The 57,671-nt window shown below is 46.6% G+C and carries 55 protein-coding genes and 2 riboswitches (2 of these 57 running past the window's edge); of the genes, 39 read left to right on the top strand and 16 right to left on the bottom strand.

What is annotated here, in order from left to right:
* Positions 1–213, top strand: the final stretch of a protein-coding gene (locus tag DF182_RS02085; RefSeq protein ID WP_113614027.1) for a DUF6443 domain-containing protein. 4,188 nt of this gene lie to the left of the window's left edge; only the last 213 of its 4,401 coding nucleotides appear in the window; its start codon lies off the left edge, out of view; its stop codon occupies positions 211–213.
* 8 nt (positions 214–221) lie between these two features.
* On the top strand, positions 222–809 hold the full coding sequence (locus DF182_RS02080; RefSeq protein ID WP_113614026.1) for a hypothetical protein: 588 nt from the start codon (positions 222–224) through the stop codon (positions 807–809).
* 54 nt (positions 810–863) lie between these two features.
* On the opposite strand, the gene DF182_RS02075 is transcribed toward DF182_RS02080, so the two are convergent.
* Entirely contained in the window at positions 864–1,262 is a 399-nt protein-coding gene (locus DF182_RS02075; RefSeq protein ID WP_211327027.1) for a helix-turn-helix domain-containing protein, read from the bottom strand.
* Between the two features lie 91 nt (positions 1,263–1,353).
* On the opposite strand from DF182_RS02075, the gene DF182_RS02070 reads away from it, so the two are divergent.
* The 7 genes from DF182_RS02070 to DF182_RS02035 all read left to right on the top strand — a co-directional run bounded on the left by DF182_RS02070 (position 1,354) and on the right by DF182_RS02035 (position 8,250).
* A complete protein-coding gene (locus DF182_RS02070) occupies positions 1,354–2,982 on the top strand; it encodes a hypothetical protein (RefSeq protein WP_211327026.1) in 1,629 nt (542 codons plus the stop codon).
* Positions 2,983–3,033: 51 nt separating this feature from the next.
* Entirely contained in the window at positions 3,034–4,002 is a 969-nt protein-coding gene (locus tag DF182_RS02065; RefSeq protein ID WP_113614025.1) for a tyrosine-type recombinase/integrase, read from the top strand.
* A complete protein-coding gene (locus tag DF182_RS02060) occupies positions 3,992–4,918 on the top strand; it encodes a tyrosine-type recombinase/integrase (RefSeq protein WP_113614024.1) in 927 nt (308 codons plus the stop codon). The genes DF182_RS02065 and DF182_RS02060 overlap by 11 nt, the downstream gene beginning before the upstream one ends.
* Positions 4,919–4,951: 33 nt before the next feature.
* Complete coding sequence (locus tag DF182_RS02055) at positions 4,952–5,497, top strand: ORF6N domain-containing protein (protein WP_211327025.1); 546 nt, start codon at positions 4,952–4,954, stop codon at positions 5,495–5,497.
* Between the two features lie 748 nt (positions 5,498–6,245).
* A complete protein-coding gene (locus DF182_RS02045; protein ID WP_113614022.1) occupies positions 6,246–6,653 on the top strand; it encodes a hypothetical protein in 408 nt (135 codons plus the stop codon).
* Between the two features lie 112 nt (positions 6,654–6,765).
* Entirely contained in the window at positions 6,766–7,773 is a 1,008-nt protein-coding gene (locus DF182_RS02040; RefSeq protein ID WP_262511067.1) for an RHS repeat-associated core domain-containing protein, read from the top strand.
* 36 nt (positions 7,774–7,809) lie between these two features.
* Entirely contained in the window at positions 7,810–8,250 is a 441-nt protein-coding gene (locus tag DF182_RS02035) for a hypothetical protein (protein WP_147243318.1), read from the top strand.
* A gap of 569 nt (positions 8,251–8,819) precedes the next feature.
* Here DF182_RS02035 and DF182_RS02030 read toward each other — a convergent pair.
* Positions 8,820–9,464: an NAD(P)-dependent oxidoreductase gene (locus DF182_RS02030; protein ID WP_113614020.1), complete on the bottom strand. Its 645-nt coding sequence runs from the start codon at positions 9,462–9,464 to the stop codon at positions 8,820–8,822.
* A gap of 121 nt (positions 9,465–9,585) precedes the next feature.
* Between DF182_RS02030 and DF182_RS02025 the strand changes: the two genes are divergently transcribed.
* From DF182_RS02025 to DF182_RS01990, 10 genes are all read left to right on the top strand, one after another.
* A complete protein-coding gene (locus DF182_RS02025) occupies positions 9,586–10,221 on the top strand; it encodes a 4'-phosphopantetheinyl transferase family protein (protein ID WP_113614019.1) in 636 nt (211 codons plus the stop codon).
* 269 nt (positions 10,222–10,490) lie between these two features.
* Positions 10,491–10,649 carry a class I lanthipeptide gene (locus tag DF182_RS32260; protein ID WP_153259992.1) on the top strand — a complete coding sequence of 53 codons (159 nt, stop codon included), beginning with the start codon at positions 10,491–10,493 and terminating at the stop codon, positions 10,647–10,649.
* A 16-nt stretch (positions 10,650–10,665) separates the two neighbouring features.
* Entirely contained in the window at positions 10,666–10,842 is a 177-nt protein-coding gene (locus tag DF182_RS32255; protein ID WP_153259991.1) for a hypothetical protein, read from the top strand.
* A gap of 106 nt (positions 10,843–10,948) precedes the next feature.
* The gene (locus tag DF182_RS02020) at positions 10,949–12,160 is read left to right on the top strand and encodes a lanthionine synthetase C family protein (RefSeq protein WP_113614018.1); all 1,212 of its coding nucleotides are present in this window, start codon (positions 10,949–10,951) and stop codon (positions 12,158–12,160) included.
* A gap of 128 nt (positions 12,161–12,288) precedes the next feature.
* Positions 12,289–12,927 carry a response regulator gene (locus DF182_RS02015; protein ID WP_113614017.1) on the top strand — a complete coding sequence of 213 codons (639 nt, stop codon included), beginning with the start codon at positions 12,289–12,291 and terminating at the stop codon, positions 12,925–12,927.
* A gap of 29 nt (positions 12,928–12,956) precedes the next feature.
* Positions 12,957–13,158, top strand: a riboswitch (cobalamin riboswitch).
* Positions 13,159–13,274: 116 nt separating this feature from the next.
* Positions 13,275–15,281, top strand: coding sequence for a TonB-dependent receptor plug domain-containing protein (locus DF182_RS02010; RefSeq protein WP_211327024.1), 2,007 nt, complete (start codon positions 13,275–13,277; stop codon positions 15,279–15,281).
* Between the two features lie 4 nt (positions 15,282–15,285).
* Positions 15,286–16,437 carry a YncE family protein gene (locus DF182_RS02005; protein ID WP_113614016.1) on the top strand — a complete coding sequence of 384 codons (1,152 nt, stop codon included), beginning with the start codon at positions 15,286–15,288 and terminating at the stop codon, positions 16,435–16,437.
* 13 nt (positions 16,438–16,450) lie between these two features.
* Positions 16,451–17,638 (top strand): PKD domain-containing protein, encoded by a 1,188-nt coding sequence (locus tag DF182_RS02000; RefSeq protein ID WP_113614015.1) that lies wholly within the window; start codon positions 16,451–16,453, stop codon positions 17,636–17,638.
* Positions 17,639–17,758: 120 nt separating this feature from the next.
* Positions 17,759–17,978: riboswitch (cobalamin riboswitch) on the top strand.
* A gap of 271 nt (positions 17,979–18,249) precedes the next feature.
* Entirely contained in the window at positions 18,250–19,584 is a 1,335-nt protein-coding gene (locus DF182_RS01995) for a DUF5074 domain-containing protein (protein WP_113614014.1), read from the top strand.
* 50 nt (positions 19,585–19,634) lie between these two features.
* Positions 19,635–20,567 carry a PKD domain-containing protein gene (locus tag DF182_RS01990; RefSeq protein WP_113614013.1) on the top strand — a complete coding sequence of 311 codons (933 nt, stop codon included), beginning with the start codon at positions 19,635–19,637 and terminating at the stop codon, positions 20,565–20,567.
* A gap of 3 nt (positions 20,568–20,570) precedes the next feature.
* Here the strand turns inward: DF182_RS01990 and DF182_RS01985 are convergent, their stop codons facing one another.
* Complete coding sequence (locus tag DF182_RS01985) at positions 20,571–21,038, bottom strand: NUDIX domain-containing protein (protein WP_113614012.1); 468 nt, start codon at positions 21,036–21,038, stop codon at positions 20,571–20,573.
* A gap of 147 nt (positions 21,039–21,185) precedes the next feature.
* A complete protein-coding gene (locus DF182_RS01980; RefSeq protein ID WP_113614011.1) occupies positions 21,186–21,731 on the bottom strand; it encodes a P-loop NTPase family protein in 546 nt (181 codons plus the stop codon).
* A 580-nt stretch (positions 21,732–22,311) separates the two neighbouring features.
* On the opposite strand from DF182_RS01980, the gene DF182_RS01975 reads away from it, so the two are divergent.
* On the top strand, positions 22,312–23,046 hold the full coding sequence (locus DF182_RS01975) for a LuxR C-terminal-related transcriptional regulator (RefSeq protein WP_113614010.1): 735 nt from the start codon (positions 22,312–22,314) through the stop codon (positions 23,044–23,046).
* On the opposite strand, the gene DF182_RS01970 is transcribed toward DF182_RS01975, so the two are convergent.
* On the bottom strand, positions 23,012–24,076 hold the full coding sequence (locus tag DF182_RS01970; RefSeq protein ID WP_113614009.1) for an AAA family ATPase: 1,065 nt from the start codon (positions 24,074–24,076) through the stop codon (positions 23,012–23,014). The two genes, DF182_RS01975 and DF182_RS01970, sit on opposite strands and share 35 nt — an antisense overlap.
* A gap of 99 nt (positions 24,077–24,175) precedes the next feature.
* Between DF182_RS01970 and DF182_RS01965 the strand changes: the two genes are divergently transcribed.
* Positions 24,176–25,282: an ABC transporter permease gene (locus tag DF182_RS01965; protein WP_113614008.1), complete on the top strand. Its 1,107-nt coding sequence runs from the start codon at positions 24,176–24,178 to the stop codon at positions 25,280–25,282.
* Between the two features lie 37 nt (positions 25,283–25,319).
* Here the strand turns inward: DF182_RS01965 and DF182_RS01960 are convergent, their stop codons facing one another.
* Positions 25,320–26,456, bottom strand: a complete 1,137-nt coding sequence (locus DF182_RS01960; protein WP_113614007.1) for a glycoside hydrolase family 172 protein — start codon at positions 26,454–26,456, stop codon at positions 25,320–25,322.
* 161 nt (positions 26,457–26,617) lie between these two features.
* Here DF182_RS01960 and DF182_RS01955 point away from each other — a divergent pair, with 161 nt between their 5' ends.
* On the top strand, positions 26,618–27,196 hold the full coding sequence (locus DF182_RS01955) for a hypothetical protein (RefSeq protein ID WP_147243317.1): 579 nt from the start codon (positions 26,618–26,620) through the stop codon (positions 27,194–27,196).
* A 10-nt stretch (positions 27,197–27,206) separates the two neighbouring features.
* Here the strand turns inward: DF182_RS01955 and DF182_RS01950 are convergent, their stop codons facing one another.
* From DF182_RS01950 to DF182_RS01940, 3 genes are read right to left on the bottom strand one after another with little or no spacing between them, the layout of a single operon-like run.
* Positions 27,207–28,010 (bottom strand): adenine nucleotide alpha hydrolase family protein, encoded by an 804-nt coding sequence (locus tag DF182_RS01950; RefSeq protein WP_113614005.1) that lies wholly within the window; start codon positions 28,008–28,010, stop codon positions 27,207–27,209.
* A gap of 21 nt (positions 28,011–28,031) precedes the next feature.
* Entirely contained in the window at positions 28,032–29,090 is a 1,059-nt protein-coding gene (locus DF182_RS01945) for a response regulator (protein ID WP_113614004.1), read from the bottom strand.
* On the bottom strand, positions 29,087–30,685 hold the full coding sequence (locus DF182_RS01940; protein ID WP_245957349.1) for a sensor histidine kinase: 1,599 nt from the start codon (positions 30,683–30,685) through the stop codon (positions 29,087–29,089). Before DF182_RS01940 ends, DF182_RS01945 begins: the two co-directional genes overlap by 4 nt.
* A gap of 187 nt (positions 30,686–30,872) precedes the next feature.
* Here DF182_RS01940 and DF182_RS01935 point away from each other — a divergent pair, with 187 nt between their 5' ends.
* The 3 genes from DF182_RS01935 (at position 30,873) to mgtA (ending at position 34,736) form a co-directional block, all read left to right on the top strand.
* Entirely contained in the window at positions 30,873–31,271 is a 399-nt protein-coding gene (locus tag DF182_RS01935; protein ID WP_147243316.1) for a hypothetical protein, read from the top strand.
* A gap of 15 nt (positions 31,272–31,286) precedes the next feature.
* Positions 31,287–32,120, top strand: coding sequence for a universal stress protein (locus tag DF182_RS01930; RefSeq protein ID WP_113614002.1), 834 nt, complete (start codon positions 31,287–31,289; stop codon positions 32,118–32,120).
* Positions 32,121–32,192: 72 nt separating this feature from the next.
* Positions 32,193–34,736, top strand: a complete 2,544-nt coding sequence (gene mgtA, locus DF182_RS01925) for a magnesium-translocating P-type ATPase (protein WP_161964028.1) — start codon at positions 32,193–32,195, stop codon at positions 34,734–34,736.
* On the opposite strand, the gene DF182_RS01920 is transcribed toward mgtA, so the two are convergent.
* Positions 34,731–36,143 carry an MFS transporter gene (locus DF182_RS01920; protein ID WP_113614000.1) on the bottom strand — a complete coding sequence of 471 codons (1,413 nt, stop codon included), beginning with the start codon at positions 36,141–36,143 and terminating at the stop codon, positions 34,731–34,733. The genes mgtA and DF182_RS01920 overlap by 6 nt on opposite strands.
* Before the next feature lie 107 nt (positions 36,144–36,250).
* Here DF182_RS01920 and DF182_RS01915 point away from each other — a divergent pair, with 107 nt between their 5' ends.
* Together DF182_RS01915 and DF182_RS01910 are read left to right on the top strand one after the other, a co-directional pair.
* Positions 36,251–36,661 carry a winged helix-turn-helix transcriptional regulator gene (locus tag DF182_RS01915; protein WP_113613999.1) on the top strand — a complete coding sequence of 137 codons (411 nt, stop codon included), beginning with the start codon at positions 36,251–36,253 and terminating at the stop codon, positions 36,659–36,661.
* A complete protein-coding gene (locus DF182_RS01910) occupies positions 36,645–37,475 on the top strand; it encodes a sigma-70 family RNA polymerase sigma factor (RefSeq protein ID WP_113613998.1) in 831 nt (276 codons plus the stop codon). Before DF182_RS01915 ends, DF182_RS01910 begins: the two co-directional genes overlap by 17 nt.
* On the opposite strand, the gene DF182_RS01905 is transcribed toward DF182_RS01910, so the two are convergent.
* A complete protein-coding gene (locus DF182_RS01905) occupies positions 37,472–38,092 on the bottom strand; it encodes a hypothetical protein (RefSeq protein WP_113613997.1) in 621 nt (206 codons plus the stop codon). The two genes, DF182_RS01910 and DF182_RS01905, sit on opposite strands and share 4 nt — an antisense overlap.
* A gap of 181 nt (positions 38,093–38,273) precedes the next feature.
* Here DF182_RS01905 and DF182_RS01900 point away from each other — a divergent pair, with 181 nt between their 5' ends.
* Positions 38,274–38,603: a hypothetical protein gene (locus DF182_RS01900; protein WP_113613996.1), complete on the top strand. Its 330-nt coding sequence runs from the start codon at positions 38,274–38,276 to the stop codon at positions 38,601–38,603.
* Here DF182_RS01900 and DF182_RS01895 read toward each other — a convergent pair.
* Complete coding sequence (locus tag DF182_RS01895) at positions 38,597–39,355, bottom strand: hypothetical protein (protein WP_113613995.1); 759 nt, start codon at positions 39,353–39,355, stop codon at positions 38,597–38,599. The two genes, DF182_RS01900 and DF182_RS01895, sit on opposite strands and share 7 nt — an antisense overlap.
* Before the next feature lie 81 nt (positions 39,356–39,436).
* Complete coding sequence (locus DF182_RS01890; protein WP_113613994.1) at positions 39,437–40,951, bottom strand: nucleotidyltransferase domain-containing protein; 1,515 nt, start codon at positions 40,949–40,951, stop codon at positions 39,437–39,439.
* 211 nt (positions 40,952–41,162) lie between these two features.
* Here DF182_RS01890 and DF182_RS01885 point away from each other — a divergent pair, with 211 nt between their 5' ends.
* From DF182_RS01885 to DF182_RS01875, 3 genes are read left to right on the top strand one after another with little or no spacing between them, the layout of a single operon-like run.
* The gene (locus DF182_RS01885) at positions 41,163–42,209 is read left to right on the top strand and encodes a hypothetical protein (protein WP_113613993.1); all 1,047 of its coding nucleotides are present in this window, start codon (positions 41,163–41,165) and stop codon (positions 42,207–42,209) included.
* Between the two features lie 4 nt (positions 42,210–42,213).
* Positions 42,214–42,942: a polysaccharide deacetylase family protein gene (locus tag DF182_RS01880; protein ID WP_113613992.1), complete on the top strand. Its 729-nt coding sequence runs from the start codon at positions 42,214–42,216 to the stop codon at positions 42,940–42,942.
* 17 nt (positions 42,943–42,959) lie between these two features.
* Complete coding sequence (locus DF182_RS01875; protein WP_245957348.1) at positions 42,960–43,976, top strand: zinc-dependent alcohol dehydrogenase family protein; 1,017 nt, start codon at positions 42,960–42,962, stop codon at positions 43,974–43,976.
* 8 nt (positions 43,977–43,984) lie between these two features.
* On the opposite strand, the gene DF182_RS01870 is transcribed toward DF182_RS01875, so the two are convergent.
* The 3 genes from DF182_RS01870 to DF182_RS01860 form a co-directional block, all read right to left on the bottom strand.
* Entirely contained in the window at positions 43,985–44,434 is a 450-nt protein-coding gene (locus tag DF182_RS01870) for a hypothetical protein (RefSeq protein WP_113613991.1), read from the bottom strand.
* 27 nt (positions 44,435–44,461) lie between these two features.
* Positions 44,462–44,638, bottom strand: a complete 177-nt coding sequence (locus DF182_RS32250; RefSeq protein ID WP_153259990.1) for a hypothetical protein — start codon at positions 44,636–44,638, stop codon at positions 44,462–44,464.
* A gap of 161 nt (positions 44,639–44,799) precedes the next feature.
* The gene (locus DF182_RS01860; RefSeq protein WP_113613989.1) at positions 44,800–45,684 is read right to left on the bottom strand and encodes an AraC family transcriptional regulator; all 885 of its coding nucleotides are present in this window, start codon (positions 45,682–45,684) and stop codon (positions 44,800–44,802) included.
* A gap of 197 nt (positions 45,685–45,881) precedes the next feature.
* Between DF182_RS01860 and DF182_RS01855 the strand changes: the two genes are divergently transcribed.
* From DF182_RS01855 to DF182_RS01820, 8 genes are all read left to right on the top strand, one after another.
* Entirely contained in the window at positions 45,882–46,796 is a 915-nt protein-coding gene (locus DF182_RS01855) for a dihydrodipicolinate synthase family protein (protein WP_113613988.1), read from the top strand.
* 14 nt (positions 46,797–46,810) lie between these two features.
* Complete coding sequence (locus DF182_RS01850) at positions 46,811–48,232, top strand: aldehyde dehydrogenase (NADP(+)) (protein WP_113613987.1); 1,422 nt, start codon at positions 46,811–46,813, stop codon at positions 48,230–48,232.
* Positions 48,233–48,257: 25 nt separating this feature from the next.
* Positions 48,258–49,259, top strand: a complete 1,002-nt coding sequence (locus tag DF182_RS01845) for a 4-hydroxyproline epimerase (protein WP_113613986.1) — start codon at positions 48,258–48,260, stop codon at positions 49,257–49,259.
* Between the two features lie 7 nt (positions 49,260–49,266).
* Positions 49,267–50,517 carry an NAD(P)/FAD-dependent oxidoreductase gene (locus tag DF182_RS01840; RefSeq protein WP_113613985.1) on the top strand — a complete coding sequence of 417 codons (1,251 nt, stop codon included), beginning with the start codon at positions 49,267–49,269 and terminating at the stop codon, positions 50,515–50,517.
* 101 nt (positions 50,518–50,618) lie between these two features.
* Positions 50,619–51,218, top strand: coding sequence for an RNA polymerase sigma factor (locus DF182_RS01835; RefSeq protein WP_113613984.1), 600 nt, complete (start codon positions 50,619–50,621; stop codon positions 51,216–51,218).
* 108 nt (positions 51,219–51,326) lie between these two features.
* Positions 51,327–52,295, top strand: a complete 969-nt coding sequence (locus tag DF182_RS01830) for a FecR family protein (protein ID WP_113613983.1) — start codon at positions 51,327–51,329, stop codon at positions 52,293–52,295.
* 225 nt (positions 52,296–52,520) lie between these two features.
* The gene (locus tag DF182_RS01825) at positions 52,521–55,961 is read left to right on the top strand and encodes a TonB-dependent receptor (protein WP_211327023.1); all 3,441 of its coding nucleotides are present in this window, start codon (positions 52,521–52,523) and stop codon (positions 55,959–55,961) included.
* Between the two features lie 23 nt (positions 55,962–55,984).
* Positions 55,985–57,671 carry the 5' portion of a DUF4397 domain-containing protein gene (locus DF182_RS01820; protein WP_161964027.1) on the top strand. Its footprint extends 44 nt past the window's final position, so the window shows 1,687 of its 1,731 coding nt (coding positions 1–1,687); it begins with the start codon at positions 55,985–55,987; the stop codon falls past the right edge of the window.

Genomic DNA, 57,671 nt, shown 5'->3' with positions numbered 1-57,671 from the left:
GGAGAAGGAAAAGATCAGAAATTAACGTACGACCTTAACTGGTCTCAATTGAAAGATGTAGGCAGTAAAAATGGTCTGGATTGGGGTGGAGATTGGAAAACGTTTAAAGATAAACCCCATTTTGAAAATATGTTTGGTAATACCTTAAAGGAGTTACGAAAGCAGTATAATGCAGGTAATAGAAGTGGTCCTTATATCAATTTAAGTAATTAATAAAAGCGATGTTAAGATTAATAACAATAATTGCAATTTTGGCAATGGGTTGTGGCAATCCATCTGCCAGCAATGGACTTAAACAGGAGACAGCAAATAGAGATACATTATTGTCTGATACTTTTAAGAAGAAAGAAGTTATTGCCAATAACATATCTTCTGAAGTAGATACTGCGTATAGCAATACCATTCTTTCTTATAAAGACAGCATTGATAATCAAAGGAAGACATTAAGGAAAGTCAATAAAAGTCTTGAAGGGTCTTCTGAGGGAGGAGAAGCTATACTTTATCTATCAGGAAAGGATACATTGCAAATGAATATTACGTTTTATGGCGAAACAGGAAAAAGTGTATATGTACTTTACCTTCGAAATGGGCATCCGGTTTTTTATATTGGGACTACAACCTTTTATAGTGAACCAATTAATATATCTAAAGATGTAAAAACAGATAGTACTACCGTCGATAAAATAATTCTTCGTAATAATGCTATTGTTAGCTGGCTTCAAAATGGGGGCAAGGTTAAAGATAAATATGAAGAGAAGGATCAGGAGATAAGAGATCTTTATAGCGAAATCCAAACTCTTATAAAGTAAATAATAGTCTTAGAAACAGAAAATCCGCAGGCATTGTCTGCGGATTTTCTGTTTCTAAGAGTTATGTGCCTTCTTAACTTTAAAATCCCTAAGCGCCATATCAATGAGATTAAGGATAAATTTTTTATTTTCTTCCGGTAGCATGGAAATATCTTCCAGGCGTTTAAGCGCCTGTTTATCCAGTTCCATTTTGGTTTTACCAATCAGGTAATCAATAGACACTTCCAGGGCATCCGATATTTTAGATACAACATCGATAGACGGAGTTATATCACCGCGTTCATACCTGCCGATCACATCACCAGAAGTGCCGATCATGCGCCCCAAATCCGCTTGTGACAACCCTTTCTTCTTGCGTGTAAGCATCATATTCTCCCCTAAAACCATAATGATAAGTATTAAAACTGCTTGAAAAAGTATGATTTTTTCAAAAATAAGTGAATGATGAATCATAAACAACACTGATATTGTTTGTTTATTTAAGATGGATGTTTTGGATTTGTGAATGATAAGTCAGAAAATAAATCTTTAAAGTTTTTTTCTCATGACTATAACCAAGCCACAAATCAATACCAGTAACCCGGAGGCAATCAGTTACCAAACAGAGGAACTGGGGTTTACTATCCTGGGTGGTATCCGGTTGGATGGTTTAGACCGGATGCGGGTCACGTTGAAGGTGGAAGTATTAAACCGTAAGTTCAACCACTATCTTGATCATCCTGATATTGCAAATCTTGCCATCCGCCAGAATCTTGATCTTTATAATCATCATCAGGTGGAAAAGCTATCCAGGTTGATAGCCGACCGGCTGGAAGTCGGTAGCAGCCCAGTAGTACAGGCGCTGGGAGAAATCACAGATCAGTTGGAAGGTTACCGTTTACAACAAATAGAAGCCCGGAAGCAGGAACAGGTAAAGTCACTGAAAGTGCTTACGGAAGCCGAACAGCAGCAGGCTATGGCGTTTTTACAACAGCCAGGCTTACTGGAACGTACCAACGAAATGATCGGCAGCAGTGGTATGGTAGGTGAAGAACTGAACCGGTTAATTATGTACCTGATCTTTACCAGCCGCAAAACTATCCGCCCGCTGCATGTGATCAGCTTCGGCAGCAGTGGCACCGGTAAAAGCCACCTACAGGAAAAGATCGGAGGCCTGATGCCTGATGAAGATAAGATCGAGATCACCGCTTTAACAGAGAACGCTTTTTATTATTTTGATAAAGGAGAGCTGGGTCATAAACTGATATTGATAGAAGATCTGGACGGTATCTGGTCAGCCCTGTATCCCTTGCGGGAGCTGCAAAGTAAACAGCGTATCAGTAAAACCGTTACCATCAAGGACCGTAACGGCAATACTAGAACTATCCACCTGAAAGTACATGGCCCTGTTAGTATTGCTGGTTGTACCACTCATGAGAGCCTGTATGAAGATAATGCTAACCGCTGCTTCCTGTTATACCTGGATGAAAGCATCGAACAGGATGAAAGGATCATGGACTATCAGCGGAAACTAAGTGCAGGTAAGGTAAATAGCGCTGCCGAACAACAGGCCCGCCAGTTGTTACAGAATGTGCAACGTATATTAAAGCCTGTTACTGTCCGTAATCCTTATGCAGAGCTGTTAAAGATACCGAAAGAGGTTTTTAAACAGCGCCGAACCAATGCGCATTACCTGGCCTTTATAGAAGTGATTACCTTTTATAAGCAGTACCAGCGGGATATACAGACAGATGAAGCTACGGGCGAACGCTATATTACCACTAGCATAGATGATATAAGAGAGGCTAATGAGCTGATGAAAGGCATATTGCTGCGTAAAAGTGATGAGTTGAGCGGTGCTACCCGTCATTATTTTGAACAGCTTAAAGTCTGCCTGGAAGCCAATGGTGAAAAGACTTTTACCAATAGCGGCATCCGTACTATGATGCGTATCCCACTAAGTACGGTAAAGCGACACCATGCAGCCCTGCTGCAAGTGGGGTATATACGGCAGGTGGAAAGCCGCTACACAAAGGCATATCATTATGAAGTATTGAGCTATGAAGAATACCAGCAATTACAGCAACATATCATTACCGTACTGGATGAGGTAACGGAAGGGCTCAATGGTTCAGCACCAGCCCATCAGATAAGTGAGCCGGATAAACGCAAGAAAAAGAAGCAGTTAGCCTAACGGCTCACGTTATACGGAGTATACATACCGCACACAAAAACTTATTGTATCATGAAACAGCTTGACTTAAAAAGTGAAGCCTACCGTTATATTGTCCAAAGTTACGGGCAGTGGTTAGGAACGCTGGGCTATAATGAACAAACCGTTTATCAGTTACCTAATCATATACAGGAGCTGCTTTACTATGCGGAGAGTAAAGGCTATGCAGGTTTACATCAGCTGGATATACACCTGTTCAAAGATCATTATTATAAACTGAAAGGCCGATCTAATCAGCGCCGTGGTGGAGGGTTGAGTAATAGCTATCTGAACAAACATTTACAGGCATTACAGAAGTTCAGCGACTATCTACGTCAGAGCGGCAGGCTGCTGCTTCCCAGGCTCGATATACGTACTGAAAGTAGTGAAGGTGTTATCACCGATGTATTAACACAGGAAGAAATCAGGCTGCTTTTTGAAACTACTTACCAGCCCTATGAATCCCGTAAACATGATAAAGGCGCCCAGTTTTATGAAACGATGCAGAAGCGTGACCGGGCAATGCTGGCAGTGTTCTATGGCTGCGGGTTAAGAAGGAACGAGGGTTATCATCTTGATACCGGTGATATCCACTTCCATAGCTCCCTGCTGCATGTTCGTAAGGGAAAAGGCTACCGTGAACGTTTTGTTCCGGTTACAAAGCAGGGTATTAAATACCTGGAACAATACCTGTATGATGCCCGTCCTTACTTTATTACAGGGAAACAGGATGCGCTTTTTGTTACTTATAGCGGCAGGCGGCTAGGTGGCCAGGCATTGTTGGTGCGGCTGAAATTACTGATCGCTTTATCTGGTAACCTGGAGTTACAGTTAAAAGATGTACACCTGCATACGCTGCGGCACAGCATTGCTACGCACTTGCTGCAAAATGGTATGACACTGGAACGTATCAAAGACTTTTTAGGTCATACCAGCCTTGAAAGCACACAGATATACACCCACTTCTTAGAACAGCAAAATCCCCATATACATGCTACCTGATTATAGTAAGTTCCGGGAATACCTGGTTATAAAGCGTTACAGTACTGCTACCATTGAAACGGTTATCCGGGCAGTTAATTACCTACGCCAGTGGGCAGATAAGGAGAATATACCGGAGCTGGAAAATATAAGCTACAGTGATATGCTGGACTTTATGAAGTGGAGCAGTAGAGGTGGCGCATCACAGAGAACTGTATCCGGGTATCTAACGCATGTACGTAAATATTATGAGTGGCTGATCAGTGAAGGCATGATCAAAGAAAATCCTGTCAGTAGTATTAAGGTACAGGGTATTAAGCGCCGTGCTTATTATGATATTTTAAGTATTCCACAGTTGGAAGAACTTTATCAGCATTACACTACAAATATCAGGCATGAACCCGGAAAGATGCTTCCACCGCAGGAAATGAATATTTTATCCAGAAGGCGCAACCGGGTTATATTAAGCCTGCTGGTGTATCAGGGCTTGCGTGTGGAGGAAGTGGCGGCGCTAAAAATATCTGATCTACAGTTGCGGGAAGGCAAGATCATGATACATGCCAAACGAAGAACTGCGGCCAGGAATATGACCTTAGAGAGCTTCCAGGTGTATGAGATAATGGACTACCTGCATGAAGTGAGAAAACAGCTTTTACCGGAAGGAGTAATCACGGATCAGCTTTTTGTACAGTGGGACGGCGGTCATAATTTTTATGGTGTTACTCAAACGCTGTTAAAGCAGCTACGGCAGATCAACGGTAGGATAAAGAACCTTGATCAGATAAGGACCAGTGTTATCACACAGTGGCTGAAACAGCATGATCTTAGAAAGGTGCAGCATCTGGCAGGGCATAAATATGTAAGTTCTACGGAGGCATATAAACAGAATGTGCTGGAAGGGTTACAGGAAGCTGTAAACAGGTTCCATCCGTTGTAAATAAATCTATTTTAAACATAAAAGTTACTAGTAATGAGTAAAACAGACAAGGAGGTAATGTTACCGGACGAATCTATTATGAGCAAAATACTGCTTATCAGAGGCAAAAGGGTGATGGTTGATAAAGATCTTGCGGAGCTGTATAGTGTTCCTACAAAGCGGCTGAATGAGCAGGTAAAACGTAATCTTAAACGCTTCCCGGAGGACTTTATGTTCCAGTTGACCACAGAGGAAAAGGAGGAGGTGGTCGCAAAATGCGACCACCTTAAAAGCCTGAAGTTCTCCGCAAACCTGCCGTATGTCTTTACCGAGCATGGCGCTGTAATGCTGGCCAGTGTGTTGAACAGCGACAGAGCCATCGCCGTAAATATCCAAATCGTTCGCATCTTTACCCGGATGCGGGAAATGATACTAACGCATAAGGATATATTATTAAAACTTGAACAGATGGAAAAGCGTGTATCCGGTCATGATGAGCAGATAGAGCTTGTTTTTGAATATCTGAAACAGTTGTTAAGCTCTCCACAGGAACCACGGGTAAGGATAGGGTTTACACGGCATGATGAGGCTGTAGAATAGGCGGCAGTGGAGGTTCTGGCGGGATAATATAATTATACGCATGAATATAAAGCCCTGGTAGGTAAAAAGGTCTCACTGCGGGCTTAGTCGGCAAAAAGGCGCGCCAGTCCTACGCTTGCCCCTTCCGCTGCGCTCCAGGGGCTGCGCTCCGTCCTGTCACGCTTTTTGCGCTCCCTCGCCCTCCGTTCGGCCAGCTCCCGGTCTGGCTAAGGAGGTGTTTAAATCGAGGTTGCCTTTATGCCCGCCATCCCTTCGCTGTCCATTTTGTCCGCCCCCCGCCGTCCCCCCTGGCCTTCCATTTTTGATTTTGCCGTCCGCTGGCGCTCCCGGCGAGATAAAGGACGAAGGCGCGGCCTGCTGGGGCTCGCCCTCGCTGGGCCCTTCCGCTGCGCTCCAGGGCCTGCGCTCTGGCTACCGCCCCAGCGGCCAGGGGGGAATGGCGGTGCGGGGCGGCAGACCGTCTGTTGGGGCTACAGGATATAGCCATCAGCGTTATACCGCCGTCCAGAGACCGGAGAATAAGCTGCGCGAACACCAGCGCCAGTACCTTGATCAACTGTTGTGCTATCTTGCTGCGTCCGTGAGAACAGATGATGTGGGGGACGACAGAACATAGGCTGGACGATAGTTCTCTGATCAACCTGAGAATATAAGATCAGCGGCAGTAACACATCATCTATTCTCCCGGACGTTCGTTTTATCCCTTGTAGGAGATTGTTTTTTATTCTTCATTTTTAAAATATAGTTTATGGAAAACAAAACACAGCTACAGCGTGGCGAGGAAAGCTACGCCCTGCAAGTACCGGAACAGGTACGTTTATTATGCGAACTGCTGGACGTTGATCTGTCAAGGGTCTTGCAGGTTTTTATCAATGATCTGGGCCATGATCTGTATGGCGGCAACGGAAGCAACGAGCGATGGATGGCGATTGATTATTTTATGAACTGCGGTTATGGACTGCATCTTTTTGAAAACGAAGAACTGCACCAGATGTTCTATGAACTGGAGCAGTTGCGTAACCGTTGGTGCAACGGCAGCCAGGAGGCTGAAAAGAAGTATGCTGCTTACCGCGACAAGTTCCTGTCGTGCTGGTTCAATACCTGGCTTAAAAAACGAAGCCCGGGTACAATGACCCAGGCTCTTGAGATGCTTTAAATAGTGGCTCTAAATAAAGCAGTGGCAAAATAAATAAAATCCGGGCATCACTGTCCGGATTTTATTTATTTTAGGGGCAGATCTTTGAAAAAAATGTGTCGCCAACGGGGAAGTGATCAGGAAAAGTGCATCTGGTCCGTTGCTGGAGGAGACACATTATTATCCGTTTGGGCTCACCATGAGTGGGATATCTTCAAATGCGCTGAAGGGTACAAAATATCCGGAGAATAGATTGAAGTATAATGGAAAAGAGTTACAGAATAAAGAGTTTGGGGATGGAAGCGGGTTGGAGTGGTATGATTATGGGGCGAGGATGTATGACGTACAATTGGGAAGATGGCATGTGCCAGATCCACTTGCTCATGAGTATTATTCATTTTCACCATTTAACTATGTTTTGAACAACCCTTTAAACATGGTTGACCTTGATGGAAGGAAAGGTACATCTACCCATACAGATTCAACTGGAAAAGTACTTGCTGTGTATAATGATGGAGATTTAGGAGTTTATAAACACGATGATGTACGAACCGGAAGCGACATAGATGCCAAAAGGGAAAGGACGAATAGCACTTCAGGTGGAGGAAAGAAAATGGGAGAAACAGAATATTGGGATGAATTTGTTGAACCGAATACCAACGAAATAAAAGGTAAGATTTTGTTCGATGAGTCTTGGGCTCCTATAATCGTTTCCTATCATCAAGACGCACTACAATATGATTTATATACAATCGCTCAGATGTCAAAGCCTCGTAAAGATTATGATATTAAAGTAAAAGAGCATGTAGCGCCATATGGTCCGATGACAGGTAGAAAACTGCTGGGCTATTATGCAACAGCTCGATCTGCTGGTAATTTTTTAGCTGGTTTTAACGGAAGAACAGGAACTTTGTATGGAGCACATATAAGTTATGAAACCTATATGAAATTGGCTGGTGCATTGAATGTGAAGCAATATAATATGAGGAATGCATCAAAAATTTTAATTTTCGGAACAGAATTTGGCCCTGCTCCCTGGTATGGAGAAGATGAATATTCTGGAAGAAGAATTAAACAAGGATGGTGGGGTGGAGTAAATGTATATAGACAAAACCCTGATGAAATATTAAAGGTGCGTTAAGTTGCGTTGGTTTTGGTAATTCTTAAAAATGGACCTATGTGGAAAATAAAAAGAAGTTTATGCTTTGTTACAGTATGTATGATTGTAACAGTATTTTGTTTTAGCTGCAATGATGATAACATTCTAACTACAGTAACAAATCTACCTTCAAAACCAGGATATCCGCCAATTTTCATGAAACAAATGACATGGGGGCTAACAGGGGACAAACAGGTAAGTGTCATTTCAAATAGTGATAGTGCGAATTTCATACCCCAGAGGTCACGTGAGTATGTCTATGAGGGGCTTTCTGATATATATTACAAGCTGCAGCATGATACATTGTTCATTTATACACCAACAATTGCCCCTGTGCCTCAATATTTCCGAACGCCTTACAAAGTAATTCAGATAAAGCTAAGCAATCCAGAAGCGATAGATTTATTTGTAAATCATGAATATAAAAAAAAGGGACTTACTAAAATTGGACCAGAGTAAATATCTAGGTGCCTCAAAAGTAATTTTGAGGCACTTTTTTTCCTTTAAAGGAAGATAGATGTCCAGATAATTAGGTGAAAAAAGATTTTTAATGATTGTTTAGTTGGGTAATTGGTGTAAGTTATGAGGTGAAAATTTAAAATATTATTTAAGGCACATACCATCAGGCAATGTTGTTCCCGCCTAAATTAAATAAGATGGTATCCGGGACTATTCGGTTCTTGTAGTAGACCGGATAATAGATAGTTGAGATATTAGTTTGATACTGGTTCGCTATAAACGGGAGGCGTTTTTGGTCTCCCCGGAACGTTTTTGAAAGTATTGATGTATGCGTATATGGAGTTTACAACAGCCGGAGATATAAGGTGTAGCTAAACGTGATTTTTTGGGGAGCTAGCTTTACTGCTGGCAAGAAAAACTGACTAACCAGGGGGAGCTTCAAAAGATCAATCTCATAGTGGTTATAAGAAAAATTATACTACTCGGTAATGATCTCGAAATAAGCTCATACATACTGAAAATAAAAAGGGGATGTCTCTAAAATAAATGAGACATCCCCTTTTTAGTGTTTATGCTTTCTCCGAGGCATCCACAGAAGCCACAAAAGGAGCTTTCCCCACATACGTATTATCTCCCAGCTGACTAACCAGAAAAACCGCCAGATCGGATGCACTGATCCGCGGCGCCGGGCAATCATGCAGATTAGCCAGATAGGCGCCCGTGCCGGTTGTCTGCTCCAGCAGTGGTATCCTCGCCAGCGTCCAGTCGAGTGTGCTTTGTGTTAGTTGTTCATATTCCCGTTGTTTGTCTGCGATGATATCGGGGTAGCTGTTACGCATATACGTAGAAGCCTGACGGTACCATTCGCTTTTATCATCTCCCGGAACATCTATACTTAAACCGGTAATCACAATATAACGTTGAAGGCCATACGTTTGCATGGTATTGATAATACCCTGGGTGGCGCTGCTGAAAATCGGAGGGAGTCTGCTTCCCAGTGTGCTGATGACAGCGTCGCAGCCTGGTATCAACTGCGATAGTGCTATCGGGTCCAGTACATCGCCCTTGATAAGTTGTATGGCCGGATGACGGAGATGGTATTTGTTCGGGTTTCTGAGTAGTAGTCTGAGATGATATCCCTGAAGGAGTAGTTGTTTGACCAGGTATTGACCTGCTTTTCCGGTGCCGCCGATGACGGCTATGGTTGTCTTCATATGTTGCTGGTATAAAATAATTAACAATAACCTGCTGTGGTAGCGGGTATGCAGTGATGGTAATATTTTATGCAACAAGTTTGATGATTCAAATATAATGAAAAGGGTATAACTTCAGTTTATGGAAGTACGGGTTTATTATGCCTCTTTTGATACACCATTGTCTGCTGGTCGTTTCAGCCGTTTGCTGGAGCAGCTTCCGGAAGACAAACAACAACAGGTGTTAAGATATAAGCGTTGGCAGGATGCGCATGCGTCGCTGCTTGGAAAACATTTACTGCTACAGGCTTGCAGTGAGTCGGGATATCCGGCGGATCTTCGGCTGTTGCAGTATACAGTGGCTGGCCGGCCTTATATGCCGGAGTACCCTGATTTTAACATTTCTCATTCCGGAAATATGGTGGTTTGTGCTTTGGCTGCCAACGGACGGATCGGTGTCGATATAGAGAAAAGAGGCTCCATTGATATCATGGATTTTAAAGATCAGTTTACAATGGAAGAGTGGAAGCTGGTGATGTCTGCAGAAGATCCGGTATGGCAGTTTTATGAATTCTGGACTATTAAGGAAGCGGTAGCCAAAGCCAATGGAGTGGGTATTGTGGATTTGCCGTCTGTTCACATTTTATCAGAAAGTCTGGTAAGACTTCATGGATTTATGTGGACACTAACACCCTTGCTGTTGCATAATGCATATGCAGGTCATATAGCTACAGAATCGATTCCTTCCGTCAGTATCAGGGACGTTGTTTTCGACTAATATAGAAGGGGAATCAGCCATCCCGTAAAACCGGTAAATTTCATGTTTTAGCAATCGCTTTTTTTAAAATCACGGTTTTCCGTGAGCTGCTGTATCGTAGAATCTGCGTACATTTATCAAGTACCAATAATCAAAATAATCCGAAAAAATAATCCGAACGAAAACCATTTTGATCATCCTCAATTTATAATAGTCAATACTCAATAGTCAATACTCCAATACAATATAATTCCAACGTTTTTTATTTATAACCTATAATAATTTGTTTTATGAGAAAAACTTTCGAAAAAAAGCTGGTACTGAACAAAATTAAAGTTGCTAAACTGAATGCAGCTCAGGTTGATAGCGTAGACGTAAAAGCTCCTACCTACACCGGTTGCAGCCTGATGGCAAAATGCCCTCCTCCCAGCACACTGGTTAACTGCTAAACTGTAGTTTTTGTTTATGAAAAAGGAAACATCCAAAAAACTTCGTTTAGGTAAGATTAAAGTATCTGACCTTAGCAGTCATGTACAGTCTGCCGGTGCAGATCAGCGTTCCGGTGCTTGCGGCACCTCCTATGTGGTTGCTTGTATGAGCCAGGGAGCGCCTGTTTGCAGCAAAGACTCTTGTATTATCTAAATTAATTCCCCGGGCTAAAACCCGGGGCTAATAATTGGTTAAAATTTATTCAATCTTCATCAATATTAGCCCCGGGCTTTAGCCCGGGGATATTTTATTTTGAACGATGAACTACAGAAAAGAGATTGAGTTGACGCTGGAGCAGATCAGCAAAGAGCTGGATCTGTTTACAGCCAATGATACAAATGCAGGCCTTTTAGGAGGAAATACCGGCTGTGCTTTGTTCTATGCCTACTATTACCAATTTACTTCCCGTGAGGAGCATCTGGATAAGGTGCTGGATATTGTACAAAAAAGTATTACAGCTTTGTCTGAGCAACCATTGAATGGATCTTTCTGTGGTGGTGTGGCCGGTGTTGCCTGGTGTATACAGCACCTGGTAGGTATGGGTTTTATTGAGGAAGATGATATAACAGATGCTTTTACAGAGATTGATGAAGTGGTAGGCGATTTTATGGAAGAAACCCTGCTGGCTGGTAAAAATGATTTTCTGCATGAAGGGGTCGGCACGGCATTATATTTCCTTGGGCGGCCGCCTGAAATAGGGCAAAGGTATCTGGAAAGGCTGGTGGGACATCTGGCCGGGTCGGCACACCATTTACCTACGGGCATAGCCTGGAAGGACCAGTTTTCTTCCCAGAGCCATCGTAATCAGGAGGAGAACCTGTACAACCTCGGACTGTCGCATGGCGTACCTGCTATCATCGCCATACTGTGCCGGATATACGAAAAAGGAATTGCCCGGGATGTTACCCATGGGCTGATAGAAGATGCTACCCGCTGGGTACTGAATACCCGGAAAACTGATGGTGGAAAAGGACTCTCGTTGTTCCCTACTTTAGTGAATGCCGCCAATGTGATTAGCGGCGATGTAAATAGTCGTTTGGGCTGGTGTTATGGCGATCTTGGTATTGCCACTATGCTGCTGGGCGCCGGAAAGCGTCTGCAGAAGCCGGCTTACAACGAAGCCGCGTTGTCAGTATTGCATGATGTTGCTGCTTACCGTAATCAGAAAAACGGAGCCATACATGATACCTGTTTATGTCATGGGAGCGCAGGCATTGCGCATATATTGCAACAGGCTGCCCTGGCCACTGGTGATCCGGTCCTGGAAAAGGCTGCGTTCAACTGGCTGGAGACAACCCTAAAAATGAATACCTGGACGGATGGGCCTGCCGGGTACAAATTTTATCATCACCCTGATTATGTAGACAATTATAGTGTGCTGGAAGGTATTGCAGGAACAGGACTGTCACTCTTAGGCTTCCTGCAACCAGAAATGAGTACAGGCTGGAATGAATGCCTGTTGATATCATAAACATCTTTCGGAAAGTTTCATTTTGTTTCTTTTTTTTATATATTACAGTTAGTATTTGATCCACGAAAACTGTTCATCCGGAAATCCATGCCAACGCATGCCAACGTTACAGCAAATATGAAATAACCATGATCCGATTATATTGTGTAGATGATCACCCATTGATACTGGAAGGTCTACGCGCATTACTCTGTTTTGAAAGAGACATTGAACTGACGGGAGAAACAAGAACGGGGGAGGCGTGCCTGAGTTTTCTTGTTCACCACAGGGCTGATATTATTCTGCTGGACACCCTCTTGCCCGATATGTCCGGTGCAGCGCTATGCCATGTTATAAAAAGAAACTATCCTGAAACAATGGTGCTCGGACTGAGCTACCACAAAGATGGACCCGGTATCCACGAGATGATGGAAAGCGGTGCCAGTGGATGCCTGATGAAGAATGCCGACAAGGAAGAACTATTGAAAGCCATCCGTGACGTGCATAACGGGCACACCTATCTGTCGGCAGGACTCGAAGATGTTTGGCAAACAGATGACAGAAGAACAAGAGCCAGACAATTGAATATCACCAAAAGGGAAAAGGAAGTATTGTGGCTGATTGCCAACGGCCATACCAACCTCGAAATAGCCGAAAAACTTTTTATCAGCAGTGATACGGTAGACAGTCACCGACGTAACCTGTTGGGCAAATTCAAAGCCCGTAATACAGCCATGCTCATTAAATGTGCCATCGATAACAAACTACTCCTGTCAGGGTACCACTGACAACTTTTTGAAGAAAAGGAATTTATCTGCTACCTTCGCAGCGCAATGGTTTACTCCTCTCCGTTGCGGACGAGGGTAATTAAAAGGGAACACGGGTGTAAATCCCGGACAGTCCCGCTGCTGTAATTCTCTCAAATGCCCGGGCATCTATCCGGCCACTGTTGATAATCAATGGGAAGGCCGCCCGAAGCAGAGATAAGTCAGAATACCTGCCATGCATCTGTTTTAAGCCTTCGTGGAATGAGGCTTTGAAGTAAATCATGTTGCAGGCAGACTGCCTGAAGGAACTTACCTTGATTTTACTCCTGATACGAAGGCCGTTGAAGAAATTATCAAAACGGTGAAGTATGATGCGTATCTACCAACAGGGAAGTGCTCTTGTAAAGATTTTCCTGTGTCTGTTGCCCGGAATGCCTGCTGTGCTGAAAGCACAGCAAACCGACACTACCAGAACCCGCGAACTGCGGGAGGTGGCTGTCAGCGCCCCACGTGGTAATAAAGAAGTCGCACCGGGGCAGCAGCTCAAAGGCAAGGAGCTGCAACGATTAGGTACCCAGTCGGTAGCAGACGCGCTGCGCTACTTTTCGGGCATCCAGGTAAAAGATTACGGTGGCATCGGCGGCCTGAAAACAGTAGATGTACGCAGTATGGGCACCAACCATACCGGCGTGTTTTTCGATGGTATTGAACTCGGAAATGCACAAAACGGCCAGGTTGATCTGGGCAAGTTCTCACTGGAAAACATGGAAGAAATCTCCCTGTACAATGGTCAGAAAAGCAGCATCTTCCAGCCGGCAAAAGACTATGGTTCTGCGGGATCCATCTACCTCACTTCCGTCAAACCCCGCTTCGAAGGCGGTGAACAACGGCACATAAAAGGTACTTTTAAAACCGGCTCTTTCGGCCTCGTCAACCCCTCCATTCTCTGGCAGGAGAAAATAAGCCAGCGCGTGTCGGCATCCTTCAATGCTGAATGGATCAATGCCAATGGCCGCTACAAATTCCGCTATCAAAAAGAAAAAGGATATGATACCACCGCCATCCGCAAAAACAGTGATATCAACGCATTGCGGGTGGAAGGTGGTCTGCACGGTATCCTCAATGGCGGCGAATGGAACAGCAGGATCTATTTCTATAATTCAGAAAGAGGCCTGCCAGGCTTTGTCGTCAACAATGTATTTGGTCATGTTGACCGGCAATGGGACCGCAACTTTTTTGTGCAGTCTTCCTGGCGTAAAGATCTGAGCAAACGCTACAGCCTTATGCTCAACGGGAAATACGCCTACGACTATACGCATTATCTGGCACCAGATACTGTTCGTTATATCGAAAACCGCTACCGCCAGCAGGAAGTGTATGTGTCTGTAGCCAATCAGTACCTGCTCACCAGCTGGTGGAACCTGGGCCTGTCCGGTGATTTTCAATGGAACAAGCTGGATGCCGACCTGACTAATTTCTCCTATCCACAACGTTTTACCACATTGGTAGCCCTGGCCACCTCGGTGAATTTCAACCGCTTCAGTGCACAGGCCAGTTTGCTCAACACCATCATGAATGAAGAAGTGAAGAAAAATGCGGCCTCTCCTTCACATCAGGAACTCACACCCGCTGTATTTGTCTCCTGGCAACCTTTTGCGAAACCCAATATCACCTGGAGGTCGTTTTACAAACGTATCTTCAGAATGCCCACCTTCAACGATCTCTATTACACTGACATCGGTAACTCCAACCTGAAACCGGAGTTTGCCACACAATACAATACCGGTCTTACCTGGAGTCATACTTTCAGTGGAAAAATATTGCAGGAGCTGGGCCTGGAAACAGACGCCTATTACAATGAGGTTACCAACAAAATAGTGGCAGTTCCTGCAGCCAGCCAGTTCCGCTGGACGATGATGAACCTGGGTTTTGTGAAGATCAAAGGCATAGACGTGAAAGCCAAGGCTGTCTGGCAGATACTGAAAGACTGTCAGCTCAGCACCCGTGTCAATTATACCTTTCAGGATGCGAGAGATTTTACCAGCCAGGCAGAGAGTTTTTATGGTCACCAGATACCCTACATCCCCTGGCATAGCGGCTCGCTGGTATTGGGCGGCAGTTACCGGGACTGGGACCTGAACTATAGTTTCCTCTATACCGGTGAGCGCTACGATAGCAAGGAGAATATCAGGGACAACTATATGCAACCCTGGTATACTAGTGATGTCACGTTTACCCGCAGCTGGAAGCTCAATAGAACCGGCTTCCGTTGTACCGCACAGGTCAACAACCTGTTTAATCAGTATTATGATGTGGTGCTCAACTACCCGATGCCAGGCCGGAATTTCAAATTCATTTTGTCTGTAAACATCTAAGCTCATGATAAAATTATTACGTTTTACAGGTATTGTTATGTTGATGGCTGCCGTGGCCATCAGCGGCTGCCGTACCGGTAATGATATTGTGCCACCAGTAGTTACCCAGGTGGATACCCCTGTAAAACACTACCAGTACAAAGGTTTCTATCTGCTGAATGAAGGAAACATGGGCAGTAACAAGTCTACCCTCGACTTTTTTGATTTTACCAGCGGATTGTATAAAAAGAATATCTATGCAGAAGCGAATCCCACAGTGGTGAAGGAACTCGGCGATGTGGGCAATGATGTGCAGATATATGGCAATAAGCTGTTTGCCGTGATTAATGTGTCCAATAAGGTGGAGGTGATGGATGCCAACACTGTGAAGCGTATCGGGCAGATAGGACTGCTGAACTGCCGCTATATCACCTTTGCTAACGGTAAAGCCTATATTAGTTCATATGCCGGCCCTGTTTTAATTGATCCACGGTCGCCGATAGGTATTGTGGCCGAAGTGGATACCGCTACCCTGCAAATCACCCGTAAGGTGGAAGTTGGCTACCAGCCGGAGGAAATGGCCGTCGTGGATGGTAAACTGTACGTGGCTAATTCCGGGGGCTATCGTCCACCCACATACGATAGTACCATATCAGTGATTGATCTCAGCACTTTTAAGGAAATAAAAAAGATAACTGTTGATATTAACCTGCATCGCCTGAAAGCAGACCGTGATGGCGATTTGTATGTGACCAGCAGGGGAGACTACTACAACAGGCCTTCTGCATTGTATCTGGTGGACACTAAGACGGATGCCGTGAAAAAACGCTTCCCCATGGCTGCCAGCAACCTCTGTATCTCCGGCGACACAGCTTATGTATATGGCTCAGAATACAGCTATAATACTGCTTCCTGGAGAATTAATTATGGGATGATTAATGTTAAAACAGAGACCATCATTCCCGGCAGCTTTATTACAGATGGTACGGAGAGGGCTATTAAAATGCCCTATGGCATAATGGTGGATCCTGAAACAAAAGATGTATATGTAACAGATGCCCGGGATTATGTTTCTTCCGGCGTACTGTATTGTTTTAATAGACAAGGCAAAAAGAGATGGTCAGTCACCACTGGTGATATTCCGGGGCATTTTGTCTTTTTACCGGTAACCCAATAAAACCAACAGAAAAATGAAGCAACGACTTTTACCCTTTGTGATGCTGGCAGCACTCTTCGCGGGAAGCTGTTCCAAGAGTGAGGATACAACACCTACCGTTACGCCACCGGTCACCGGGCCGGAGGTGTCGGTTAATGTACCGGCAGGTGGTGTAAATACTGGAAATATGCAGTGGGTACGTTTAGCCGCCACCGTGAAAAATGATAATGGAGCTTCCTATCTGTGGAAGCTGGGCAATGATACCTTATCCACTACAAAAGAGCTGCAGTATCTGTTTACCAAAGAAGGAAATTATACGCTCGCATTGATTGTTAAAAACAGTGAAGGAGAAAAGCGTGTAGACGTCCCAGTTAAAATATCAACCGGAAAATATACCAATGGTGTTACCCGGGTATTTGATTTTCAACCGGCCCCTGGCCAGTTTGTGCATACGCTGCCGGCATGGGAAAACGGAGATGATCAACAGAAAATGAATGCCAAAGCAGAAGAAGCTCTAAAGAACGGTGGCATCATACACCTGGGTGGATTTGGCGGTTATGTGGTGATGGGATTTGATCATACGATCCTGAATGTGCCGGGTGCCTACAGTTTTACCGTACTTGGAAATGCTTTTGAGAGTTGGGCGGAGCCTGGAATTATCGAGGTAGCTTATGATGCCAATGGCAACGGGCTTCCGGATGATGAGTGGTATGAGATCGCCGGTTCTGAGTACAACAGTCCTAAAACAATCCGTAACTATCAGATCACCTACTACAAACCGGATGAGAACAAAGTAAAAACGCCTAATAAAAATTATCCTGCTCTCACTGATACCACCTATATCAAATGGAAAGATAATCAGGGGAAATCAGGATACCTGTCTAAAAATATGTACCATACCCAATCTTATTATCCGCAGTGGAAAGGAGATAGCATCACGTTCTCCGGCTCCAGGCTGACAGATGAATATGTGGTAGACAAATCTGGTGCGGGTACTTATTTTGTTAGTCCAGCTTTCCCTTTTGGTTATGCTGACAACTGGTCTAACGATAATGAAAAAGCTAACATCAAAATCAGCTGGGCCGTCGATAAAAAAGGGAATGCAGTACAACTGAAAGGGGTTGACTTTATCCGTGTATACACCAGCATGCGTGCGGAAGGCGGCTGGCTGGGAGAAATCTCTACAGAAGTAGCCGGCGTAAAAGACCTCAATCTAAAATAATAACAAGCATCATTCAAAACAATAATCTAAAACAACAGCAAAATCATTCAAAACAAAACGCTTAAATAAAATCATTCAAAACAAATTTATCCCAGGACTTTAGTCCTGGGATTTTTTTTGTAGCTTCGCTACGCGATTGGTTGTTTTGTTTTAAGCAAAACATTAAAAGGGAATCCGGTGTAAGACCGGAGCTATCCCCGTAGCTGTGATCCTGCACACCGGCGTTTTTGCCGGTAATATTTTCCCGGAGTTTACTCCATGCCACTGTCTGCTGATGCAGATGGGAAGGCCACCGGGAAAGCAGGGAAGCCAGAAGACCTGCCAGTAGCCATCAGTCATTTGTTGCTTTCGGGTGAAAGGCACCAGAATGTTTAGCCTAACGGCTTTATGTTCACGTATTATTATTTGGTTCACCCGCTGTGCTGTGTGGTTACAGGTTTATAGACCTGTATTGTTTTTTTGTTCCCGGTTGTTGTTGTCACATCAACTGTAGCCTGCTTGTTTTTTTACATCAAAAAAACAAAACGGAATTCCCTTGCCTGTACTGTAGTGCCGGTGTTATGTGTTTATCTACCATCAAAAAATATATTAACAACACATATTAGTACACTATGAATTTTAAAAAGTGTTTTACCCTGCTGTCCTTGTTGGTGGCCTTTTTTACGGCCTGTAAAAAAGAGGAAGCAATACCTGGCGTTGGACTTCAGCAAGAAGGTCGTTCAGATACTTTACATCTGGGAGAGGCGATTACCCTGCGGGCGCGGGTAGCTAACGTTAACGGCACTACGTTCGACTGGAAAATAAACGGAACTGCTGCTGGTACGGATTCCATTCTGAAATTTACAGCGTCTGCAAGTGGAATGTTCCGGGTGGTGGTGACAGCACGTAATACGGTTAGCATTGATTCTGTTGCTTACAACGTCAAAGTATGGGGTAAGTACGAAAACGGCTTTTTCATGTTGCAGGAAGGACAGTACGGCAATGATAACGGTGATCTCTGGTACTATAGCTATGACAGCAATCAGGTAGTGAAGAATGTTTTCAAAACGGAAAACCCCGGTAAGAGCCTGGGGCCTAATACAGCCACGTTGCAGTTTGCCACCGTGTACCGGGATAAAATGTATATGGCCGTAAAAGTAGGCGGGCCGCTGGTGGTAGCCGACGCTCATACGATGAAGGAAACAGGCCGTATTGACCATCTGCCGCAGGATGAAGGCTATGCTTTTGTAGGAGTGGATGATAGCAGAGGGCTACTCAGTGCAATTGATGGCGTGTACCGTGTTAACCTGACAGGCCCTGTACTGGGAGCCAAAGTAGCTGGTATCAACGGCCCTGCCGGCGATATGATACTGGCAGGTGATTATGTATTTGTAATGACGAAGGATGATGGGGTAGTAGCGCTCAAAGCAGCTGACTTCAGCGTGGCGAAAAAATTTGGTATTGGCGACGCTGGTTTTGCCCGTACTAAAGACGGTAGTATATGGGTCACCGGTAAGGACTCTCTCGTAAAAATCAATCCGGTATCACTGGCAGTAGACCGGGTGAAACTGCCGTTTAAAACCACCAACCCATGGGCATTTCTGGCCTGGCGTTCCGGTTCACTGACAGCCAGTGCCTCCGGTGATGCGGTGTATATCGCGGAGCGTGAAGCTGTGGAGGTGATCGGTGAAATTGAAGTGGGTGGCACCCGGCTTTATCGCTATCAACCTGGTAACGCTGCTTCATTGTCTGCTCCGTTCCTGACACTTCCTGCTGGCCAGTACTTCTATGGTTCTGCAGTAAGATATAATGAACGCCGCAAGGAACTGGTAGTGATTGCCCTCACCGATAAATTTGGTGGCAGTAATGATAACCGCTGGCTGATGTATGATGCCGTGACGGCCAATCTGAAGGAAACGGTTCGTTATACCGGTTACTATTTCCCGGCATTGCCTGTATTCTATTGATAGATCCCTCAATTTGTTATTATCCTTTTTTTCACTTAAAAAATATACGTATGAAAAATCCCTGTTGGGCAGCCATGGCTCTGGCTGCGCTCTTTGTCTGGTCTTCCTGCCGTAAAGACGCGCTCAATAATGACCTGTTAACCAACGTAGAAACCCCGCGCACGGGGCTTGTCAGCAATGTGACGCTCAGACCGGCTACCCTTGCCAGCAGTCCGCTTATCAGCAAGGTGTATACCTATATGCCGGCACCCGGACAGTTTATCAATGAATCGGCTTACGGCACTATCGCTGCAGCACAGGCTGTGGTAGGCAGTACCAGCAATCTGGTATCGCTCGGTGGTTACGGTGGATACATTGTATTCGGCTTCGATCACTCTGTAGTCAATGGTGCAGGTAATGACCTGGGTATTTATGGTAATCCCCTGGGACCTCAGTACCAATGGTCCGAGCCGGGTATTGTGATGGTCAGTCAGGATGTAAACGGCAACGGTATTCCTGATGATCCCTGGTATGAACTGGCAGGCAGTGAATACAATGCTTCCGGCACTGTCAAAAATTACCGGATCACGTATTACAATCCGCATGCTGCGGGTACCAATGTCCCCTGGAAAGATAATCTGGGCAATAGTGGTATCGTGCAGGCCAACAGCTTTCACTCGGCTAACAACTACTATCCTGCGATGGCGCCCAACCAGGATTCCATTACCTTCACCGGTACCAAACTGGTCAATACCCTGGTGCCCGGAAGTATTATTACCAACCTGGCTTTTGCATGGGGCTATTCCGATAGTTATTCCAGCGAATATCCTACGTATGGGTATAACACCTTTGATATTTCATGGGCAGTGAATGCCAGCGGCCAGTCGGTAAGTCTGAATGCGATTGATTTTGTAAAGGTATATACCGGCCAGAACTGTAATGCCGGCCCTATGTTGGGGGAAATCTCCACTGAATTAAAAGGTGCGAGGGACCTGCATTTATAATGCTTATTCCGGGGCCTGGCCCCGGAATTTTGACAGCTCTTCAATGAAGGCGGCCTGTTGTGCATTGATGAGTTTTTTGGCCGTGTCGGCATCAAACCAGCCGGCTTTGTCTATTTCAGGGAAAGTTTTTTTCCGGCCGGAGTGTGGAGGCCATTCTATCTCAAAAGTGTTGCTGACAATTTTTTCGGGGTCTGTATCTCCTTCTGTGGCCCAGCATAACACCTGTTTTCCGCCTTTCTGGACAATGGGTTGCAGGGGTATGAAGGTGCCACCTGGCTGATAACCGGTTTCTTCCTCAAATTCGCGTATGGCTGCATGCAACGGTGCTTCTCCCGGTTCAATCTCTCCTTTAGGTATGCTCCACCAGCCGGCATCTTTTTTTTGAAAATAAGGTCCACCGGGATGTACCAGAAAGTACTCCGTGATGTCATTTGTTTTTCGGTAAAGAAGAATGCCTGCACTTTGTTTCATATTGTTGATGACGTTGATTTTCTATATCAAAACCGTTTGCAGCGATGGTTTGTTTAACAGCCGGAAGGAGTGCAGAAACTGGATATCCCAGGAAAGAGCGCAGAAAGTAACCCGCCAGATAAACGTAGCGCAGGCGGTAAGGCTTCCTTATGACCTCATATTGTGTACTTTTTCCTGCATCCGTTGCAGCCTTTCTGCAATGGAGATGTCTCCTGTTATTTCGAGTACCGGTATTTTCAGTTTGCCGATCCATTGCTGGTGCTGGTTATGGCTTCTGCCTCGGAAGTCAGGCTCATCATACCTGGAAGCCCAGGTGATAAAGGCGGCATTTTCTTTTTTGAGCCAGGGGTCGGTTTCCAGCAGGGTGCCGTACCGTTGTTTTTCACGGAGGATAAGCCGCTGCATCCGTATATCAGTAGGGAGCCAGAGGAATACTGCCAGCTGGAACTGATCGGGCATTACAGGAGTCCAGTTAAAAACAGAGCCGGCTACCACTACTTTATCGTAGCTGTTGAGATCGGCCAGGAACTGATGGTTCCGTTCCGTAGGGTCTCGTTTGTTTTCATAAGGATGTTCCGTTTTCAGCCAGTAATAATGGTCTGCTTCCAGATGTTCATATCCGTTTTCTCTGGCAAATGCCTTGGCGAGGGTGCTGGTGCCGGCACCAGCTGCTCCGAAAATAACGATCTTCATCTTTTTAGGGTCTTTTGTTGGGTTAAACAAAGATAGGTATATCTTCTTACCCATCCTCCTGAAGGATCATGATAAAAAAAATGGTGGGAGCGAGTCCCACCAAAATTGCTTCACAAATTGAAACTAATGGGATTAACAACTTGGGTAATTCAACAGTCAAAATTTAATAACAACCTTAACGCAAAATCAAATATGTATCTCGACAATCCCTTTTTAGGACCAGTGCAGCCATGAACGTTAAACTTGCCTGTTCATACACTGCACTGTATCCCCGGGGACATTGCTTCAAAAAGAGGAAGGGTTTTTTCTAACAAACTTTTCCCTCAGCTTTTAACACATTCTTTTAAAATCAACTTTTGGGGGTGTAACCAATTCCTGCTGCAACAGATGGGGTCTCTTGCCTTACTCCAATAGTTGGCGGCTGGTAGATGTAGCTGGATAAAAGGCCCTTTCAGCGCGTTATTCCTACAAACTCCAATTGGATTGTTTACAGGCGCAAAAGTATTAGGTGATTCATAATCAGTCAACTGTGTAATTACGCAGGTTGTTGTATTCTTTATTATTTTTATGTCAAAAACGGATGAAGCATGATAAGTTGGGGATTTATTCCAAAACCTTTATTACAGATGTACCAGCTGACCCGAACAGCCCGGACGTAGCGCACTTCAGAAAAACGATCCGGAGGTTCCCCGATGAGGCCATTTATATTTATTCGTTTAAGGATAACCGTATGTTGTATGCAGACGGTTGGGAAGAATTGCTGGGATACGCTGATAACGAGATTACCATGCTCACGATCGTAAATATTACAGCCCCTGAATATGCCCCTTTTTCAAACGAGCTGAATGACAAAGCCCTGATGTTTTTGCATAACATAACAAAAGATCTGGAGCAATATAGTTTTACGATAGAGCTGAAAAAAATACATAAAAACGGCACACATGTGCCATTAATTTGCAAAGTGGGCGTGTTTTCTGCAGAAGAAGGCCAGGTGACGGCTATTATCGGGCATTCCCAAAAAAATGAAAGTATCAAACTGGGTAACGTGATGCGGTATGCCGCCTATGGTCCTGAAAAATCAGCTTTTGAAGAAGAGCTGAACAAACAACTGTTCCGTCATTATGCTATTTCGGAGAAGGAGAAAGAAGCCCTTGCCATGGTAGCAGAGGGCTTTTCCTTTAAAGAGATTGCGGCCAGGTTCGGCGTTTCCCAGTCAGCGATTGAAAAGAGGATTATCCCTATGTACAAACGTTTTGAGGTGAAAAGCCTGACACACCTGATCAGCTTTGCATATGCAAATCATATTCTCCCCTGATCATCGGGGGAGCATATGGCTGCAGGTTCAGGGAAATCAGTTTTTCCTTCTCTACACCTATGTTCAGCAACATATCTTTCCATCTTTCCGACAAACGGTCATCATCTCCCAGTACCCAGATAACATTGGTTTGTCTTAACACAGTGCGGTTGATATCATTGGTGGAGAAAGTGTCTACAAAGCTCAGGAACTGATCCGGCGTAATCAGATCGTGTTTGATAGGATCGCCGGGATTGATATCATCAATCACGAGGATAGAGGCTTTGCGCCAGGTCCATAATACATCTGCCGATGTGGCATCGTCGTGTTCAAAGAACATGCAGTACAACTTCATGGCTGAGGTGTATACGGCCGTATGATGACGTATAGACAGCTCCGTAGCAATGCCAACGCTGAGACTTGTTTTACCGCTTCTTTTGGGGCCAAACAAAAACAGGTGCATGCCGTGGCCTTTGTTGTCGAGGAAACGGCGTATTTCATCAATATCCTTTTGCGGCAGGCTTTCTGTATTCCACTGGCTGAGCCGGAACTGGAACGGATAGGAAGGTGTCTGCAGGTACATCTTGGTAAGATACCAGTAATAGGCAGGATATAATACCATAGCGGTGAGTATCAGTAGTATGCTGAGTGCTGTCGGCGTATAGCCGCACAGGATAGAGGCCATAAAAGCGCCGGACCAGAAATACAACAGGTCTGTAATGGTATCAAAGGCAATATTGCCCCAGGCAGGCTGGAAAACATAACGTTTTCTGGCTTTGTCTGACAGCAGCGGTCCCAGAAAATTATACGTTTCAAAAACAAGCCAGGCCATGCTGACGCCCAGCGCCGCATTCAGGGCTGCCCTCGATTCGGGTATATGCTTTTTTAAGATAAGAAACACTACAAAAGTGGGAATAAAACCCAGCGAAAAGTGACCGAACTGATTAGCCAGCCATGTATAGGTGAGGGTAACACCACGATAGGAATCCTTTCCGATCAGGTCTGCTTTGAGCTGGCGGAAGATGTCTTTGGGAGTAATAATTTTTTTCATTCGAAGCAAAGGGTATTAGGGGGCAGAATAATAAAACCGCAAATATAATGTGTTCCACTGACAGTGATTTTTCAGAAGAATGTTTAGCTTTGATCTTGTATGGCAAAAAAATATAGTCAGCTGAAGGCTGCCCTTGTGTTAGCCAAAGCGAGCCTCATTGCTACCCTGCGTAGCCCTACTTCCGTTGTTTTCGCCTTGCTGTTCCCTATCATCTTTGTTACGGTATTTGGCGCCATGGTAGATAATACGGCCGTGAAAATCAAGATTGCAGTTTCGCCACGCAGCGATACCAGCAGTCCGGTATACCGTGCTGTAAAGGCAGTAGGCATTTTCAGTCTGGCTAAAGAACAGGATTCCCTCGAACAAATTGCTGCTTTAAAGAAAGGGCGCATAGCCGGCATCATTGATATCCCTGCGCCGGTATTGTCGGCGCCGGTACCGCACTATGGCGTGTCATTACTGAGTTCCGGTGCAGTGGCTGATAAGCGGCCGCTGATACAGGCAGCTCTGCAGGAAGTAGTGGCGGGTATCAACCGCCAGGTGTTGCCTGATCAACCGGTTGCCGCTACACTGAAGGTAGTGACTGTTCCGGGCAGGGTATACCGGCAGATTGACTTTATCCTGCCGGGGCAACTGGGCTTTTCGCTGCTGATGGCCGGCGTATTTGGCTCTGCCTTCCTGCTGTTCAACCTCCGGCATACGCTGGTACTGAAACGTATTTTTGTAACGCCTATCAGCCGCACTGCTTTGCTGGCAGGTGAAATGCTGAGCAGGCTGTTGTTTCAGGTGATCTGTTTTATCATCATTACTGCATTGGGCTACTACGTATTTGATTTCACCCTGATCAATGGTGTGGTCACTTTTATTGAGATGCTGGGCCTGTCTGTTTTCGGACTGATCATCTTCACCGGTATCGGATTTATGATCAGCGGTGTGATCCGCAATGAAAGCTCTATCGCACCGGTCGCCAATACGATTACGGTGCCGCAGATATTGTTATGCGGCCTCTTTTTTCCGGTAGAGAATTATCCCGTATGGCTGCGCACCTTCTGTGATTATCTGCCATTGACCTTTTTTGTAGATGGCCTGCGGAAGATAGCCTTCGAAGGTGCTCATCTCTGGGAAGTACCGGTACAACTGGGCGGCCTCGCTGTATGGGCAGTGATAGTGGGCGTGTTGTCTGTGAAAATGTTTAAGTGGGAATGATATTCAATTACGGATTACGTTGAAATTCGTAATCGTTTTAGTTTACTTCCAGCTCATTCATAGCCGGCAGCCTGGGAAAGGGCGCATGCGGCTCACGCTGATACCAGAACACCACGCTGCTGATATCGGACTGCTGGGGAAGGTAACGTCCGCCGCTTCTCCAGCCCAGGTCCTGAATAGTGATATGCAGCTCTTTTTCGAAACGTATGGGGTCCATGATATGCCAGCGGTACAACCCGAAACGCTGCTGCGATTTATACAGTCCATCGGGCCGTATTACCTGTGGCAGTCCGGAGTAGGGTGTTGAAAACTCCTGGTAACGGCCTTTATGGTCGAAGTTGTAGGAGCCGCAGAAATAATCTTCGGTGCCTGTGCCGCAGATGGTAGGATACTGTGTATCGCCATCCATAAAAAACTTGATTTCTCCCTCGCCCCACCAGCCGTTGTTGTTAACGCCCCAGGCCATGTAGGTGCCCACATACTGGCCTTTTCCCTTTACGCCGTCTATCAGGGTATAACTGGCCTCTTTCACAGGATTGTTACGTCTGAATTGTGCATGGAAATAACCAGCATCATCAGGAACGTTGGTCAGCGTATAGTCGATCTGGTAATACAGCGTCATTTTTTCGGTGTTGATGTTTTCCATGGTGATACGGCATTTTCTGCGGAAGGGCATGGCCCAGTAGCAATTGAAGGCACTCCCCGGATTGACGCATACCGCAAGGGAATTGAGCGGTGCATATTCGCCCCATCCCATGCCAAAGAAGTCACCTACCGGTACTTCTACAGAAGGGGTGGTTTCATCGTCCCAGTAGAAGCGGAGGATGGAGTAGCGCCAGTTGCCGGTGGGTGTCATCCAGATATGCTGAATAGCGCCGGGGCCTTTGATCTCCGCGAGGGTAACGGTTTTGCCGGGCTCTATGAATATGTATGGATTTACTTTCCAGCCCTGGCCCAGTTCCCTGGCTGCGTTACGGGCATTGCCCTGTTCGAGGGTGGCCATGCCGCCTTTGCCGGCTTCACCGCTGGGGTTCTCCGGACTGATAGAGCGGGTTTTGGCATCAGACAGGCGATACAGATTGCCCATGTTCATTTCGAGCCCGTTGAACGGCTGTTGAGCAGCGGAGATCACATACATACAGACGGACGTCAGCAGGAGGATCGTTTTTTTCATACGTGGAATTTTTAGTAGTAAGGAGGATAACGCTCCGGAATCATACAGCTGCAGTGTATTTAAAAATAGGCTTTAACGTTTTAGTATACAAGCAATGTCCGGACTTTTTTTATATTGCGGTGTGTTGCTGTCAAATGAACTAAAAGAAAACTATGTACCGCTTGTCCAGAATCGTTGTCTCCGGAGTATTGTTGTCCTTCATGCTGATGATAAGCGCCTGCGTGCCTAAACTGAACCTTTATCGCCACTATTGGACGATGGATGTTAATACCTATCTTTCCAATCAGCTACATGTTGTCGGTCAGGATTCTTGTATGGGATTACCTTGTAAAGTACTGCAGGCTGTAAATGAGTTCCGCTTTGGGGATGTGCTTTTTATGGGTGATAGCAGTAGTGGAGGCAAAAGTATTTCGTTCCTGTTTGAAGATGAAAAATACACACTTAAAGCCGGTTTGGAAATCATGGAGGTGAATCCGGTGAATAGCCCGCGTAATCAGGAATTGTTATCCGCTATAACCGGTTTGCTGGGTACTAACGTCAATAAATATACGAATGGGAAAGACCTGTTGTATATCTGGAATGATCTGCCTGACAAGGGAAAAGTGGTGGCGTTTTCCCTCGTCCATGGCTATAATAAAGCAGGTGAGTTTATTACCACCCGTGTGCTGATGTTGAAGCGGGACCTGTCTGCATTCGACAGCATCATCGATATGCTGAAAGCAGATAAAAAAACAATATAAGCCTGCGGCATCAGCGATGGGCAATAAATGCAGGCACCTGATGGGCCTTGAGCGTATCAGCGATAAAGCTGTGCCGGAAAAACCTTGAAATCTGCGACCTGCCATAAGCACCACTGACTACAATCGGCTTCCCCACTCCGCCCAGCCAGGTGTTGAAATTTTTTTCCGGTATCATGTTCACTGCCTGTGCGTCGAGGTTGGAGAAATGATGTTGTACCAGTTCCAGTATACTATCGGTGTCGGGTATACTGGATTTATCGCTTTGAGCATATAGTAACATCGTTTTACGGGAGCATAGTTGCGGGAAAAGCATCGCAAAACTTTTAATAGCAAATACAGAGGAAGCACTGCCATCGTATGTGAGGATAATACTTTCGGGGAAAGCCAGGTTTTCGGGAGATACGATCAGCGGGCATTCCGACTGATGCAGAACACTGTCCAGAAAACTGCCTGGGCCGTATACGATGTCTGCATAAAACTTTTCACTACTCAGCAGCAAAAGGTCGGCGAAACGGGTTTCCCTGTGTAGTACTTTCAGGGCGAATTCACTGACATCATGATGTACGAGATGATGGATTTGATGACGTTCGCAGTATTCCTTAAAAGTAACCATGCTTTGCTGAATGGAAGCAGCGCCGTAATTTTCCGTTAACGGAATAAATGCAGAACCATAGCCTATATCCACGGAAAGGTTCATCTCCGGCAGAAATACGCCGCATAAAACAATCGGTTCTATTTCATTCATCTGCCTGGCAAATTCAAAAGCGCCTTCCGGAAAATGTCCGTCATCGATAGCCAGCAATATCTTTTTCATAACAGATCGTTTAATAGTTATTTAGTACAGCATATTGGACAGTTTGTTTTCATCCAGAATAATGACCATTCCATCCCTGATGTCAATCAGCTTTTCCTCACGAAAATCGCTGAGTGTGCGGATCAGTGATTCGGTGGCTGTTCCGGCAATGGTAGCGAGGTTTTCGCGGCTGATATTCACGGTGTAAGGCGTTTCGTTATGAGGGTTGTATTTTCGTAGAAGACTGATCAACGCTTCTGCTACTTTTTTGCGCAGAGAGTTGTAGGCCAGTCCCAGCAGTTGTTGTTCCTTGTCTGTGATGTTTTTGGCCAGCATACGAATCAGCTGTGTAGCCACTTCATGGTTGTTGTTGAGCAGTTCCTTAAAATCATCGGCAGGGATCAGGGCTATTTCAGTATCTTCCATAGCGATGGCCGTTTCTTTGTACACAGTACCTTCCAACAGGGCGGTATATCCCAGAAAGTCGCCGGCGGAGTAAAGGTCAAGCACCAGTTCTTTCCCCTGGTCATTGGTTTTACAGGTTTTTACTTTTCCTTTCTGCACATAATAGAGGCGGGAAGGATGATTCCCTTCGGCATAGATCACCTGTTTTTTACGGTACTTATCAATGTTGCGGCCTTCTGCGAGTGTCTGCAGGGAGGTTTTGCCGGTGACTTCATACATCAGCTGGCTCATACCCTGTATATCAGCAGGAAACTGTTGTTTTTTGATCGCAGCTTTTCTCAGCCTGCTTTCCACGGTGTCCCAGAGTTCGGTACCACTAAAGGGTTTGGTGAGATAATCATCTGCACCCATGCCCATTCCTTTGCGGAAATCGGCCCTGTCTGTTTTAGCGGTCAGAAAGATGAAGGGCGTATCTTTTACAGACTCCTGTTGTTGCATCAGATGTAATACACCAAAGCCATCCAGTATAGGCATCATGATATCACAGATCACCAGGTCGGGCTGGTGTTGAAAGAGCATTTCAATTCCTGCTTTCCCGTTTTCGGCTGTGAGTACGCGATAGCCGGCGATAGCGAGGATATCAGCAGTATTCTCTCTCAGCTCTTCGTTGTCTTCTATCAACAGGATCGTCTTCATGGTGAGCGTACATTTAAGGGATCTGCCGGAAAAGTGATGGTAAAGATGGTGCCTACTCCCAGCTCGCTGGCGCAGGAAATAGCGCCGTTGAGCAGTTCACTGTATTTCTGCACAATATGCAGGCCGAGTCCTGTGCCCTGAATGTTGCTGACGTTGGTACCCCGGTAAAACCGTTCATAAAGGTGCTGCTGGTCTTCCTGCGACATACCGATGCCATTGTCTTTGATCGTCAGGATAAACTGTTTGTCTTCCACAGCGGTGAACATTTCGATGGTGCCGCCGGGATGCGAAAACTTAATGGCGTTGCCCAGCAGGTTCATGGAAATATGCCGCAACAAAGACGGGTCCAGCCAGGCTTCGGTAGCTCCGGTGTGCTGGTAGCGGATGATCTGGTTTTCTTTTATCAGTTCCTGCATTTCCTGTACGATGGTATTGAAGTAGTCTTCTATATCGAAGGTGGTATATCGTGGTTGTAATTTTCCTTCTTCTATTTTTCCTACGGAGAGAAAATCATTCAGTGTGTCGGTGAGAAAGCTGACAGAATTAACAATGCGCTGGATATGTTTGTCGCGGACGGGCTGCTCGCCGTCTGCTGCATAGTGTTTTACCAGAAAGGCAGATGACAGGATGGTACTCAGCGGCGTGCGGAATTCATGCGATGCCATGGAAACAAAGCGGGATCTAAGATCGCCTAGTTCCTTTTCTCTGCTGAGTGCCTGTGTAAGCTCTTCTTTGGATGCTTCGAGATCGGCGAGTGCTTTGCGTAATTGTAAAGTACGTTCTTCTACCATGCCTTCGAGTTCGTTGTTCAGCCTTTCGATTTTGTCTTCTGCTTTTTTTCTGGCGGTGATGTTACTGATGTAAGCGATCACAAAATGGCCTTCTTCATTGGAATAGTGGCTCAGACTGATCTCCACCGGAAATTCGGAACCGTCGCGGCGTACAGCGAAGAGGTCGAGTCCAATGCCCATGGGCCTGCTCTGTGGCGCGGCGTTATACCTTTCGCGATGTCCTATATGTTTTTGCTGCAGTCGCTGAGGAATCAGTTGTTCTATGGGTTTGCCGGTTAGTTCCTCTCTTCTGTAATCAAACTGTTGAAGGGCAAAATCATTGATGAGCATAATTTCGCCATCCTGGTTAGTAACGATAATGCCTATACTGGCATAGTTGAAAAGGGCGCCAAAACGCTGCAGTTCTTTGCTGAGCTGTAGTTTGTAGCGTCTGTCTGACTGACTGTCGGTGATGCGGAAGAAGCAGTAGGACTGGCCCTGATGTTGTATGATCATTTCTTCATACAGGCCGGTGAAGGTTTCACCCTGCAGATTTCTCCATTGTATTTCATGCAGAACGGGGTCCTCAGGGGGGAAGGCATTGCCCGTGATTGTTTTTCCGTCTCCCAGCTGATTTTGTTCCAGCAGCAGTTTCAGGGAAGGGAAATCATTTGTTCCCAGCATCCGGATACCTGTTGCATTGATATACTTCAACCGTCCGCCTGTCATCTCTCTGATAGCGACCAGGCCGGGGACTCTCTCCATTAATGCTGCGAACATACTGAGTTGAAAGTCAATGTCAAGATCTCTGATGGATGTTGTCATTGCTGGTTGTTTTACAACTATGGTAAGTTAAGGATTTTCTCCTTCAGTATCAAGACTGACGAGGTTTTGACAGGCTCGTCAGTTGTTGTCCGGAAATATGATTAGTATCAGGTTTGTACCTGATGAACCTCATAGTATGGCCGGCTGTACGGTTGTATTATTGTATCAGCATTTTAAAGCTATGGTTATGCAGATTTACATTAGTGAAGAAGCCATCATTGCTGATATACAGGATAAGTTTCACGGGTTGTACCCATGTCTGAAACTGGAGTTCTTCCATACACCTTATGTGGATAGAGTCTGTAATGCTAAAAGAAACCGGGTACCACCGGAAATGCCTATTGAAAAGATCCGGATACTGCACAGCTTTGGATGGTTGGATATCAGCCACTACCGTACAGCGCTCGCGGTAGAACATGATTTAAGTTATCTCTTTGGCCTGAGCGCTAAAGTATTACACAGATCCGGTTCGATCTGGTTGCAGACAACAAGGGCCGGGCATCTCTCTCTGGAAGAGCTGAATGCCGGTGATGGACTGAAAGAGCCTGCCGCCCTTCAGCTTCCGGAAGAACCGGAGAAAGAATAAATCCTACAATGTTTTATGGAAAAAATATTATTCGTGACGGATGTGGTGAGTATGAGTAACAGCTGTCTTGATTTCGCCTGTTTTCTCGCCAACCTCACCCAGTCAAAAATCACCGGTGTTTTCCTGGAGAACCAGTCTATGGAACTGCGCTCTGCGGCAGAGATCCATGAAAGGGGTGTCACTGCGCCGATACCAGGTGTCCGGCTGGAAGAGCAGAAAGAGCTGTACCGCGATGAAAATATCCGCCGGTTCCACCAATGTTGTACCGGCAGTGGTATCAACAGTGTAGTGCACCAGCATACCGGTATGCCATTAAAAGCCGTACTGAAGGAAAGCAGGTATGCAGACCTGATCGTGATAGATGCGGCCACTACTTTTTCCTGGCGTCCGGAAACAGCGCCCACCGGCTTTGTCAGGGACATATTGGAAAAAGCGGAATGTCCTGTTATCATCGCTCCGGAAAATTTCAAATCAGTACACGAGATCATACTTACCTATAATGGCAGCGGTGCATCTGTATTTGCAATCAAACAGTTTACCTACCTGCTGCCTCAGCTTCATGACCATAAGGTGACCTTACTCAGTGTAACACCGCCAGGGAAGCCGTTACAGGACGACGTTGAAAAACTGAAAGAATGGTTACATGCACATTACAATGATGTTTCTATCGAGATAGCGGAAGATGATAATGTGGAGGCGAGGTTGATGGAATACCTCTCCGGCAGGGAAAATGTGATGATCGTGATGGGAGCATTTGGCAGAAGTCTGCTTTCCAACCTGTTTGCACCCAATCCTATGAAATCTGTAATTCAACTGATTACCCAGCCTATGTTTATCGCACATCCTTAATATGGCTGTAGTGAACAGGGGAGCCTTTCCGCCTGTTTATGTTACATGCACCATCACGATAACGGAAGCCTGATGGAGCTTCCTTTGGAAGATGTCAAAAAAGCCATTGGTTTTGTACCCGAAGGATTGTCTGATGCGGAGGTTGCACAAAGGCGGGCGCAATACGGGCTGAATGAGGTGAAGGAAGAAAAACCTTTATCCCCCTTGCTTCGTTTGTGGAAAAGCCTGCAAAACCCTCTGGTAATATTGTTGAGTGTGCTGGGCCTGATTAGCCTGTTGACAGGCGATTTGCGTTCCACCATTGTTATTTTCAGCATGGTAGTGCTGGGAGTAGCGATCCGTTATACTCAGGAAATGAGGGCCGATAAGGCTGCTGAAAAACTGAAGGCCCTGGTGAGCACACATGCTACTGTATGTAGAAATGGTGAAGACAAGGAAGTTCCTTTAAAAATGCTGGTGCCGGGAGATATTGTCAAACTGGGGGCCGGTGATATGATACCGGCTGATGTGCGTTTGCTGGCCTCAAAAGATTTGTTCCTTAACCAGGCGGTGTTAACCGGAGAATCGCTGCCAGTCGAAAAAGTGGCGGACCCTCTGTCCGGGCAGGAAGAACCGCTGTATAATAGCAACAACTGTTTTCTGGGAACCAACGTGGAAAGTGGCACCGCCACTGCAGTGGTAGTACATACCGGCGAAAAAACAGACTTCGGGGCATTGGCAGCACATATCAGCCGTCAACAGGTGGTGACCGGTTTTGATAAGGGCATCAACAGTTTTACCTGGCTGATGATCCGCTTTATGCTGGTGATGGTACCCGCTGTATTTCTCATCAATGGTTTCTGCCGGCACAACTGGCTGGAAGCATTCCTGTTTGCGCTTTCAGTAGCAGTAGGGCTTACGCCCGAAATGCTCCCCATGATCGTGACCGTGAACCTTTCCAAAGGCGCCATCGCTATGTCCCGCAAAAAAGTGATCGTCAAAAAACTCAGTGCCATACAAAACTTCGGCGCCATGGACGTGTTGTGCACAGACAAGACCGGAACACTCACAGAAGGCCGCATTGTACTGGAACAGTACCTTAATCCTGAAGGCACACCCGACCAGAAAGTGCTGGATTTCGGTTATCTGAACAGCTATTACCACACCGGCCTGAGAAACCTGATGGACGAAGCTATCCTTCATCATGAAGAAGTGGGAACAGCCCTGCATATAAGGGAGGAGTTCAGCAAGATTGATGAAATACCTTTTGATTTTGTACGCAAACGTATGTCGGTGGTGCTGGAAAACAAAGAGGGGCTTAACATCCTTATTTGTAAAGGAGCGGTGGAAGGTATCATGGAACGCTGTACCCAGGTAGAGATCAATGGGCAAATAACACCACTCTCACATGAACAGCAGGAGCGGTATCATCGTCAGGTGGAAGCATTGAATGCACAGGGTTTCCGGGTGGTGGCCCTGGCCTATAAATGGATGCCGGGTGCTCCTGATGCGCCGGTGTATTCCGTGACGGATGAATCCGAACTGGTGCTGCTGGGATATCTTTCTTTTTTGGACCCGCCTAAAGCTACGGCCAGCGCAGCTTTGCACAGCCTGTCTGCCGCAAAGGTGGATGTATGTATATTAACAGGAGACAATGAAAGTATTACCGCCTATATCTGCAGAAAAGTAGGTGTAAATGTTGACCGTATTTTGTTGGGTCCGGATATAGAGCAGATGACAGATGAGGAGCTGACAGCGGAAGTCGTGCATCACCATGTATTTGCAAGACTGGCGCCGATTCACAAGTTGCGTATCATCAAAGCGATGCAGCAGAACGGGCATGTTACAGGATTTATGGGCGATGGGATTAACGACGCACCCGCTTTAAAAGCAGCAGATGTGGGCATCTCCGTTAACACAGCCGTGGACATCGCTAAGGAAGCATCGGATATTATCCTGCTGGAAAATAATCTGATGATCCTGGAACAGGGCGTGGCAGAGGGCCGTAAGGTATTTGGCAACATCATCAAATACATCCGGATGGCGGCCAGCTCCAACTTTGGTAATATGTTCAGCGTAGTAGGAGCCAGCGCATTTTTACCTTTTCTGCCGATGCTGCCGATACAGGTGCTGATCAATAATCTGCTGTATGATTTTTCGCAGACGGCCATCCCAACGGATAATGTAGATCCGGAATGGCTGGTGAAACCCCGCAAATGGACGGTTGGTGAACTACGGCGTTTTATCCTTGTAATAGGCCCTATCAGCTCTATATTTGACTACATTACCTTCTGGCTGCTGATCACTTATTTCGGAGGATGGAATAATCCCGCGTTGTTTCATACAGGATGGTTTATAGAATCGCTGTTTACACAAACACTCATCATTCATGTGATCCGTACCAATAAAATTCCTTTCATAGAAAGCTGGGCCAGCTGGCAGTTAATGGTCACCTCGGTTTGTATAGTCATAGCCGGTGCCTGGCTGACAGTATCTCCACTGGCTGCCACTTTCGGTTTTACAGTACTGCCCGCGGCTTACTGGGCCTGTTTGTTTTTTATATTGATTGCCTATGTGGCCCTTACGCAGATCGTTAAAAACTGGTTTAACCGAAGGTTTGTAAAATCGGAATCATGAACCTGCCCGGGCTTCTTTTTCTTCCGGAAGGATATACAGAAAAAAACTCACCAGCAACAAAAACAGGATATTAACACCGGTAGCAGTCTGATAAGCGCCCATATACGCGGTAATGGATGTCTGGCTGCCTAGTATGCTGAAAAAGATACCACCCACTACGCCTATGCCTAATGCTATCGATGTTTGCTGGAAGGTGGAAAAAGTACCGGAGGCAGCCCCCGCAAAATGAACAGGGATGCTCTTCAGCGCCATAGTGAGTAAAGAAGGCAATACCGAACCACATCCTGTTCCATAAAAGAAAAGTGTGGCCAGCAGCACCGGCCTGGGGAGCACATCAGAACGGAAAAAGAACACATGCATCATCAGCGAAAGTATCATCATCACTACACCTCCCTGTAAAACACGTTTACCATAACGTTTTACCAGCGGGATAGACACCAATGAAGCCACTACATACCCAACACCCTGGAATACAAACAGGATACCTGTTTCAGAAGAACTAAAGCCCAATCCTGTTTGCATAAAAATAACATTGATGAGAAAATAGGAGTCCTGTACCATAAAATAAAACAGTACAGCACAAAGACCGATATTAAAATCCCGGTAAGAGAACAGGCGGATATTAATCAGGGGGTTCGTTTGTTTGGCCAGCTTGCGCCGCTGGTCATATGCAAAAAACAGCAGCAGCAATACAGAACCTGCCAGGGAACAAATACTCCATAAAGGCCAGCCCAACTCACGGCCACGGATCAACGGAAATACCAGCGCAAAGAGCGCAATGGTAAGCAGCATCACACCGCTGATATCGAATCGTCCGCTTTGCTGCGGTGGCGTATCATGCAGATACCTGGCGGCCAGCAGCGCCGCTGCAAAGCCGATGGGCAGGTTGATCAGGAACAGCAGGCGCCATCCTTCTACCACCCAGTGTATGTCAGGTAGCAGCCCACCCAGGAACTGTCCTATTACAGAGGCCGAACCGGCGATGCTCCCATAGATGCCCAGTGCCTTGATTCTTTCCTTATGCTCCGGAAAGAGGATATGAATATAACTGATACCCTGCGGTATCATAAAGGCAGCACTTACGCCCTGTACAAAACGCGCTGTGTTCAGCTGAAAGGCCGTTTGCGCAAGGCCACATAATAAAGAGCTGACGGTAAACAATAACATGGAAGTGATAAATACTTTCTTCCTGCTATAATGATCACCGAGGCGGCCGCCGGTAATCAGAAAAGACGCATAACCCAGCAGATAGAGCGCGATGATCAGTTGCATATCTGACTCGGTGCCATTCACGCCTTTCCGGATGGAAGGCAGCGCTACATTGACAATAAAAATATCAATCACGGCCAGAAATACAGAGGAAGACACAATCAGCAGAGATAACCATTTCACTTGCAGTCTGTTCATATTAATCCTGTATAATCGTTTTAAATAACCAATTCGTTAACTTTATCGCCGCCAAAGTTGCGGCCAGCAACAGATTATAACAAGTAGTTTAAAGAATAATACCTGGTATGGAAAAAGATACTAATGATGATATACAAGCAGATATGCAAAGGGATAAAAGTCCATTGGTAGTGGAAAATAACTGTACCATGACAAAAGCCCTGAAGGTAATCGGTGGCAAATGGAAGCTGCTGCTGCTCAATGCTATCCGGAAGGGATGCCCTCTGCGCTTTGGTGAACTGCGCAATAAGATGCACGATATTACACATGCCACACTCACGTTGCAATTGCGGGAACTGGAGCGGGATGGTATCATCGAAAGAAAAGTATATGCAGAAACACCACCCAGGGTGGAATATAAGCTGACACCCATCGGTATTAAGTTGGTCCCTGCGATTGAGGCATTGTGTGATTGGGGAGAAGAATATTATTCCCTCTTTGGAGAACCTAAAAGTTGCACCAATGGAGAACAGTTTTGAAACATATAAACCCCGGTTGTTTGCAGTTGCCTACAAAATGACCAAAAACGCGATGGACGCGGAAGATATCCTGCACGATGTATATCTTTCTTTTGTGAAGCAGGATATAACAATGATTGCCAATCCTGAGCATTATCTGGTGAAAGCAGTGATGCACCGCTGTCTGTCGTTGCTGGAGATGCGTAAAAGATTTGTTTATCCCGGAATTGATTTACCCACTCCATTATATCAGGAACGTTTTGTTTATGTGCAGGACCAGGATATTTCCTTTGCCTTATTATTGTTGTTACAGAAACTGAATCCGCAGGAGCGTGCAGTGTTTATCCTTCGTGAAACGCTGGACTATGCCTACGAAGAGATTGCAGAAGTATTGTCGTTGGGGCAGGATAACTGCCGGCAGTTGTTTCATCGTGCCAAGGAGAAGGTGACAGACGGGCGAGTAAAATATATTCCGTCTGAAGAGCAGCGTAGTACGCTTTTTAGCGCATTCGTGAAAGCCTGTACCAGTGGGGATGTTGAGCAACTGATGGCCTGTCTGAAAGAGGATATTGCCATCTACTCCGATGGTGGTGGCCGCGCAACGGCAGCACGCTGGCCTGTTTTGGGCCGCGCAGATGCGATTACCTTCCTCAACGGACTTTATACTAAGAGAGGTGCGGAATTGCTTTTTGAAGTAAAGATGATCAATGGTGAATATGGCATCATCTGCTACGACAAAACCACCGGAGCAGTAGATACCCTGATGATCTGTTCTGTCGGAGCAGATGGCATTGAAACGGTTTACTTTGTACGAAATCCGGATAAACTGCGCTAACGGCCAAACGTCTGTCGGATAAACTGTTCATTGGCTGCAGGCATTTTCCGCCACTGAAAACGATCGGTAAAACCAGTGATGATCAGCAGCGCCACAATAAAACCTATCACGGCAATGCCACGTGACCAGCCACCGGAGCCTGTTTTGATATAGTGAATGGCGGCCACGTGCAGTGATATGGCAGTAACGGCCAGCAGATAATAAGGAATAAAGAAGAAAGTGGACGGATACATGTTCAGGCCGGCAGCCGCAAAATAAAAGTTAGTATCCAACCCTGTAAAACGGCCGTACAACACAGCGCCTACATGAAAGAGCAGAAAAAAGGAGAGATACATGCCGGAATACACCTGAATTTTTTCGGCAGCTGATTTTCGTTTGCTGCTGAAGAGTAGCCGGATACCAGTCACCACCTGCGATGCTACCGCTATCAGTAGGATGGTTTCCACCACCGGATGACGGTAAACTGTCCGGAAGGCTTTCATAACGGCCAGGTGCGCGTTTTCACTATGCAATGACATCAGCTGGTTGAACAGGTGAAAGGCAATAAATACAGAAAGAGTAATGCCGGAATAATAGTGCCATGTTTTAAGAGTGAATACCTTTGTGTGTCTAGTCATAAAAAATCCATTTTACAACAAGGACGGAGGAACAGAATTTTTGTGACAATTTCAGCAGAAAAAATTTTAATCATCCGGAAAAAGGGCCGCAGACAAGGTATTGTTAACATAACGGGCTGGAGCTGCTGCGATCAGAAAAGCTATCTTATCTTTAGGAGGCAAACTACAAACCGGTTGTATCATGATACATACTCCCGATATTTCCAATGAGAAAACAGTGCCCCTGTTGTGGTGGGGCGTTTTGCTGATGGGCACTATGGTATGGTTATGTTATAATGTTTACAAAAAACAGAGAAGGCAGCGGCGCTTCTCTGCCATGAAAGCCGATTTTATCAACAGTATTCCGGCGCCACTATATGTGCCGCCAGCAAATAATAGGGTAACCAATAGCCGTTCCCCTGAAGAAAACGGCCCAAAGGAAAATATTTCTGCGACGATACGACGCGAAGATGCGCAGCTGCAATATCTGATCAACCGGCTGCTCGACCTGAATCCGATAGAAGATCAATGATGAGTAATAAACACAGGATGTGCCGGTGTTATCAATCCTGATAATAAATCTCCCATCACAATCATTGTTTCCTGTTTCTTCTGCAGAAAATCGGACAATGTTGCTGTCGTGTTGTCTTTCAAGGTAGTGATGGTAGAACATGCAAAATGTCTGCTCAGCCAGCCGGCCAGATTTTTCTTTTCTTCTTCGGGGATGCTGGTGGTACCGATATGTACGATGGTCGCCTTTTTTTCTCCCAGTTCCGGCAAAAGGTAAATCAGTTGTTTCATGGCAAAGACCGCTGATGGACTGCCATCATAACAGAATACAATTTCATCAATAGCGGTACAGCTGCGGGGGGCTATAATTACCGGGCATTGAGCGGATGATAGTAGTTTTTGCAGGAATGGAAAAACGTTCCCCTGTGGGGCATCTACAATCATAAGATCTGCAAAACGGCTTTCTGCAAGAATATTATCCAGTGTAGGTTCTTCCATATATTTGACAGCGGCTGGGATGCCTCTTGCGCCACAGGTATCTTCAAAGGTTTGCATGGAGCTGATAGGTATATTTTCAGCGAAAGTTTCAGGTGAATCCCAGTCATCGCCAGCATGGGCCATCTTTCTTTTGGTAACGGCATTGATGGCTGTTTCTTTGTCTTTGTAGAAGCAGCCTACCAGTTTTGAATGAGAAATATCTGAGAGATAACAAGCGAAATCCACTGCACTGTTGGACGGAGCTGCACCACACATGACCAGTAATATCTTTTCCATAGTTTTTTTATTTTAAAATTACTTTACCGGTGTAGGGTGAACTATGACATTCATCAGCTGGAATTATGATTCATTACAGGTTTATTTTTTCAGCAGTTGTTGTTTTGTCGCTTTAAATTTTTCTATCTCATCCCAGCAGCCGGTGTTAAGAATATCTGTTTTATTGCATGCGCCGCGCCTTGCGGTGGATATGCCCATTTTTACGAAATCAAAGTCGGTGAGGTTTCGGGCATCGCTGTTAACCACTATTTTAACGCCTTTGTCTGCAGCCTGGCGTACCAGGGTATCGTTCAGGTCCAGCCGTTTGGGGCGGGCATTGATTTCCATGGCAGTGCCGGTGGCGGCAGCCCTTGTAAATACTTCGTCCCAGTTGACAGGGTAGGGGTTGCGGATACCGATCAGTCTACCGCTGGGATGGCCGATACAGTGGATGTATGGATTTTCACACATCTTTATCAGCCGGGAAGTATTATCACTGGAGAAGTCGCTGTGTATGGAAGCGATCACCCAGTCAAACTGTTGCAGTATTTCATCCGGCAGTGTTGTGTTGTCATCTTTTCCGATATCTATTTCAGCTCCTTTTTTTATGTAGTCATATCCCATGGCGGCGTTGATACGATCTATTTCTGCGGCCTGCCTGAAAATATCTTCTGTATGCAGTATATGATTATCGCGGGAGGCAGACACATGGTCTGTGATCACGATATAGTGGTAGTGTGGGAATGCATGGGACAGGTATTGTGCGATGGATGCGATGCTTTCGGCACCATCGCTCCAGTTGGTATGTATTTGCATATCTCCCTTTAACTGGTTGAAGGTAACCAGTGGGGGGACATGATGGCCTGCAGCCGCGTTAAGGATATCATGGTTTTCTCTGAGTTCCGGTGTGATAAAGTCGATCTGCAGTTTACGATAGATATCTTCTTCCTTTTCTCCTGCTACATATTCGCCGGTATGGCTGTCTACCAGGCCGGTGGGAGTGATTTTTAACCCTTTGGAAGCTGCCAGCTCATCCATGTCTGTATTGTATTTTACAGAGCCGGTATAATACAACAGGCTGGCGCCGAAGTATTTATTGGTGGCCAGGCGGATGTCTACCTGCATCTGGTTGCGTAATACCACACAGAAATGATGTGGGCCTGCAGCGATGATACCTTCTGTTTGCGGCATGCGGGCGATTTTATAGAGTAGTTTCCGCCGGTCAGCCTCACTCAGCTGCACCAGTATATCGATGTCTCCAATGGTATCCTTACCTCTTCGCAAGCTACCGGTCAGTAATACTTTCTCTACCTCCGGAAACCGTCCGATGGCCCTTAACAGCTCTTCACCGATAAGGTGGGCATCCCAACGCAAATAGCGGCTGTTGGCGTTTTTGTATAGTTTAAGTGCCTGCCGGATGTTTTTAACCTGTAAGGGTGTAAGACCTTCTACGGTTTCGAGCCGGCCATTGCTGATAAGCGGGATTAGCTCCCGTGTACTGTTGACTCCCAGCTGCTCCTGTATGGCATTCACTTCCCGGCCTGTGATACCCCGGATATTCCCAAGACCGGCCAGCGGAGTGGGAATGGGAGGACTATTTTTCAAATGTGTTTTCATAATGAGTCCGGATTTTGAGGTTACAGTGCTCCTGTTTTGTCAATGCAATTTACGTTGTTGTATAGGGGGAATGTATGACAGATATTAACCCCAAACCTGATTATAATCAGGAAAACAGAGAACTGATCCCTGTCATGATTTGTTATGAGTAGTGTCATTTGTTCTGTGGAAAGAAGCAGGTAGATTTAGTTTGCTATTTAAAGTACAAGGGATGAAATATTTATGGAAGTTGTTGTTGGTGACGCTGCTTGTATTACTGGTAGTATGGATTGTTTGGAAACCTGGTCGTCATGAAAAACCTTCAAAAGAGGTGGTGCCGGAAAAGGAAAGCGTTGTTGTCAATAAACCTGCGCAGGTAGACAGTATAGCGAAAAGCAATACTGTAGATACGCTGATGTATCAGCAACGGATGCTGCACCTGCTGCATGACTCTCCTTCGCTAACATGGCCGGTTAACACCTATTACCCGCTTCCCGGGGCATTATTGCCGTTCAACCGGATTGTGGCTTATTATGGTAATTTTTATACACCCCGGCTGGGAGTGCTGGGAACTGTCCCGGTAGACAGTATGCTGGCCCGGCTAAAGGAAACGGTTGCATTATGGGAAGCCGCAGACAGTACCACACCGGTTATTCCGGCTTTTCATTATATCGCTGTGACGGCCCAGCGCAGCCCCGGTGCAGATGGTAAATATCGTCAGCGTATGCCTGCCACTGCTATCAACAAAGCGCTGGACCTGGCAACGCAGGAGCATGCCATCGTTTTCCTGGATGTGCAACCCGGACAGAGCAAACTCCGTGATGAGCTGCCGCTCCTGGAAAAATTTATGTCCCGTCCGGAAGTCCATCTGGGCATAGATCCTGAATACTCCATGAAAAATGGCCGTGCTCCCTGCTCTGTAATTGGTACAATGGATGCAGAGGATATTAACTACGCCAGTTCCTGGCTGGCTGGAATTGTCAAACAATATGGCCTGCCTCCCAAAATACTGGTGGTACACCGTTTTACAAAGGGTATGGTCACGAATTACAAAGATATTCACCTTCAACCGGAAGTACAGATTGTGATGGATATGGATGGATTCGGAGGAGTGGCAAAAAAGAAACATACCTACCATAGCTGGATTGCCGATCAACCGGTGCAGTTTACCGGTTTTAAGTTGTTTTATGAGGTAGATGTGGAGACGGGGGGCCATCTCATGGAGCCCGATGAAGTGCTGAAACTGTATCCCCGTCCGATTTATATTCAATATCAATAAGCATATGAAACACCTGATTGTTTTCTTGCTCTGCTGGTTGCCGGTGATTGTCACCGGCCAGCAACAGCTGCCTATCCTCTGTTATCACAACATTACCGTTCCCGGAACCCACAAAAACGACCTGTTGCATGTAGACAGGGCGCAATTTGAACGGCAGCTCAGAACCCTTGCTGACAGTGGTTATCATACCATATCACCGGATGCAGCCATCACGTTGCTGAAAGAAGGGCGGCCTATACCTCCCCGCACCTGTATCATCACCTTTGATGATTCGCATGCAGAACATGCAACGGTAGCTGCGCCGCTATTGCAACACTTTGGTTTGCGGGGCGTTTTTTTTGTGATGACAGTTACATTAAACAAACCCCGGTATCTCTCGAAGGACCAGATCAAAACCATGGCTGATCAGGGACATGTGATTGCTTCTCACACATGGGATCATCCTCATCTTAAACTCACCGGTGTAATGGACTGGCAGAAACAGCTGGTGGAGCCCCGGCAGCAGCTGGAAAAAATAACCGGCCGGCCTGTCTGGTACTTTGCTTATCCGTTTGGAGAATATAACGACAGTATTATTGTTGAACTGAAGAAAGCCGGGTATAAAGCTGCTTTCCAGCTGAATCGCCATCCGACGCCGGGGAATGAACTGTATACGCTCCGGCGTTTGATGGTAGATGGCAACTGGTCTGGCCCCAGGCTTGTAGCTGCGATGGCTGTTTACGGAACACAATAAAACCAAAAATCTGTTTTATGAAACAACAGATCACTATCCCCGGCACCATGCAAGCTATGGTAATGGAAAAAGCCGGCAATCCGCTGTTGCTGCATACCGTGCCGGTGCCGGTTCCTGCGGCAGGGCAGGTATTGATAAAGGTCATCGCCTGCGGTGTATGCCGTACCGACCTGCATATTGTTGACGGAGAGCTGCCCAATCCGTCATTGCCGCTGATTCCGGGGCATGAGATTGTAGGAGTGGTGGTAGCCACCGGAGATGGTGTGACTTCTCCGGGGATAGGAGAAAAGGTAGGAGTGCCGTGGCTGGCTTATACTTGCGGCCATTGTAAATACTGTTTGCAGGAACAGGAAAACCTGTGTGAACATGCACTGTTTACGGGCTATTCTGTCAACGGGGGATATGCGGAGTATACCGTAGCGCTGGCTGCTTATTGTCTGAAGCTGCCGGAAACATATGCGCATCCGGGCGGTGCACCGTTGTTATGTGCGGGGTTGATTGGTTACCGCTCCTGGCGTATGTTACCCGGATATGCCGAAAACATTGGGTTCTACGGTTATGGAGCTGCTGCACATATACTGGTACAGATAGCGAAGTTTCACTATAAACTGGTGTATGCCTTTACCAGACCAGGTGATGGTGATGGGCAGGAGTTTGCTTTAAAAACAGGAGCTGTATGGGCGGGCAGTTCCGAGGATGAGCCTCCGATATTGATGGATGCCGCTATTATCTTTGCGCCCGACGGATCGCTGGTGCCGCGGGCATTGGCGCAACTCGACAAAGGCGGGACAGTGGTATGTGCCGGTATTCATATGAGTGATATTCCTGCTTTCCCCTACAGTATATTGTGGGAGGAAAGAGTGATACGTTCTGTGGCTAATCTTACCCGTAAAGACGGAGAGCTGCTGATGGAGCAGTTGTCTAAAATGCCGGTGATGACAGCCATACAGACTTTTGCGCTTTCACAGGCCAATGAAGCACTTACTGCCCTGCGGGAAGGAAAAATCAAAGGAGCCGCTGTGCTCGTGATGTAAGGGTTGTTTCAGGTCAACAGGGTAGGAGGTTCGGGGACATTGCGCTCTGCTGGCTGCTGGCTATTGTCGGGAATTTGTTTTTTCAGTTTGTCTTTTGCACGTTCTACTCTTTTTTTCAGATCGTTAAATTCCTTTTCTACCGTGGTTTTGAAGGACTCCCATTTTTCATCTGCCACTCTAGTTTCTTCTTTTACTTTTTCCCGCAGGTTAACTTCTTCGCGCTTGATGGCTGCCATTTCTTTTTTGAATTCTGCTTCTTCTGACTTCTTTAGTTTACCCGCATCTTCTTTTAGTCTTTCCTGTTCTTTGTCCAGAGAGTCGAGCGCATTTCTGGTTTTTGCCTTGAGTTGTCTGATGTCAGCAGCTGTTTTAGTCTCTTTCTGCTGGGCCAGGGATGGTCTGCCAACAAATGCCAGCGGCAGTATTAACAGTAGCAGGTATAGTTTCCGGATTGTCATTATGAGGTTTATTTTCGGGGTGAAAGATTAATATTGATATAGCAGCAACAGCTGATACATTAACCACAGCAATTTCAGCAGCAACACTTTTAAAAGCGGCAGTGTGCAGGCAAAGATGACCAGGCTGACGGCCCAGGAAGAAACGGCTGTTCCTGTATGGGTCAGAAAGCTATGTCTGCCGGAGTGAAACAAATGGTATTGCATGGCTTCGTCTGATGCTCCTCTAAATAATATAAACAGCGCTAACCGTGTGAATGTTATAACTGCTGAGCCAGGCTGTATTCTTTGACTATAACGGTATAGCATATACGAAAAAAGATCTTTCACCCGAAAGACCTTTTTTCGTATAATAAGTATGTTATTGATCATCCTTGATCTACATGCTGAAAATAATTGTTGAGATACTGACTTGGGGACTTGCCAGTAACGGACTTGAATACACGATTAAAATTAGTGATGCTGTTAAACCCGGTAGTATAGGCTACTGTAGCAATATTATCGTAATCGCCATCGGTCAGTTTTTTGCAGGCTTCATTAATGCGTACTTCATTGAGAAAGGAAACGAAGGTGCGCCGGGTATGTTTTTTAAAGAAGCGGCAGAAGGCATGAGGAGTCATGTGTACCTGTCCGGCTGCATCTTCCAGCGTAATCGGCTGTTCATAATGATGCATAATATAATTGTAGATATTCCCGATGCGGATACCATCATGATCGCTGACAGTGACCTTTTTGTTGACAGCAGCCAGTGGGGCAATATCCGGGTAGCCCGACAGCAGGCGGAGCAGTTCCACAAAATGCATCAGCTGTTCAGGCCCGCTGGTATTAATGATACGCAGCATGCAGGCTGATATCTCGGTGGTTTGCGGCGTCGGTACTTTAAATCCGGATTGTTGTTGCAGTACAAAATTTTTCAGCGGTTTCATCTCCGGAAGATTAAATAATGCGGAGAGTGCGCCATCGGAATTAAAGAAGAGCGTCTGGGCCATTACTTTTTTCCGGTTCCTTGGTAAAAAGTAGGAAGGATCGCTTTTGAAGATATGAGGTTGATTGGCGCCCAGCCAGAAAATGTCGTTAGGCCGGAAGGCATGCATGTTGTTGTCGGCTACCAGTGTACCTTCACCCTGCTGTACCCAGGTGAGCTGCACTTCCTGGTGCCGGTGGAGATAGGGGTAAAAATATGGCAGTACATCTTTCTGCAGAATAATAGATTTGTCGATAGCCACGGGGACCGTAAACTGTAAAACTTTCATATTGTTGGCGGTTGAATCGAGGATGGGTCAATATTACGAATATTAACCGTATTTGAAGTAGTTATATCCTCAAGTGGTTAAAAAACGGTTAATGGCAATCGATTTCTCTAAAACTGGTCAATATCAGGTTATAATTGATTACTATCGGGAAAGTAAACTGCGGGTTGTCTGGATATTTTTGGAAAAACATTTTTCTTATGTCAATTGAATGGAAAGGCATATTCCCGGCCATCACAACCAAATTTACAGCAGCAGACGAACTGGACCTGCCATTGTTTGAAAAAAATCTGGAAGTACAGCTGTCGGCTGGTGTTGATGGTATTATCCTGGGTGGCTCACTGGGAGAGGCCAGCACCCTGACCACCGCGGAAAAGGAAGTACTGACAAAATTTACTGTTGAGAAAGTAGCGGGCCGCATACCAGTGGTATTAGGCATCGCAGAAGGTGCTACCAGAGAGGCCATTAACCAGGCCGCGCTTGCAAAGAAATGGGGCGCCGCCGGTCTGATGCTGCTGCCTCCTATGCGTTATCGCTCAGACGACCGCGAAACAGCTGCCTGGTATAAAACAGTGGCCGCTTCTACAGATCTGTCAATCATTGTGTACAACAACCCGGTGGACTATAAGATCGAAGTAACCCTCGATGTTTTTGAACAGTTGCAGGAGCTGCCTAATATACAAGCGGTAAAAGAATCTACCCGCGATGTATCCAACGTTACAAGGATGATCAGCCGTTTTGGTGATCGCTTTAAAATTTTATGCGGCCTCGACACGCTGGCACTCGAAGAGATAGTACTGGGTGCTCATGGCTGGGTAGGTGGTCTGGTAGCGGCTTTCCCGGCAGAAACAGTAGCAGTATATCGCCTGGCCAAAGCCGGCAGAATAAAAGAAGCCCTGGATATCTACCGTTGGTTCCTGCCATTACTGGAGCTGGACCTTTCCGCTAAACTGGTGCAATATATCAAGCTGGCGGAAGCCGAAGTGGGCCTGGGTAGCGAACATGTAAGAGCTCCCCGTTTAACGCTGACCGGTGCTGAAAGAGAAAAAGTATTACAGGTAATACGGACCTCCGTTGCCAACAGACCTACACTGCCAGATTATCTTTCTCTGTAAAATAACTGTACCCAATGCAAACAGATCAGATTATGCAACAGGCCGCTGAGGCCTTTGAACAATATCGACGGACAAAGCCCGCACAGCGGGCGGCTTTCCTGGATGCTATCGCCACAGAAATTACCACGCGCCAGGACATCCTGGTGCAGGTAGCCGGAAAAGAAACCAATCTGCCAGAGGCAAGGCTGAAAGGAGAGATCGGCCGTACCGCCCACCAGCTGCGTATGTTTGCAGACCTTATCAAAGAAGGTAGCTGGGTGGAAGCAGTGATTGACACCAAACCCGGTATCAGGCGTATGCTGATGCCGGTAGGACCGGTAATCGTCTTTGGCGCCAGCAACTTCCCGTTTGCCTTCTCTACGGCAGGCGGTGATACCGCCAGTGCCCTGGCAGCCGGCGCCACAGTAGTCATCAAAGGTCATTCGGCGCATATACGCACTTCACTGCTGGTATTTGAAGCGATACAGGCAGCCATCGCACAAAGTGCAATGCCAACGCATACTGTTCAACATGTAACAGGAAGTTACGAAATCGGAAAAGCACTGGTTATGCATCCTAATGCCACAGGAGTCGGTTTCACCGGCTCTCTGCAGGGTGGAAAAGCATTGTGTAATTATGCTGCGGCACGGGAAACCCCCATCCCTGTGTTTGCAGAAATGAGCAGTGTAAACCCGGTAGTCTTTTTACCAGATGCCTTACAAACGCGTGCCGCTGAACTGGCACAGACATTTGCTGCTTCCATCACACTGGGAGCAGGGCAGTTCTGTACCAATCCCGGTTTGCTGGTAGGCCTGGAGAGTGACACATTTACAGCGTTCCAGCATATGCTGGCCTCAGCGCTGCAAAAAACATCACCGCAGAAAATGCTGCACGAAGGTATTCATCGTTCTTTCATCGAAGGACGTAACCGGGTGCTGAAACATGAAGCAACAACTGTACTGGAACAACCTGTCATCGCATCGGATGATACCGTAGCTCCTTCTCTGGCCGCCACCAGCGGTGCGGCATTCCTCGCTCAGCCCGATCTGAAGGAAGAAGTGTTTGGTCCGCACTCGCTGGCAATAGCCTGTAAAGACAAAACAGAACTGCTGGCGGTATTAAAAAGCCTGAAAGGACAGCTGACCACCAGCGTAATGGCCACAGACGCCGACCTGGAAGCATGGCAGGAAGTCATCGACCTGCAGATAACACTGGCAGGAAGGATCATATTGAACGGCGCACCTACCGGTGTGGAAGTATGTGCTGCCATGGTGCATGGCGGCCCTTATCCTGCTACTACAGATGCACGCTACACCTCCGTAGGGACCGCTGCTATCCGGCGCTGGGTAAGACCTGTGTGTTTTCAGCAGTTCCCTGATGCATTATTGCCCGATGAGTTAAAGCAGGATAATCCCGGCGGCATATGGCGCCTGGTAGACAACCAGTATACACGCTAATCCAATCACCGAAAACACACTTCTTTTGAAGCATACATTTTTTTGCATCGATGCACATACCTGCGGTAACCCGGTAAGACTGGTAGCCGGCGGGGGCCCTGCCCTGAAGGGAAACAATATGAGCGAAAAAAGGAACCATTTCCTGCAGGAATACGATTGGATCAGAAAAGGGCTGATGTTCGAACCACGCGGTCATGATATGATGAGTGGCAGTATCCTGTATCCACCACACGACCCGGCCAACGATGTGGCCGTGTTGTTCATCGAAACCAGCGGCTGCCTCCCCATGTGCGGCCATGGTACCATCGGAACGATTACCATCGCCATAGAAGAAGGACTGATAAATCCCAAAGTACCCGGTAAAGTGAGAATGGAAACGCCTGCCGGGCTGGTGGAAGTAAGTTACTACCGCGAAGGTAATAAAGTGAAAAGCGTGAGGCTGACCAACGTACCTGCTTACCTGGCAGCCACCGGTATTCTGGTGGAATGCCCCGAACTGGGCCTGTTGAAAGTAGATGTTGCCTATGGTGGCAATTTTTATGCGATCGTAGATGTACAGGAAAATTTTCCAGGACTGGAACACTTCACTGCTGGCCAACTGACAACCTGGGCCAGGGAACTACGGAAACGGATCAACGAAATATACACATTCGTGCATCCGGAGAATGAACATATCAACGGCTGCTCCCACATTTTATGGACCGGCGCTGTGATGGATGCTTCTTCTACTGCACGTAATGCGGTATTCTACGGCGATAAGGCCATCGACCGTTCTCCCTGCGGCACCGGAACTTCCGCCAGGATGGCGCAATGGTATACACAAGGTAAACTGAGCAAGGGAGATACTTTTGTGCATGAAAGCATTATCGGTTCCCGTTTTACCGGCAGGATAGAAGAGGAAACCAAAGTAGGGGGTAAACCGGCCATCCGTCCCAGCATTGAAGGCTGGGCCAGAATTTATGGTTACAATACAATTTCAATTGATCCGGAAGATGATCCTTACGCTTACGGATTACAGGTAATATGAACGTACTATGAAAGTAATCATTATTGGTGGTGGTATTATAGGGCTGAGCAGCGCCTTTTATCTGCAACAGGCGGGTTACAGCGTAACGGTGGTCGATCGTACCGACATGCTGGAAGGCTGTTCGTATGGCAATGCCGGTTATATCTGCCCCAGCCACTTTGTGCCGCTCGCTACACCGGGCATTGTCCGGCAGGGCCTCCGCTGGATGATGGATGCCGGCAGCCCTTTTTATATAAAACCTTCGCTCAACAAAGACCTGATCAACTGGGGGCTGAAATTTTTGAAAAGCGCCACCGCCGCACATGTGGAGCGCTCCGCCGTACCGCTGCGTGACATCTCGCTGTTGAGCAAACAATTGTATGAAACATGGGCCACTATGCCGGAGCTGAGTTTCGCTTATGCTCCGTTTGGTATGCTCGAACTTTTCAAGACAGAACAAAATGCACATCACGCCGAACAAACGGTGGAGGAAGCGGCAGCACTGGGCATTGAAGCCAAAATACTGGATAAAGCGGGTGTGTCGCAGCTGGAGCCGGATGTAGCCATCGATGCGCTGGGAGCTGTTTATTTCCCGGGTGATGCACAGTTGTATCCCAATCAGCTGATGCTCAGCCTGCTCACCTATCTGGAAGGGAAGGGCGTTCAGTTTATACGTCACCGTGAGGTGACGGGATTTGCGATGACGGGCAACCGGATCATCGGTGTTGATACAACAGGCGGCGGCATTGCAGCGGATCACGTAGTACTGGCTGCCGGTGTGTGGAGTACTGCGCTGGCCCGGCAGTTTGGGCTTAATATTCCCATGGTGGGTGGCAGAGGCTATTCTGTCACTTTCGATGATGCGCCTTACAAAGTACGTCGCTCTATTATTCTCAGCGAAGCGCGGGTGGCCATCTCTCCGATGGATGGTAACAAACTGCGCTTTGGTGGTACCATGGAGATCACACCACTGCATACGCCACCACGTATGCGCAGGGTACAGGGAATCTTTGATTCAGTGAAACGTTATTTCCCTGAATTTAATCTGCCATTGCCTGGTGCAGACAAGGTATGGTATGGTTACCGCCCCTGCAGCGCCGACGGCTTGCCGTATATCGGTAATCTCTCCCGCTATAGTAACGTTACTGTGGCCACAGGGCACTCTATGCTGGGCATCAGCCTGGGAGCGGCTACCGGTAAACTGGTGACGGAACTGGTGGGGAATACACCTACATCCATGGATATCAAACCTTTCCATCCGGAGAGATTTTGTAGATGATTTTTAATTGTTAAAGAAACACTTATTTTTTCGGGCAACCGTTCCCGTTATTTCTTAACAATTATTTTATATGCGATCTTTTCTATGCGAATTACTTTTGGATGGAAATTGATCTCATGGATTTTGATAAGGAAGTGCTTCCGGATGAGTTTTTACTGATAGAGAAATTACGGCAGGGTGATGAAAAAGCCTTCCGTGATATCTATGATCACTATTGGGAAAAACAGTATGATATGGCCTGGTATAAACTAGGCAATAGAGAACAGGCGGAAGAAATTACGCAAGAGACTTTTGTGGCCCTGTGGACACGCAGGGAAGACCTCGATCCGGCAAAGCCGGTAGGGGCCTGGTTATATGGGGTCACAAAGAATCTTATCCTGAACACCTATCGTAAACAATTATCCCATCAGAAATATCTGCAACAGGCTCCCCTGGGGGAGATGACCAACAATACTGCAGAACAGCTTTCCTTTAATGAGCTGAATGAAGTAGTACGACAACAGATTGACCAGCTCCCTGATAAATGCAGGGAAGTGTTTACCCTGAGCCGCATACAAGGCTTTAATACCCGTCAGATCGCTGAAGCGCTGAATATCTCCCCTAAAACTGTTAATAACCACCTGGTGAAAGCCCTTCGTATCATGCGGGGCAATCTGAAAGATTATATTACCCTACTGATACTACTGTCTCTCCGCAAATAAAAATCTGTTCACATTAATTTAATATACGTCGGCATAGGTGTTTGTTTCCCCTCACGGTAAATAGGATTGTGATAATGCTCATTGCAGCTTTTATACAATTTTATTTTCATGCTGGACGAGAATCAATTAAACAGGCTCATAGAAAAATACCTCAGTGGTAATATCACCGCCGAAGAGGAAGCCTTGCTGGACGAATGGTTTGAACAGTGGCATACACCGGCTCCTGAAGCAACAGGAACGTATGACCGTGTCTTTCTGCGGGAAAAGATTTTTTCGGCCGTAGATGCCCGGATCAAAACCAGTGGCAGAGTCATTCCCATCAAACGTAACCGTATCATTAAATGGGGAATGGTGGCATCTGTAGTCACCGCCATCGTGGCCGGTGCAGGATGGTGGTATAAATCAGGAACACAGCCACGTAAGCAGATCAGCCGGCTGATGGAGCTGCATACCAATAATGGCCAGCTGCTGAAAGTAGTGCTGACAGACAGTTCTGTAGTATGGCTGAATGCCAACAGCCAGCTGCAGTATCCTGAGAGGTTTACTGACAACAGAACAGTGTACCTGCAGGGTGAAGCCTATTTTGATATTCATCAGGACCCTTTACATCCTTTTATTATTGAAAGCCGCGGTTTCCGGACAAAGGTGCTGGGAACGGCTTTCAGTATCCGTTCCTATGCTGCTACCGGTACCTACCGGGTTACCGTAGCTTCCGGAAAGGTAGCCGTATTCAAATCTACAGACAGCTCGCATATTGCTTATCTGACAGCAGACCAGGAACTGCGTATCAGCGGTCCTGAAGGAACGCCGCAGATAAGACAGGTGCATGCGCAGATAGCTGCGGCATGGAAAGATGGTAGCCTCAGCTTTGAAAAAGATCCGCTGGCTGAAGTAGTGTTATCGCTGCAAAACCGCTATGGCGTTTCGTTTTTAATCAACAGCTCCCGCCTGAAAAATATCGAAATCAGTGGCCGCTTCGATCACAAAGAATCACTGGATGATATCCTGAAAATATTAAGCAAAGTATATAGCCTGCACTTTAAGAAACAGGCCAACGGTACGTTCCTTATTTCCTGATCTCTAAACCCGCAACTATGGCAGAAAGATTTACATAATACACTGTAAAAAAGAAAAAACCGGAACGCACGCGTACCCGGTTTAAGGTGCGATGCAGATGATACCAGGCCTGAGAAACCGCATCATCCCATCGCTGTCATTAACTAACCCGAAGGATTAACTAATTAACAAGGTAAAAGTATGAATTTTTTCCTGGGGAAACCCTGTGCTTATTTAAAATGGGTTATGCGTATCTCCTTTTATGTAATGGTATTTTCTATTACGATCACCAACCTGATGGCCAGTGTCCGTACTAAAGGACAAGCCGTGGAGCGGATACGTGTGTCGGTGGATATTTCCGGACAACCGCTTCGCACTGCACTGGAACAGCTGTCTGTCCGGTCTGGTGTCAGGATTTATTTTAATGATGAAAAGGTAGACAAACAAAGGCAGGTGAGCATACATGCTGAAGATGCTCTTCTGATGGATGTTTTAGGTAAACTCCTGACACCGGCAGGTATGGTGGCGCAGGTGTATGGTGATAACAAAATTACGGTCATCCCCCTGAAAGCTTTGCCACCACCGATTTCAGGTACTGTCACTGATAAGTCCAATGGTATGCCCCTGCCAGGAGTAGGTATCCGTATCAAAGGTCACAACAATGGCGTGATCACCGATGGCAACGGACACTTCAGCATCAGCATCCCGGAAGAAGGGGCCGTGCTGATCATCTCCTATATTGGTTATCAGCAACAGGAGCTGAAAGTTGGTCCTGGTACCACCAACCTGCAAATAGCCCTCAAACCAGGCCGTACCCAGCTCAACGAAGTACAGGTACAGGCCCGCCGTAAAACCAATACAGAAGCAGCCATCCTCTCCGAACGAAAAGCTTCCGCTATCGTGCAGGACGCTATCTCTGCGGCCAATATCGAAAAAACAGCCAGTATCACCACTACGCAGGCGTTACAACGTGTGTCCGGCGTAACTATCACCGATGATAAATACGTGGCCATCCGCGGTCTGGGAGACAGAAGTGTGATAGGACAGCTGAATGGTATCCGCCTGGCCTCTTCAGACCCCGACCGCAGTGCTATACCGCTGGACTTGGTACCTGCCGGCCTTTTGGACAACATCACCATCTATAAAACATATACCCCCGACAAACCTGCTGACGCGGCCGCCGGTATCATAGAACTGAAAACACGCTCTGTGCCTGATTCGGCCATCTTCAACATCACTGCGCAAGCAGGATTCAACTCCAACATCGGCATCGGTGGAAAATTGAATTCCTTCTACAACAGTGATCCCGGCTTCTTTGGCCAGAAAGTAAAACGTGCCGGCCTGCCGGAAGATTTTGTCGCGCTGGGCAGACAATACCCCGGCGGCTATACGCAGTTACAATCCACAATCGCACATAACGGCAACGATCCGCAGATAAAACAGGAAGCAGACCGCATCAACGGTATCATGCATCAGTTTGATCCGGTGCTCACCACCCGTTATGCGCCCGCCAAAATGAACCAGATCTATTCAGCAACCTATGGTAATAGTTTTAGCGTGTTCCGCAAACATAAGCTGGGCGTGATCGCTGGCGTTAACTATTATCAGCGGGCTACCGATATTCATGGAGGTGACCTCACACAGTGGAGCATCTATCAGGGTGTGCTTACAGGTAACAACCAGGTGGGCAGTTCCCGTGTGATCCCTAACTATATTACACCTAATAACATTAACCTGGGCAAGTATATTTCCTACAAGGAAAATACCGGCACTTCCACACTCAACTATGGATTTCTGGGTGGATTGACTTACCGCTTCAATACACGCAATGAAATCAGTGTGCAGTATATGGGCAGCCGTGGCGCGGAAGTACAGGCCTCTAACCTGTATGGCGCCTACGAATACACCGGTTTACCGGGAGAGGTGTCCAACGTTGTATATTCCCTGAAGCGCAGCTACCGCACCCTGAATACCTTTAACCTGCAGGGTGAACATAAGCTCACCGCCGGGGAATATGCGCCCAGGTTGAGTTATAACATCGCTACTTCCACTTCCAGCCAGGAAGATCCTGACTACCGCTTTGTGAACCTGGCCGCCTATCGTCCTGTGAAGGGTGGTGCTATACCCGTGAATGGCAGTCTGCCAAATGGAAACGGCGGTTTTACCGGAACACCGGTGTATTACTCCCTGGTATCAGGCTATGTCAACGGTTATGGTCCTTACGGCATTATTCAGGCCGATCCTAATGGACGTCGCTACCGCAGCCTGAGTGAAACCAATTACAACTATAAAGCTGATCTCACCGTGCCTTTCCGCCTGCTGGGCCGCCGTCAGGAAGCCAAAGGTGGTGTCAACTATCTGCACCGCGACCGGACCTTCGGTGAAAACGTATTATCACTGCCGGGTTCCAATTTCTCTTCTACCGGCAACCAGGCCCTGTATACCGTACATGGTAACCTCGATCATCTCGTTGGTTATGACCAGATAGGCATCAAAGTCCCTGCCGGCGCTATCGGAGAAGGACAGCCTGCTGTAGGTGGTTTCCTGTATAACGCACAGAAATCGCCCAACAACTACAAAGGCTTCTATGAAACGCGGGCTTTCTACGGTATGCTCGACCTGCATTTGCTCGATAATCTGCGACTCACTGGTGGTGCACGTTTTGAGCTGACCAACATACAGGCTGCTGTAGATACGGCCGGCGTATTCCTGGACCCTTCCCTGACCACGCCCAACAAAGACGGACAGGCCGTAAAAATGATAGTAACAGAACCTAACTCGGTTTATAAAACAGATTACAAACCCTATTACTCCCTGAACCTGACCTACACCCTGCAGCAGAACATGAACTTCCGCCTGGGTTACAGCACTACACTGGCTAGGCCGGAACTGCGTGAGATCACCAACGTGTTTGAGTTTGATCCGTTCCAGTTTGCCCTGGTAGTAGGTAATCCCAAACTGAAGAACCAGTCTGTCACCAACTACGACTTCCGCTGGGAATGGTTCCCTGCTGCTGGTGAGGTGATCGCGGCTTCCGCTTTCTACAAACAGATCGATCATCAGCTCACTAAAGTTTACTCCGTTAACTCGGTAGGTCTGGATGCCCGTTTCCCTGAATTTCCGGCTATCCGCTTCGAAAACGATCCTAACCGCGGCCGGGTATACGGTATTGAACTGGAAGTGGTGAAAAACCTGGGTAAATGGTGGCGCCCGTTGCGTTACTTCTTCCTGGGGTCCAACCTGCTGCTGGCACAGAGTGAAATCAAAAAATCACCCGAACGCCTAAACGATTCCAGAATCATCGACAGGCGCTCACCTTCCAACAGTCCGCTGTTTGAACAGGCTCCTTATTCCGTCAATGTTTATCTCAATTATAGCAACCCGGTTACCCGTACAGACCTGACGCTGACTTTCAACGAAGTGGGCGAGCGCTTGATACAGATCAACCTGACCGGAGAGCCAGACCTCTACAGCAGGCCGGCGCCGGTACTGGACTTCGTATTCAGCCAGTATCTCACCAAAAGATTACAGCTGAAAGGCTATGCCAAAAACCTGTTCAATCCTGCCTGGCAGGAGGTATATGCCAACCCGGGAACAGGTGGTAAATACTACGGCAATACGTATATCCGCCGCAGTTACTACAGAGGCAGCGAGTTTATGCTGGGCCTCAATTACAACATCTTTTAGGCACTGACCGAAAATACATGATAATGCAAGCTGTAAAATATTGTTTAGCCATCCTGTTGCTTTCAGGGCTGTGGTCCTGCCAGAAAAGCAAACCGGACTTTTTGTTCGAAGAACAGCCACAGCTGCCACCACTCACTTCCTCTACCGTGAGGATTATGAACATGGGTCGTAAGGCAACTGAACTGTTAATTAATGATACATTACTCACCAGCCGTATTTCACCCAATATCGAAGGTCTTTACCTGGATGCACAAACCCGTGCCTCCCTTTACTTTCCGAGTGGGCGGATGGGATCTTCCTATACCATCCCGCAACGTTTTATCCGCCAGGATGGAACCGCACATATCAAAATTGCCAGTATGATCTATGGGTCGAAAGACCTCGTATATCCAAAAGATTTTGATATCCGGGAAGATGTTAATAATCCTACCGATTACTATAACGTGTTGTTTGGAGCACATAATTCCAGCGAGGCAGTGTTGGTTGATTCGCTCTTCGCTGTGCCACGTAAGATCTCTCCTCCGGCTAATCCGGAACATTTCCGTATCCGGCTGCTCAACCTGGGCTCCGCCCCTGATATGGCTTCCCTGGAAGGTAATATGAGCCTGGTGCTGGCAGATGGTACAAAAATAAATCCAGTCACTACCAGCGTGGCTCCCGGTAAATACTCCGATTATATTGAACTGCCTTATGGTACCTATCAGTTTAAGGTGATGACAGATGATGGCAGAATCATACCCGGAGTGCCCGTGAATAGTGAAGAACAGCTGAAAACGGTAAACAGCGCTACTGGTACCCTGGTCACCGGAAATAATCCGGTGGTGGACAAAATGATAACGTATGCGCCTATACGTACTTTTCAGCCTGGTGGTGTATATACCATCATGGTATGTGCTAACTACGTTTTTGATTATTATCAGGCTGGTAGTAATATGACTACTCCGCTTGCACTCAACAGCTTCAGAATCATCACTGATGTGAATGAGTCGCAGAATATCACCTATGGCCGTATACAGGCGGTGAATGCCATGCCCAATACAGGCGTTTCCGTTAGTGTGGATAATATGCCGTTAAATGAAGGTACCCTGGCTTTCGGTAAATCATCTTCCTATAAAACACTCATCACCGGTACACATACTGTTACCATAAAAGATGCTACCGGCAACAAGCTGGCAGAACAACAGCTTTCCGTAAGTGGCAGCACCAACTACAGCGCCTGGTTATATCCTGATGCTGGTGGAAAGCCGGTATTAAAACTGATCGCTAATAATCTCAGTGGCAGCTTCTATTTAAATTCCGGCGGTAAAGGAGATGATGGCAGCAACAATCAGTATGCGGTTACGATGCCTTATTGGATACGTTTCCTGAACCTGTCTACCGATGTGCCGGAGGTTACTTTTACAGAAGCCAATGGTGATCTGCTGAAGGGCTACCTTACTTTCAATGCCACCGCCAGCCAGCATCTCCGGCAGGGGCAGGTAGTTATCGAACAACCTTATGTGCTTTTTAGTCCGGTGCTGGGGCTGAACAAACTGATGGCATATGCTTCACAGCCCGGCGTGCTCCCAGGAGACTGGATCAGAGATATACCTGTTCTGAATGGCAGTGATTTTATCGCTAAACCTGATCTGTATAAAGGTATGTTGCCAGGTTATGAAACCGGCTTTTATACCGTAGCACTCACGGGCAGCCTCCATCCCAAAAATCCGG

Origin of the sequence: Chitinophaga flava (assembly GCF_003308995.1) — a bacterium.
Lineage (GTDB): Bacteria > Bacteroidota > Bacteroidia > Chitinophagales > Chitinophagaceae > Chitinophaga > Chitinophaga flava.
The sequence above is the reverse complement of the archived record's forward strand: the minus strand, read 5'-3'. Positions and strand labels throughout refer to the sequence as shown.

Excerpts from the sequence above, each read along its gene's own strand:
- DF182_RS02070 (WP_211327026.1), top strand. The coding sequence starts at position 1,354 with ATGACTATAACCAAGCCACAAATCAATACCAGTAACCCGGAGGCAATC.
- DF182_RS02025 (WP_113614019.1), top strand. The coding sequence starts at position 9,586 with ATGGAAGTACGGGTTTATTATGCCTCTTTTGATACACCATTGTCTGCT.
- DF182_RS01935 (WP_147243316.1), top strand. The coding sequence starts at position 30,873 with ATGCAGATTTACATTAGTGAAGAAGCCATCATTGCTGATATACAGGAT.
- DF182_RS02020 (WP_113614018.1), top strand. The coding sequence starts at position 10,949 with ATGAACTACAGAAAAGAGATTGAGTTGACGCTGGAGCAGATCAGCAAA.
- DF182_RS02005 (WP_113614016.1), top strand. The coding sequence starts at position 15,286 with ATGATAAAATTATTACGTTTTACAGGTATTGTTATGTTGATGGCTGCC.
- DF182_RS02080 (WP_113614026.1), top strand. The coding sequence starts at position 222 with ATGTTAAGATTAATAACAATAATTGCAATTTTGGCAATGGGTTGTGGC.
- DF182_RS01980 (WP_113614011.1), bottom strand. The coding sequence starts at position 21,731 with ATGAAGATCGTTATTTTCGGAGCAGCTGGTGCCGGCACCAGCACCCTC.
- DF182_RS01860 (WP_113613989.1), bottom strand. The coding sequence starts at position 45,684 with ATGAAAGTTTTACAGTTTACGGTCCCCGTGGCTATCGACAAATCTATT.
- DF182_RS01990 (WP_113614013.1), top strand. The coding sequence starts at position 19,635 with ATGAAAAATCCCTGTTGGGCAGCCATGGCTCTGGCTGCGCTCTTTGTC.
- DF182_RS01985 (WP_113614012.1), bottom strand. The coding sequence starts at position 21,038 with ATGAAACAAAGTGCAGGCATTCTTCTTTACCGAAAAACAAATGACATC.
- DF182_RS01825 (WP_211327023.1), top strand. The coding sequence starts at position 52,521 with ATGCGTATCTCCTTTTATGTAATGGTATTTTCTATTACGATCACCAAC.
- DF182_RS01885 (WP_113613993.1), top strand. The coding sequence starts at position 41,163 with ATGAAATATTTATGGAAGTTGTTGTTGGTGACGCTGCTTGTATTACTG.
- DF182_RS32260 (WP_153259992.1), top strand. The coding sequence starts at position 10,491 with ATGAGAAAAACTTTCGAAAAAAAGCTGGTACTGAACAAAATTAAAGTT.
- DF182_RS02045 (WP_113614022.1), top strand. The coding sequence starts at position 6,246 with ATGGAAAACAAAACACAGCTACAGCGTGGCGAGGAAAGCTACGCCCTG.
- DF182_RS01900 (WP_113613996.1), top strand. The coding sequence starts at position 38,274 with ATGATACATACTCCCGATATTTCCAATGAGAAAACAGTGCCCCTGTTG.
- DF182_RS01835 (WP_113613984.1), top strand. The coding sequence starts at position 50,619 with ATGGAAATTGATCTCATGGATTTTGATAAGGAAGTGCTTCCGGATGAG.
- DF182_RS01930 (WP_113614002.1), top strand. The coding sequence starts at position 31,287 with ATGGAAAAAATATTATTCGTGACGGATGTGGTGAGTATGAGTAACAGC.
- DF182_RS01840 (WP_113613985.1), top strand. The coding sequence starts at position 49,267 with ATGAAAGTAATCATTATTGGTGGTGGTATTATAGGGCTGAGCAGCGCC.
- DF182_RS02000 (WP_113614015.1), top strand. The coding sequence starts at position 16,451 with ATGAAGCAACGACTTTTACCCTTTGTGATGCTGGCAGCACTCTTCGCG.
- DF182_RS01970 (WP_113614009.1), bottom strand. The coding sequence starts at position 24,076 with ATGAAAAAAATTATTACTCCCAAAGACATCTTCCGCCAGCTCAAAGCA.
- DF182_RS01880 (WP_113613992.1), top strand. The coding sequence starts at position 42,214 with ATGAAACACCTGATTGTTTTCTTGCTCTGCTGGTTGCCGGTGATTGTC.
- DF182_RS01875 (WP_245957348.1), top strand. The coding sequence starts at position 42,960 with ATGAAACAACAGATCACTATCCCCGGCACCATGCAAGCTATGGTAATG.
- DF182_RS02060 (WP_113614024.1), top strand. The coding sequence starts at position 3,992 with ATGCTACCTGATTATAGTAAGTTCCGGGAATACCTGGTTATAAAGCGT.
- DF182_RS01910 (WP_113613998.1), top strand. The coding sequence starts at position 36,645 with ATGGAGAACAGTTTTGAAACATATAAACCCCGGTTGTTTGCAGTTGCC.
- DF182_RS02065 (WP_113614025.1), top strand. The coding sequence starts at position 3,034 with ATGAAACAGCTTGACTTAAAAAGTGAAGCCTACCGTTATATTGTCCAA.
- DF182_RS01960 (WP_113614007.1), bottom strand. The coding sequence starts at position 26,456 with ATGAAAAAAACGATCCTCCTGCTGACGTCCGTCTGTATGTATGTGATC.
- DF182_RS01870 (WP_113613991.1), bottom strand. The coding sequence starts at position 44,434 with ATGACAATCCGGAAACTATACCTGCTACTGTTAATACTGCCGCTGGCA.
- DF182_RS02015 (WP_113614017.1), top strand. The coding sequence starts at position 12,289 with ATGATCCGATTATATTGTGTAGATGATCACCCATTGATACTGGAAGGT.
- DF182_RS01850 (WP_113613987.1), top strand. The coding sequence starts at position 46,811 with ATGCAAACAGATCAGATTATGCAACAGGCCGCTGAGGCCTTTGAACAA.
- DF182_RS01965 (WP_113614008.1), top strand. The coding sequence starts at position 24,176 with ATGGCAAAAAAATATAGTCAGCTGAAGGCTGCCCTTGTGTTAGCCAAA.
- DF182_RS01915 (WP_113613999.1), top strand. The coding sequence starts at position 36,251 with ATGGAAAAAGATACTAATGATGATATACAAGCAGATATGCAAAGGGAT.
- DF182_RS01950 (WP_113614005.1), bottom strand. The coding sequence starts at position 28,010 with ATGAAAAAGATATTGCTGGCTATCGATGACGGACATTTTCCGGAAGGC.
- DF182_RS01855 (WP_113613988.1), top strand. The coding sequence starts at position 45,882 with ATGTCAATTGAATGGAAAGGCATATTCCCGGCCATCACAACCAAATTT.
- DF182_RS01830 (WP_113613983.1), top strand. The coding sequence starts at position 51,327 with ATGCTGGACGAGAATCAATTAAACAGGCTCATAGAAAAATACCTCAGT.
- DF182_RS01940 (WP_245957349.1), bottom strand. The coding sequence starts at position 30,685 with ATGACAACATCCATCAGAGATCTTGACATTGACTTTCAACTCAGTATG.
- DF182_RS01905 (WP_113613997.1), bottom strand. The coding sequence starts at position 38,092 with ATGACTAGACACACAAAGGTATTCACTCTTAAAACATGGCACTATTAT.
- DF182_RS01890 (WP_113613994.1), bottom strand. The coding sequence starts at position 40,951 with ATGAAAACACATTTGAAAAATAGTCCTCCCATTCCCACTCCGCTGGCC.
- DF182_RS02030 (WP_113614020.1), bottom strand. The coding sequence starts at position 9,464 with ATGAAGACAACCATAGCCGTCATCGGCGGCACCGGAAAAGCAGGTCAA.
- DF182_RS01920 (WP_113614000.1), bottom strand. The coding sequence starts at position 36,143 with ATGAACAGACTGCAAGTGAAATGGTTATCTCTGCTGATTGTGTCTTCC.
- DF182_RS01945 (WP_113614004.1), bottom strand. The coding sequence starts at position 29,090 with ATGAAGACGATCCTGTTGATAGAAGACAACGAAGAGCTGAGAGAGAAT.
- DF182_RS01895 (WP_113613995.1), bottom strand. The coding sequence starts at position 39,355 with ATGGAAAAGATATTACTGGTCATGTGTGGTGCAGCTCCGTCCAACAGT.
- DF182_RS02075 (WP_211327027.1), bottom strand. The coding sequence starts at position 1,262 with ATGATTCATCATTCACTTATTTTTGAAAAAATCATACTTTTTCAAGCA.
- DF182_RS02035 (WP_147243318.1), top strand. The coding sequence starts at position 7,810 with ATGTGGAAAATAAAAAGAAGTTTATGCTTTGTTACAGTATGTATGATT.
- DF182_RS01995 (WP_113614014.1), top strand. The coding sequence starts at position 18,250 with ATGAATTTTAAAAAGTGTTTTACCCTGCTGTCCTTGTTGGTGGCCTTT.
- mgtA (WP_161964028.1), top strand. The coding sequence starts at position 32,193 with ATGGAGCTTCCTTTGGAAGATGTCAAAAAAGCCATTGGTTTTGTACCC.
- DF182_RS32255 (WP_153259991.1), top strand. The coding sequence starts at position 10,666 with ATGAAAAAGGAAACATCCAAAAAACTTCGTTTAGGTAAGATTAAAGTA.
- DF182_RS01975 (WP_113614010.1), top strand. The coding sequence starts at position 22,312 with ATGAAGCATGATAAGTTGGGGATTTATTCCAAAACCTTTATTACAGAT.
- DF182_RS02010 (WP_211327024.1), top strand. The coding sequence starts at position 13,275 with ATGATGCGTATCTACCAACAGGGAAGTGCTCTTGTAAAGATTTTCCTG.
- DF182_RS02055 (WP_211327025.1), top strand. The coding sequence starts at position 4,952 with ATGAGTAAAACAGACAAGGAGGTAATGTTACCGGACGAATCTATTATG.
- DF182_RS32250 (WP_153259990.1), bottom strand. The coding sequence starts at position 44,638 with ATGCAATACCATTTGTTTCACTCCGGCAGACATAGCTTTCTGACCCAT.